The organism is Dokdonia ponticola (assembly GCF_042653865.1).
Classification (GTDB): domain Bacteria; phylum Bacteroidota; class Bacteroidia; order Flavobacteriales; family Flavobacteriaceae; genus Dokdonia; species Dokdonia ponticola.
This window is the reverse complement of record NZ_JBHSFV010000010.1, coordinates 173,014-230,684: the sequence shown is the minus strand read 5'-3', so window position 1 is coordinate 230,684 and position 57,671 is coordinate 173,014. Positions and strand designations below refer to the sequence as shown.

At 36.4% G+C, this 57,671-nt stretch carries 53 protein-coding genes (2 of these 53 only partly in view); 15 read left to right on the top strand and 38 right to left on the bottom strand.

Going from position 1 to position 57,671, the window contains the following annotated elements:
• Positions 1–95, bottom strand: the 5' portion of a protein-coding gene (locus tag ACFO3O_RS16250; RefSeq protein ID WP_379980707.1) for a response regulator transcription factor. The gene continues 589 nt to the left of window position 1, outside the view; the window shows 95 of its 684 coding nt (coding positions 1–95); the start codon lies at positions 93–95; the stop codon falls past the left edge of the window.
• A 304-nt stretch (positions 96–399) separates the two neighbouring features.
• Between ACFO3O_RS16250 and ACFO3O_RS16245 the strand changes: the two genes are divergently transcribed.
• Both ACFO3O_RS16245 and ACFO3O_RS16240 read left to right on the top strand, forming a co-directional pair.
• Positions 400–1,377 carry a LuxE/PaaK family acyltransferase gene (locus ACFO3O_RS16245; RefSeq protein ID WP_379980705.1) on the top strand — a complete coding sequence of 326 codons (978 nt, stop codon included), beginning with the start codon at positions 400–402 and terminating at the stop codon, positions 1,375–1,377.
• A gap of 80 nt (positions 1,378–1,457) precedes the next feature.
• Positions 1,458–1,907 carry a YHS domain-containing (seleno)protein gene (locus tag ACFO3O_RS16240; protein ID WP_379980703.1) on the top strand — a complete coding sequence of 150 codons (450 nt, stop codon included), beginning with the start codon at positions 1,458–1,460 and terminating at the stop codon, positions 1,905–1,907.
• Between the two features lie 178 nt (positions 1,908–2,085).
• Here the strand turns inward: ACFO3O_RS16240 and tyrS are convergent, their stop codons facing one another.
• Positions 2,086–3,381, bottom strand: coding sequence for a tyrosine--tRNA ligase (tyrS, locus tag ACFO3O_RS16235; protein WP_379980701.1), 1,296 nt, complete (start codon positions 3,379–3,381; stop codon positions 2,086–2,088).
• A gap of 421 nt (positions 3,382–3,802) precedes the next feature.
• On the opposite strand from tyrS, the gene ACFO3O_RS16230 reads away from it, so the two are divergent.
• Complete coding sequence (locus ACFO3O_RS16230) at positions 3,803–4,801, top strand: NAD-dependent epimerase/dehydratase family protein (protein ID WP_379980699.1); 999 nt, start codon at positions 3,803–3,805, stop codon at positions 4,799–4,801.
• On the opposite strand, the gene ACFO3O_RS16225 is transcribed toward ACFO3O_RS16230, so the two are convergent.
• The 3 genes from ACFO3O_RS16225 to ACFO3O_RS16215 are packed head-to-tail and all read right to left on the bottom strand — an operon-like array spanning position 4,785 to position 7,376.
• Positions 4,785–5,306, bottom strand: a complete 522-nt coding sequence (locus tag ACFO3O_RS16225; RefSeq protein WP_379980697.1) for a DUF4296 domain-containing protein — start codon at positions 5,304–5,306, stop codon at positions 4,785–4,787. The genes ACFO3O_RS16230 and ACFO3O_RS16225 overlap by 17 nt on opposite strands.
• Positions 5,306–6,646, bottom strand: coding sequence for a dihydroorotase (locus ACFO3O_RS16220; RefSeq protein ID WP_379980695.1), 1,341 nt, complete (start codon positions 6,644–6,646; stop codon positions 5,306–5,308). The genes ACFO3O_RS16225 and ACFO3O_RS16220 overlap by 1 nt, the downstream gene beginning before the upstream one ends.
• Before the next feature lies 1 nt (position 6,647).
• Positions 6,648–7,376, bottom strand: a complete 729-nt coding sequence (locus tag ACFO3O_RS16215) for a polyprenol monophosphomannose synthase (RefSeq protein WP_379980693.1) — start codon at positions 7,374–7,376, stop codon at positions 6,648–6,650.
• Between the two features lie 108 nt (positions 7,377–7,484).
• On the opposite strand from ACFO3O_RS16215, the gene ACFO3O_RS16210 reads away from it, so the two are divergent.
• The 5 genes from ACFO3O_RS16210 (at position 7,485) to ACFO3O_RS16190 (ending at position 11,454) form a co-directional block, all read left to right on the top strand.
• The gene (locus tag ACFO3O_RS16210; protein ID WP_379980691.1) at positions 7,485–8,135 is read left to right on the top strand and encodes a DUF4271 domain-containing protein; all 651 of its coding nucleotides are present in this window, start codon (positions 7,485–7,487) and stop codon (positions 8,133–8,135) included.
• A 31-nt stretch (positions 8,136–8,166) separates the two neighbouring features.
• Positions 8,167–8,913 carry a uroporphyrinogen-III synthase gene (locus ACFO3O_RS16205; protein WP_379980689.1) on the top strand — a complete coding sequence of 249 codons (747 nt, stop codon included), beginning with the start codon at positions 8,167–8,169 and terminating at the stop codon, positions 8,911–8,913.
• Positions 8,914–9,161: 248 nt separating this feature from the next.
• Positions 9,162–10,910, top strand: coding sequence for an aspartate--tRNA ligase (aspS, locus tag ACFO3O_RS16200; RefSeq protein ID WP_379980687.1), 1,749 nt, complete (start codon positions 9,162–9,164; stop codon positions 10,908–10,910).
• Positions 10,903–11,166, top strand: a complete 264-nt coding sequence (locus ACFO3O_RS16195) for a hypothetical protein (RefSeq protein ID WP_379980685.1) — start codon at positions 10,903–10,905, stop codon at positions 11,164–11,166. Before aspS ends, ACFO3O_RS16195 begins: the two co-directional genes overlap by 8 nt.
• Positions 11,167–11,262: 96 nt before the next feature.
• Positions 11,263–11,454 carry a cold-shock protein gene (locus ACFO3O_RS16190; protein WP_121917541.1) on the top strand — a complete coding sequence of 64 codons (192 nt, stop codon included), beginning with the start codon at positions 11,263–11,265 and terminating at the stop codon, positions 11,452–11,454.
• Between the two features lie 63 nt (positions 11,455–11,517).
• Here the strand turns inward: ACFO3O_RS16190 and ACFO3O_RS16185 are convergent, their stop codons facing one another.
• Entirely contained in the window at positions 11,518–11,967 is a 450-nt protein-coding gene (locus ACFO3O_RS16185; protein ID WP_379980683.1) for a nucleoside deaminase, read from the bottom strand.
• 53 nt (positions 11,968–12,020) lie between these two features.
• Between ACFO3O_RS16185 and ACFO3O_RS16180 the strand changes: the two genes are divergently transcribed.
• The gene (locus ACFO3O_RS16180; RefSeq protein WP_379980681.1) at positions 12,021–13,772 is read left to right on the top strand and encodes a 1-deoxy-D-xylulose-5-phosphate synthase; all 1,752 of its coding nucleotides are present in this window, start codon (positions 12,021–12,023) and stop codon (positions 13,770–13,772) included.
• A 100-nt stretch (positions 13,773–13,872) separates the two neighbouring features.
• Here ACFO3O_RS16180 and ACFO3O_RS16175 read toward each other — a convergent pair whose 3' ends face one another.
• On the bottom strand, positions 13,873–16,518 hold the full coding sequence (locus ACFO3O_RS16175; RefSeq protein WP_379980679.1) for a T9SS-dependent M36 family metallopeptidase: 2,646 nt from the start codon (positions 16,516–16,518) through the stop codon (positions 13,873–13,875).
• A 388-nt stretch (positions 16,519–16,906) separates the two neighbouring features.
• Positions 16,907–18,235 carry a deoxyguanosinetriphosphate triphosphohydrolase gene (locus tag ACFO3O_RS16170; RefSeq protein WP_379980797.1) on the bottom strand — a complete coding sequence of 443 codons (1,329 nt, stop codon included), beginning with the start codon at positions 18,233–18,235 and terminating at the stop codon, positions 16,907–16,909.
• 224 nt (positions 18,236–18,459) lie between these two features.
• Between ACFO3O_RS16170 and ACFO3O_RS16165 the strand changes: the two genes are divergently transcribed.
• Together ACFO3O_RS16165 and ACFO3O_RS16160 are read left to right on the top strand one after the other, a co-directional pair.
• Positions 18,460–21,321 carry a TonB-dependent receptor gene (locus ACFO3O_RS16165; protein WP_379980677.1) on the top strand — a complete coding sequence of 954 codons (2,862 nt, stop codon included), beginning with the start codon at positions 18,460–18,462 and terminating at the stop codon, positions 21,319–21,321.
• A gap of 43 nt (positions 21,322–21,364) precedes the next feature.
• The gene (locus ACFO3O_RS16160) at positions 21,365–22,528 is read left to right on the top strand and encodes a multidrug transporter (protein ID WP_379980675.1); all 1,164 of its coding nucleotides are present in this window, start codon (positions 21,365–21,367) and stop codon (positions 22,526–22,528) included.
• Between the two features lie 102 nt (positions 22,529–22,630).
• Here ACFO3O_RS16160 and ACFO3O_RS16155 read toward each other — a convergent pair whose 3' ends face one another.
• Positions 22,631–22,996, bottom strand: coding sequence for a toxin-antitoxin system YwqK family antitoxin (locus tag ACFO3O_RS16155; protein ID WP_379980673.1), 366 nt, complete (start codon positions 22,994–22,996; stop codon positions 22,631–22,633).
• 374 nt (positions 22,997–23,370) lie between these two features.
• Between ACFO3O_RS16155 and ACFO3O_RS16150 the strand changes: the two genes are divergently transcribed.
• The 3 genes from ACFO3O_RS16150 (at position 23,371) to chrA (ending at position 28,176) form a co-directional block, all read left to right on the top strand.
• Positions 23,371–24,603 (top strand): porin, encoded by a 1,233-nt coding sequence (locus ACFO3O_RS16150; RefSeq protein ID WP_379980671.1) that lies wholly within the window; start codon positions 23,371–23,373, stop codon positions 24,601–24,603.
• A gap of 80 nt (positions 24,604–24,683) precedes the next feature.
• The gene (locus tag ACFO3O_RS16145; RefSeq protein ID WP_379980669.1) at positions 24,684–26,939 is read left to right on the top strand and encodes an inorganic phosphate transporter; all 2,256 of its coding nucleotides are present in this window, start codon (positions 24,684–24,686) and stop codon (positions 26,937–26,939) included.
• Between the two features lie 85 nt (positions 26,940–27,024).
• Positions 27,025–28,176, top strand: coding sequence for a chromate efflux transporter (gene chrA, locus ACFO3O_RS16140; RefSeq protein ID WP_379980667.1), 1,152 nt, complete (start codon positions 27,025–27,027; stop codon positions 28,174–28,176).
• A 646-nt stretch (positions 28,177–28,822) separates the two neighbouring features.
• Here the strand turns inward: chrA and ACFO3O_RS16135 are convergent.
• The 29 genes from ACFO3O_RS16135 to ACFO3O_RS15995 form a co-directional block, all read right to left on the bottom strand.
• The gene (locus ACFO3O_RS16135) at positions 28,823–31,429 is read right to left on the bottom strand and encodes a ribonucleoside-diphosphate reductase subunit alpha (RefSeq protein ID WP_379980665.1); all 2,607 of its coding nucleotides are present in this window, start codon (positions 31,427–31,429) and stop codon (positions 28,823–28,825) included.
• 201 nt (positions 31,430–31,630) lie between these two features.
• Complete coding sequence (locus ACFO3O_RS16130) at positions 31,631–32,617, bottom strand: ribonucleotide-diphosphate reductase subunit beta (RefSeq protein ID WP_379980663.1); 987 nt, start codon at positions 32,615–32,617, stop codon at positions 31,631–31,633.
• Positions 32,618–33,052: 435 nt separating this feature from the next.
• Positions 33,053–33,940 carry a M20/M25/M40 family metallo-hydrolase gene (locus tag ACFO3O_RS16125; protein WP_379980661.1) on the bottom strand — a complete coding sequence of 296 codons (888 nt, stop codon included), beginning with the start codon at positions 33,938–33,940 and terminating at the stop codon, positions 33,053–33,055.
• A 206-nt stretch (positions 33,941–34,146) separates the two neighbouring features.
• Positions 34,147–34,299: a hypothetical protein gene (locus tag ACFO3O_RS16120; protein ID WP_379980659.1), complete on the bottom strand. Its 153-nt coding sequence runs from the start codon at positions 34,297–34,299 to the stop codon at positions 34,147–34,149.
• Between the two features lie 96 nt (positions 34,300–34,395).
• Positions 34,396–34,695 (bottom strand): HPF/RaiA family ribosome-associated protein, encoded by a 300-nt coding sequence (locus ACFO3O_RS16115; protein WP_379980657.1) that lies wholly within the window; start codon positions 34,693–34,695, stop codon positions 34,396–34,398.
• 28 nt (positions 34,696–34,723) lie between these two features.
• A complete protein-coding gene (locus tag ACFO3O_RS16110) occupies positions 34,724–35,446 on the bottom strand; it encodes a type 1 glutamine amidotransferase domain-containing protein (protein WP_379980655.1) in 723 nt (240 codons plus the stop codon).
• 191 nt (positions 35,447–35,637) lie between these two features.
• The gene (locus ACFO3O_RS16105) at positions 35,638–36,108 is read right to left on the bottom strand and encodes a hypothetical protein (protein ID WP_379980653.1); all 471 of its coding nucleotides are present in this window, start codon (positions 36,106–36,108) and stop codon (positions 35,638–35,640) included.
• Positions 36,109–36,153: 45 nt separating this feature from the next.
• Complete coding sequence (locus ACFO3O_RS16100) at positions 36,154–36,309, bottom strand: hypothetical protein (RefSeq protein WP_379980651.1); 156 nt, start codon at positions 36,307–36,309, stop codon at positions 36,154–36,156.
• A gap of 132 nt (positions 36,310–36,441) precedes the next feature.
• Complete coding sequence (locus ACFO3O_RS16095; protein WP_379980650.1) at positions 36,442–36,603, bottom strand: DUF1328 domain-containing protein; 162 nt, start codon at positions 36,601–36,603, stop codon at positions 36,442–36,444.
• Between the two features lie 326 nt (positions 36,604–36,929).
• Complete coding sequence (locus ACFO3O_RS16090; protein WP_379980648.1) at positions 36,930–37,439, bottom strand: Dps family protein; 510 nt, start codon at positions 37,437–37,439, stop codon at positions 36,930–36,932.
• A 24-nt stretch (positions 37,440–37,463) separates the two neighbouring features.
• Positions 37,464–38,387, bottom strand: a complete 924-nt coding sequence (locus ACFO3O_RS16085; protein WP_379980646.1) for a mechanosensitive ion channel family protein — start codon at positions 38,385–38,387, stop codon at positions 37,464–37,466.
• A gap of 297 nt (positions 38,388–38,684) precedes the next feature.
• Entirely contained in the window at positions 38,685–39,143 is a 459-nt protein-coding gene (locus ACFO3O_RS16080; RefSeq protein WP_379980644.1) for a ferritin-like domain-containing protein, read from the bottom strand.
• Positions 39,144–39,185: 42 nt separating this feature from the next.
• A complete protein-coding gene (locus tag ACFO3O_RS16075) occupies positions 39,186–39,521 on the bottom strand; it encodes a hypothetical protein (protein ID WP_379980642.1) in 336 nt (111 codons plus the stop codon).
• Positions 39,505–39,918, bottom strand: a complete 414-nt coding sequence (locus ACFO3O_RS16070; RefSeq protein WP_379980640.1) for a hypothetical protein — start codon at positions 39,916–39,918, stop codon at positions 39,505–39,507. Before ACFO3O_RS16070 ends, ACFO3O_RS16075 begins: the two co-directional genes overlap by 17 nt.
• A gap of 16 nt (positions 39,919–39,934) precedes the next feature.
• Entirely contained in the window at positions 39,935–40,198 is a 264-nt protein-coding gene (locus tag ACFO3O_RS16065; protein ID WP_379980638.1) for a YtxH domain-containing protein, read from the bottom strand.
• Positions 40,199–40,249: 51 nt separating this feature from the next.
• Positions 40,250–40,402 carry a lmo0937 family membrane protein gene (locus ACFO3O_RS16060; protein ID WP_379980636.1) on the bottom strand — a complete coding sequence of 51 codons (153 nt, stop codon included), beginning with the start codon at positions 40,400–40,402 and terminating at the stop codon, positions 40,250–40,252.
• A gap of 11 nt (positions 40,403–40,413) precedes the next feature.
• On the bottom strand, positions 40,414–40,950 hold the full coding sequence (locus tag ACFO3O_RS16055) for a hypothetical protein (protein ID WP_379980634.1): 537 nt from the start codon (positions 40,948–40,950) through the stop codon (positions 40,414–40,416).
• A 280-nt stretch (positions 40,951–41,230) separates the two neighbouring features.
• Positions 41,231–43,018, bottom strand: a complete 1,788-nt coding sequence (locus ACFO3O_RS16050; protein WP_379980632.1) for a CHASE3 domain-containing protein — start codon at positions 43,016–43,018, stop codon at positions 41,231–41,233.
• Positions 43,019–43,025: 7 nt separating this feature from the next.
• Entirely contained in the window at positions 43,026–43,472 is a 447-nt protein-coding gene (locus tag ACFO3O_RS16045) for a response regulator (protein WP_379980630.1), read from the bottom strand.
• Between the two features lie 17 nt (positions 43,473–43,489).
• Entirely contained in the window at positions 43,490–44,044 is a 555-nt protein-coding gene (locus tag ACFO3O_RS16040) for a helix-turn-helix domain-containing protein (protein WP_379980628.1), read from the bottom strand.
• Between the two features lie 76 nt (positions 44,045–44,120).
• The gene (locus tag ACFO3O_RS16035; RefSeq protein ID WP_379980626.1) at positions 44,121–45,233 is read right to left on the bottom strand and encodes an AI-2E family transporter; all 1,113 of its coding nucleotides are present in this window, start codon (positions 45,231–45,233) and stop codon (positions 44,121–44,123) included.
• Positions 45,234–45,773: 540 nt separating this feature from the next.
• The gene (locus tag ACFO3O_RS16030; protein ID WP_379980624.1) at positions 45,774–46,520 is read right to left on the bottom strand and encodes a succinate dehydrogenase/fumarate reductase iron-sulfur subunit; all 747 of its coding nucleotides are present in this window, start codon (positions 46,518–46,520) and stop codon (positions 45,774–45,776) included.
• Positions 46,521–46,536: 16 nt separating this feature from the next.
• The gene (locus ACFO3O_RS16025; protein WP_379980622.1) at positions 46,537–46,920 is read right to left on the bottom strand and encodes a four helix bundle protein; all 384 of its coding nucleotides are present in this window, start codon (positions 46,918–46,920) and stop codon (positions 46,537–46,539) included.
• A gap of 40 nt (positions 46,921–46,960) precedes the next feature.
• Entirely contained in the window at positions 46,961–48,973 is a 2,013-nt protein-coding gene (locus tag ACFO3O_RS16020) for a fumarate reductase/succinate dehydrogenase flavoprotein subunit (protein ID WP_379980620.1), read from the bottom strand.
• Between the two features lie 11 nt (positions 48,974–48,984).
• Complete coding sequence (locus ACFO3O_RS16015; RefSeq protein ID WP_379980618.1) at positions 48,985–49,653, bottom strand: succinate dehydrogenase cytochrome b subunit; 669 nt, start codon at positions 49,651–49,653, stop codon at positions 48,985–48,987.
• A gap of 549 nt (positions 49,654–50,202) precedes the next feature.
• Entirely contained in the window at positions 50,203–53,052 is a 2,850-nt protein-coding gene (locus tag ACFO3O_RS16010; protein ID WP_379980616.1) for a VPS10 domain-containing protein, read from the bottom strand.
• A gap of 327 nt (positions 53,053–53,379) precedes the next feature.
• Positions 53,380–54,774, bottom strand: coding sequence for an NAD-dependent succinate-semialdehyde dehydrogenase (locus ACFO3O_RS16005; protein ID WP_379980614.1), 1,395 nt, complete (start codon positions 54,772–54,774; stop codon positions 53,380–53,382).
• A gap of 98 nt (positions 54,775–54,872) precedes the next feature.
• On the bottom strand, positions 54,873–55,991 hold the full coding sequence (locus tag ACFO3O_RS16000) for an alkene reductase (protein WP_379980612.1): 1,119 nt from the start codon (positions 55,989–55,991) through the stop codon (positions 54,873–54,875).
• Positions 55,992–56,410: 419 nt separating this feature from the next.
• Positions 56,411–57,172, bottom strand: coding sequence for a carbonic anhydrase family protein (locus ACFO3O_RS15995; RefSeq protein ID WP_379980610.1), 762 nt, complete (start codon positions 57,170–57,172; stop codon positions 56,411–56,413).
• 360 nt (positions 57,173–57,532) lie between these two features.
• On the opposite strand from ACFO3O_RS15995, the gene ACFO3O_RS15990 reads away from it, so the two are divergent.
• Positions 57,533–57,671, top strand: the 5' portion of a protein-coding gene (locus ACFO3O_RS15990; protein ID WP_379980608.1) for a Crp/Fnr family transcriptional regulator. 455 nt of this gene lie beyond the right edge of the window; the window shows 139 of its 594 coding nt (coding positions 1–139); its start codon is at positions 57,533–57,535; its stop codon lies off the right edge, out of view.

Sequence of the window (57,671 nt, the reverse complement as noted above, 5' to 3'; positions counted from 1 at the left end):
ACCTCATACCCTTCATTAGAGAGATTGTATCTTACAATTTCTAAAATGTCTGGCTCATCATCTACTAATAATATTTTGATATTTTTATTTTTCATGAGTGTCTCACCGTTTGACTCTATAAATATAGTCTATTATATGTTCTTTATTAAATGACTAAAATAACGTATTCCAAAGGTTCCCATTACAGGATCTATATTAAGAATGGGTTAAATATTTACACTTTCGGTTTACTGAAGTGTATACTTAGCTCGTCAAAGCACAAGAACAACTAAACGTCCCATCTTACATCTTTTATCATTAGGGGATCAAAAAGAACTATTTATAAAAAGAACGTTTTTTAGAAGGATGCTTTGGGTTATTTATATTCAAGGATTAATACCTTTGTCTTAAATTTGATGTATGGAATATCAAGATATTTTTGCTTTAAAAAACACTCAAGAATTTGAGCAAAAAGCCCTTGACATATTTCGTTATCAGTTTGAGAACAATAGCGTGTATCGTTCTTTCTGTGATCTTCTTTACAAACACCCAAGCGACATTACAACGATACAAGAGATTCCTTTTTTACCTATTTCCTTTTTCAAATCTCATGAAGTTGTTGCTTCACAAAAAGAAACCGAAGCCCTATTTACTAGTAGTGGTACCACTGGAAGTATCACAAGCAAGCATCATGTAAAAGATCTGTCTCTTTATGAAACTAGTTTCCAAAAAGGATTTACTCAAGCCTATGGCGCTATAGAAGAGTATGTAGTACTCGCATTGCTTCCGTCTTATCTTGAGCGGGAAGGTTCCTCATTGGTCTATATGGTAGATCATTTGATCAAAGCAAGTACACATAAAGATAGCGGATTTTATCTAGATGATTATTTCGCTTTAAGCGAAAAATTAAAAACACTAGATGCCTCTGGTAAAAAAATACTCCTTATTGGAGTGAGCTTTGCCTTACTAGATCTCATAGAAAAAGATTCGTTTTCATTACACAATACTATTGTTATGGAAACAGGAGGGATGAAAGGAAAACGAAAAGAAATGATCCGAGAAGAGCTCCACGAGGTTCTTTCAAAAGGATTTGGCGTTTCTCACATCCATAGTGAGTATGGGATGACCGAATTATTATCTCAAGCGTACTCAAAAGGAAACGGCGTGTTTACCACGCCCCCGTGGATGAAGGTGTTTACAAGAGATCCAGAAGACCCTTTAACCCTTCTTCCTCCTTCAAAAACAGGAGGTCTTAACATTATAGACCTCGCAAATATCTATTCTTGCCCTTTTATTGCCACACAAGACCTTGGCAAAATACATCCCGATGGAAGCTTCTCGATTCTAGGCAGATTTGATCATTCTGATATACGAGGATGCAATCTCATGGTCTTGTAAAAAGCATCCATGCATTATAATTATGTTAAAAATGTAATGATCTCTATTTTTAACGACCTAACCCATGTAAAATAAAAATAATGAAACATTTTTTAGTACTTATCGTTGCCCTTGTAAGTTTTCAGGCTATCGGACAACAAACAGATTATTACCTTAAAAAAGGATACGTCGCCGAAGGATATGATGTTACAGAGTATTTTAATAATAAGGCATTAGAAGGAAATTCAAAATTCACCACCGAATATGACGGAGTTAAATTTAAATTTGTAAGTCAGGCAAATCTTGATAAATTCAAAGCAAACCCTGCTCAGTTTGTTCCTCAATATGGCGGTTATTGCGCATACGCAATTGCAGATAAAGGAAAAAAAGTAAGTATCAATCCTGAGACCTTCGAAATAAGAGACGGAAAATTATACCTCTTTTATAACTCTTGGGGAACCAACACCCTCGAAAAATGGCAAGAAGAAGGCCCTGAAAAATTAAAAGGACAAGCAGATGCTGCTTGGAACAACGTAAAATACAATAGATAAATAATATTCATAATTGATTGGTTAGTTAGTTAGAAAACCCTGGTGCGCATCTTGCCACTAGGGTTTTTGTTTTGTGTAAAGTATCCTTTTTACCCATAAAATTTACCATACTAAAACACCCCATTAGAAATTTTCTAATGGGGTGTTCGCTATTGTAACGTCACGTATCCTCTATATGCTAGATCACTTTAATAATAAAGTAATTTTTCTTTCCTCGTTGTAGTAAAACAAACTTGTTATCAATCAAATGCTCCTTAGTGATTTTAAAATCATCTGTCACTTTCTCTTTATTTACAGAAATAGAGTTTTCTTTGAGTGCACGTCTCGCTTCGCCATTGGATTTTAAGAATCCTGTCTTTTCTGCAAGTGCTCCAATAATATCAAGCCCTTCTTCTATTTCGGATACAGCCACCTCTGCTTGAGGCACGCCTTCAAAAACATCTAAAAAAGTAGCTTCATCGAGTGCTTTTAAATCTGCTCCGGTGGATTTCCCAAAAAGAATAGTAGATGCTTTTACCGCATTTTCTAGAGCCTCCTCTCCGTGAACAGTCAAGGTCACCTCTTCGGCTAATTTTTTCTGAAGCGCTCGTTGATGTGGTGCTTCTTTATGAAGGGAGATAAGCGTCTCAATCTCTTCTTGAGTTAAAAATGTAAAAATCTTAATGTATTTTTCAGCATCTTCATCACTGGTGTTTAACCAGTACTGATAAAATTTATAAGGTGATGTACGTTTTGCATCTAGCCAAACATTACCGCCTTCACTTTTTCCAAATTTACTCCCATCAGATTTTGTGATGAGCGGACACGTAAGCGCATATCCTTTTCCGCCACCTATACGACGTATAAGCTCTGTTCCCGTGGTGATATTTCCCCATTGGTCACTTCCTCCCATTTGGAGAGTACACTCATTGTTTTGGTAGAGATGTAAAAAATCATACCCTTGCACAAGTTGGTAGGTAAACTCTGTAAAAGACATCCCATCTGCCGATTCTCCAGACAATCGATTCTTCACAGAATCTTTTGCCATCATATAGTTAACTGTTATATGTTTTCCTACATCACGTATAAAATCTAAAAATGAAAACTCCTTCATCCAGTCATAATTATTGACCATCACCGCTTCATTTTCTGCTCCCGATGTAAAATCTAAAAACTGCGACAGCTGTTTACGTACACATTCTTGATTATGACGGAGTGTTTTTTCGTCTAGCAGATTGCGTTCTGAAGATTTTCCAGAAGGATCCCCTATCATCCCTGTAGCACCACCAACAAGAGCTACTGGCTTATGACCCGCTCTTTGAAAATGTGCTAATAACATAATAGGTACTAAGTTTCCTATGTGTAAAGAATCTGCCGTTGGATCAAAACCTACATACGCGCTACGTATGGCCTCCATAAGATGCTCTTCTGTATTAGGCATTGCATCGTGTACCATACCTCTCCATTGCAATTCTTGAACAAAATTTTTTATCATTAGGTTTTCTTTTGAAGGTGCAAAGATAAAGGGTATTAAGTCTCATGGCAAACTCTAAACTCAATAAACCCAAACGAGAACACATATAATCCAAATTCTACCACATAGCCTAATAATTTGCCCGCATAGGCAGGTTCAAGGTACAATGTTGAGTGCGCCTTGCAGACTTCTCAAGATTGAGTTTATTTGATAGTATAAAGATCCCGCTATGCAGCGGGATTAGCTCAACTTACAAACTTGAGTGCGTCTTGCAGACTTCTCAAGATTGAGTTTATTTGATAGTGTAAAGATCCCGCTATGCAGCGGGATTAGCTCAACTTACAAACTTGAGTGCGTCTTGCAGACTTCTCAAGATTGAGTTTCACTAAAAATTAAGGTTTGTTATTGGGGTACTTGCTTAGAGTAGATTATATTTATACTTATGATTTTAGTTACTGGAGGTACAGGCCTCGTCGGAATGCATTTATTACTAGAACTTGCGCAGGGAGATACGCCGGTACGCTCAACGTTCAGATCTACCGAAAAAGTAAAAGAGGTGGAGACTTTTTTTGCTTTCGCGAAAGCGGAAAACGCATTTAAAAAAATAAATTGGGTACAAGTCGATATCACAGACGTACCGCTACTAGATCTTGCTTTTAAAGGGATCACACATGTATATCATTGTGCCGCACTCATTTCTTTTGACCCGTACGACTTTCAGGAATTATTAAAAACCAATGTAGAAGGCACGGCAAATGTGGTCAATTTATGCTTGTCACATAACGTACAAAAAATATGTTACCTGAGCTCTGTTGCCACTTTGAGTAAATTACCCAACAATCCTATTACTGAAGAAAATATTTGGGATCCTAACGAAGCCAACTCGGTATATGCTATCTCAAAATATGGTGCCGAAATGGAAGTTTGGCGCGCTACACAAGAAGGGCTAAATGCTATTATTTTTAATCCTGTGATTATTTTAGGCGAGGGAGACTACACAAAAGGAAGTGGTGCTTTATGTGATCATGTATTAAAAGAAAAAAACTTTTATCCGAAAGGAAGTAACGGGTTTATAGATGTAAAAGATGTTGTCACCCTTATGATACGCGGACTTTCTAGTTCGATCACAAATGAGCGTTACGTCCTAGCAGGGGAAAACACGTCGTACAAAGATATCTTAGAGCGTATGGCAACAGCCTTTTCTAAAAAACCTCCCAAAAAATCTCTTCCCAATGGATCACTAAAACTTCTGACTATTTTGGATAGCCTGAGAGGGTTATTTACGCATCAGCGTAAAATGACACGCATTGGTGCTAAGGCAATACAAGAAATGAAGCATTTTAGCTCTAAAAAAGCAATCCAAGAACTATCTTATGAGCCTACTCCTATAGAAGAGACATTAAAGAGAATGAAGCTTCATATGACTACAAAGAGTCTGTAACGATCTCTTTAACCACTTTTACAGGTAAACGACGTTTTTTAATAGGTGAAAGAAGCGTTTCTTTTTTACCTGCGAGGCTGTCTACTTTTTTAATACTATCCTTTTCTCGTTGCAACTCCCTCGCTCTTTCTGTGCGTATAGAATCTTTTACCTTCTTTTCTATTTTTGCTAGAGAGTCTTGATAGGTATATTCACTATCTACTCGTTTTTGAATATCCAGATACATGTCTCTATAGGACTCAATATCTGAGGAATAATACGATACACTTTTTGCAAATTGCACGCTATCTATCGCAAACTTCTCAAAAATATATGTTTCTGGATTTACTCCATACTGACTGAGTTTTTGTATGTTAATCCCTCTCGCCGCGTTTACGACTGCAATTTCATACAGAATCTCTTTCATTGTTGAACGATCAATGAGATTTGATGGCTTTTCTACAGGTTGTATATCCTGACAACTCACGACAAAAAAGACACAAAGAATATAGATGTATTTATTCATTATCTATCAAAAGTTAATCGCTCTCCGAATACATCATCATATACTTTAAAGTTTTTGTAGGCTAATCGACCATTAACAAATGTATGTGTGATGCGCGATTTAAATGTAGTTCCTTCAAAAGGGGACCACCCACATTTATACAATATATTTTCTTTTTGTACGGTCCACGGTGCATTGAGATCTATCAAAACAAGATCTGCTTTATAGCCTTCTCTAATAAACCCTCTCTTTTCTACTTGAAATAAAATAGCGGGATTATGACACATTTTCTGTACAATTTTTTCTAGAGAAATACGTCCTTGATGATAAAACTCTAGCATAGCAGGTAATGCATGCTGTACTAACGGGCCACCGCTAGGAGCCTTTGTATACACCTGACTTTTTTCCTCTAATGTATGAGGCGCATGGTCTGTAGCAATAACGTCTAAACGATCATCTAGTAATGCTTCCAGAAGTCCATCCCTATCTGCAGCGGTCTTTACGGCAGGATTCCATTTAATCAGCGTTCCTTTTTCTTCATAATCTTCACTTGAAAACCATAGATGATGAATACACACCTCTGAGGTGATTTTCTTTTCTTCTAATGGGATTTTATTTGTGAATAATTCTGTCTCTTTTGCCGTCGATATATGAAACACATGCAATCTAGCGCCGGTCTTTTTTGCGAGTTCAATAGCTCTAGAAGAAGAGATATAACAAGCATCTTCACTACGAATTACGGGATGTAAATGTATAGGAATATCTTCTCCATAACGCTCTGTATAGATTGCCAAGTTCTTTTTGATTGTATCCTCATCTTCACAATGCACCGATATCAATAAATCTGTAGAAGAAAATATTTTCTCTAATACGTTCTCATCATCTACAAGCATGTTCCCTGTAGAACTTCCTAAAAATAATTTTAGACCAGCAACATTTTTCTTATCAACTTTGAGAATTTCTTCTAAATTATCATTGGTTCCTCCAAACATAAAAGAGTAATTTGCGTGGGAGTTTTTCTTTGCGATAGCAAATTTTTCTTCTAGCTTTTCAATCGTTGTTGTCTGAGGGTTTGTGTTAGGCATTTCCATAAAAGAGGTAATCCCACCAGCAACGGCAGCTCTAGATTCACTCTTAATGTTTGCTTTATGTGTAAGCCCAGGTTCTCTAAAATGCACTTGATCATCTATAACGCCAGGGAATACATATTTCCCTTCAGCATCAAAAACATGCACATCTGAAGATTTTGCACTGATACTCTCTCCTATTTCTTGAATAATTCCTTGATGTACGAGGATATCTCCGTGTGTAATTGTACCCTCATTGACTATGTGTACATCTTTTATTAATATTTTTTCCATATTAGTTGTTCCCCTTAAAAAGATGGTTTAATCGTAATCGTATCACTCCAAAAACAGCTTCGGAAATGATCCCTTTGCTCATTTTACTTTGTCCTTTCGTACGATCTGTAAAAATAACGGGTATTTCTACAATAGCAAATTTTTTAATGTATGCTTTGTACTTCATTTCAATTTGAAAAGCGTAACCAACAAAACGAATTTTATCTAAATCTATCGCTTCAAGTACTTTTCTTTTATAACATATAAAGCCTGCGGTGGTATCATGTATATTCATACCCGTTACTAAACGCACATATTTTGAAGCGCCCCAAGAGAGTAATACTCTTCCCATAGGCCAATTAACCACATTAACTCCCGTCACATATCGCGATCCTATAGCTACGTCTGCTTTGTCTTTTGCACAGGCATTATAAAGACGTATAAGATCATTAGGGTTATGAGAAAAATCAGCATCCATCTCAAAAATATATTCGTATGCTTTATTTAATGCCCATTTAAAACCTGTAATGTAGGCAGTACCCAGCCCGAGTTTCTTTTCTCTTTCTATAATAAACAAACGATCTTTATATTCTTCTTGAAGTTCTTTTATCTTGGTAGCCGTACCATCTGGAGACCCATCATCTACCACTAGAATATCAAAAGAACGCTGTAGCGCAAAGATATTACGGACAATGCGTTCTATATTTTCAATCTCATTATATGTAGGTATGACGACTAAAGCGTTTGTCATGAATTAGTGCTTTGGGCAAATGTACTTATTTTATAGATGCAGAAAAGACGATGATGATGGCTTTTACAGGTATTTTATGGTATTTTTAACGCATCATAAAGTATACCCTTGGAAACTACCTTAAAAACAATCATCAATAAAGACTGGATCACATTACTTCTTGTGCTCTCATTTTTAATAATTGCTTTAAGTAAGTTTTTTTACTCAGAAAAATTTCAAGGATTAGTCTCTTTTTTTACTTCAGAAAAGTTCGCTAGTAGATCAAAAGACAGAGGGCCTCTTAATGTATTTAACTTTCTTCTCTCTGCACATCAAATTACAATACTCTCTTTATTTCTCTTTTTATGGTATACTATATCGCGGGGAGAAGACTACACAAAACAGCCAGAGTTGTATGTCAACATACTTGTAGGATATCTCATCTTTGAAATTGCAAAGATTTTTATAGACAAGGTTATTGGCTATCTATTGAACGTTCAAGGAGTCATGCAGTTATATTTATATAGAAAAATAAGCTTCAAAAACCTTTTAAGCGTATTTGTTTTAATCCTTTGTTTTTTTATTGTTTACGGTGATTTTGCAACGATTCAACTTTTACAAATAAGCCTGTGGGTGATCATTGGTTTGTACTTCATTTCATTAGCAATGACTATAAGTAAATATCAGGATCAAATTCTTTCGCTACCGTCTTATTTTATTTTGTATTTTTGCACTCTCGAAATAGCACCCTATTATATCGTGTATCATTTAGCTACTTGAATATACTAGGGACTTAAGAAAAAGAGCATTTATGAAAGTGAAAACTATTTTAGTATCACAACCTAAACCAAAGGTTGAAAACTCGCCATACTTTGAGTTAGAACAAAGGCAGCGCGTAAAGATAGATTTCATTCCATTTATTCACGTGGAAGGAGTCTCTAGTAAGGAGGTTCGATTACAAAAAGTAGACTTAAAAGACTACACAGCTATCATCTTGACAAGTCGTAATGCGGTAGATCATTTCTTTAGGATTGCAGAAGAGATGCGATTTAAAGTTCCTGACACCATGAAGTATTTCTGTCAGAGTGAAGCTGTCGCTTTTTATCTTCAGAAATACGTAGTATACCGTAAGCGTAAAATCTATGTAGGTAAACGCACATTTGTAGAAATGGCACCACTTATCAAGAAGCATAAAAACGAAAAGTTTTTACTTCCTTCATCAGACAAGTTAAAACCTGAAATCCCTACAACATTAGACGAATTAGGCATTTCTTGGAAACAATCTACTTTCTACAAAACAGTCGTAAGCGATCTATCTGACTTAGAAAATGTATTTTATGACATCCTTGTATTCTTTAGCCCTAGCGGTATAGAATCATTGCTTCAGAACTTCCCGAACTTTAAGCAAAACGATACGCGCATTGCTGTTTTTGGAAATACAACCGTAAAAGCTGCCGAAGAAGCAGGTCTCAAAATTAATATCCATGCACCTACTCCACAGACACCGTCTATGACTATGGCGCTAGAAAAATATATCAAAGAAGTCAACAAAAAGTAACACTTCTTTACACATATAGAACCCACAAGACAATCTGTTTTGTGGGTTTTTTTATACGCTTTCGCGAAAGCGTACTCACAACTATCAAAAATTAATAGGAGATAGCTGCTAACACATGATATCTTCCTATTTTTGCAGTGAACTACCTCAGGGCAAACCTATGAGGTGTTTTAAGAAAAAACCATTAATTTCGAGACAAGCCTCGGAACATAAAATCTCGATTTTCGAGTAAAAAGTACCAACATACCATGTACAGAAGTCACAACAACGGAAGCCTCAGAGCGAGCGATATCAATACAGAAGTCACCCTATCTGGATGGGTTCAAAAATCTAGAGACAAAGGATTTATGATCTGGGTAGATTTACGAGACCGTTATGGGATCACACAACTGATCTTTGATGAAGAGCGTACCCCTAAAGACATCATGGAGCATGCACGGACACTAGGGAGAGAGTTTGTCATTCAAATAACTGGAACTGTGATTGAACGCTCTTCTAAAAACCCAAACCTCCCTACTGGAGATATTGAGATTTTAGTATCTAAACTTACGGTTCTTAATGAAGCGCTCACACCTCCTTTTACCATAGAAGACGAGACAGATGGCGGAGAAGACCTACGTATGAAGTACCGATACCTAGACATACGAAGAAATCCCGTAAAAAACAGCCTGATCTTTCGTCATAAAGTAGCTATGGAAGTGCGTAAGTATCTTTCAAATCAAGATTTTATAGAAGTAGAAACCCCGTATCTTATCAAATCTACGCCAGAAGGAGCGCGTGACTTTGTCGTGCCTTCTCGTATGAATCAAGGGCAGTTTTATGCTTTACCACAATCCCCACAGACGTTTAAGCAACTCCTAATGGTTGGAGGTATGGACAAATACTTCCAGATTGTAAAGTGTTTTAGAGATGAAGATTTGAGAGCCGACCGTCAGCCTGAGTTTACGCAGATAGATTGTGAAATGGCTTTTGTAGAACAAGAGGACATCTTAAATGTTTTTGAAGGCTTAACCCGTCATTTACTTAAAGAAGTGAATGGTGTTGAGGTGAAGAAGTTTCCAAGAATGTTATATGACGATGCGATGCGTCGCTATGGAAATGACAAGCCTGACATTAGATTCGGAATGGAATTTGGCGAATTAAATGAGGTCGCACAACACAAAGATTTTAGCGTGTTTAACAACGCTGAACTTGTTGTGGGAATTGCTGTACCAGGAGGAAATAGCTATACAAGAAAAGAAATAGATAAGCTTATAGACTGGGTAAAGCGCCCACAAGTAGGTGCTTTAGGAATGGTATATGCACGTTGTAATGATGACGGATCCTATAAATCATCTGTAGATAAATTTTATGATCAAGATGATCTTGCCAAGTGGGCAGAAGTCACAGGTGCAAAAAAAGGAGATCTTATCTGCGTACTTTCAGGAGATACTAATAAAGTAAGAGCACAACTAAGCGCCTTACGTATGGAACTCGCAACCCGTTTAGGACTTAGAGATCCTAAAGTATTTGCACCATTATGGGTCATTGACTTCCCATTACTAGAACTAGACGAAGAAACAGGGCATTATCATGCCATGCACCACCCATTTACGTCCCCAAAACCAGGACAACTCGAGCTACTCGCTACCGACCCTGGTGCCGTAAAAGCAAATGCATATGACCTTGTGCTGAACGGAAATGAAATAGGTGGAGGGTCTATAAGAATACATGACAAGAAAACCCAAGCATTAATGTTTGATTACCTTGGATTTACACCAGAAGAAGCAAAAGCACAGTTTGGTTTCTTAATGGATGCTTTCCAATATGGAGCACCCCCACACGGAGGTCTTGCGTTTGGGCTAGATAGACTTGTGGCTATTCTTGGAGGACAAGAAACTATACGTGATTTTATTGCCTTCCCAAAAAATAACAGCGGTCGAGATGTCATGATTGATGCACCAGCAACACTAGATGAAGCACAACTCAAAGAACTACACCTAAAAATACATGCATAAAGCAAGACGCATATTGATCATTCTTCTGTTTTTTGGACTTATAGCAGTTTTTGTCTTTGGTGTTTATTACCAGTCACAAGAAGATGGATTAATTTTAGGAAATCAAATGATTGGGCTGGCTGTTGTAGGCGGTTTTTTTGTCTTGATGCCTTTATTTATCTACCATCGTTGGAAAAATAAAAAAGTAGATGATTATATGCTTACCAAGGAAAACATTCTTAAAATGAAGGAGTTTAATGACTCAAAAGAGCGTTGAATCACATCTATTTACAAAAATAAAACGGTTTCAAAACAATATGTTAAAAATTAAAAACGTAGATTTGTACTTTATTAATATTTTTTATTTATTACAATGGAAGGAACAGTTAAATTTTTCAATGAGTCAAAAGGTTATGGTTTTATAACTAATGATGACACTGGTAAAGACATTTTTGTACACGTTACAGGTCTTAACGGTGAAACTATCAACGAAGGAGACAAAGTTGAGTACGTAGAAGAAGAAGGAAGAAAAGGAATGACAGCTGCACAAGTACGTGTACTGTAATGATATAGATAATATCTTTTTACGAGTATCAAAGCCTGCTAGAAGCAGGCTTTTTTTATGGAGTTAATTCAAATTTCGTTTTTCTACAAAAAAGCGTTTTAGTAATTCTGTAGATGCTGCAGCGAGCACACCACCTTCTATTTTAGTTTTAGGATGCAGTGTTGTTCCCATAGCCTTACACCCCCGTTGCTCATCTGTAGCGCCGTATACAATACGGTCTATTTGACTCCAATACAAAGCTCCTGCACACATCTGGCAAGGTTCAAGCGTCACATACAACGTACACTTATGCAAATATTTACCGCCTAGATAATTGGCAGCTGCTGTAATCGCTTGCATCTCTGCATGTGCCGTTACATCTGTAAGTCGTTCAGTAAGATTATGAGCTCTCGCAATGATGGTATTATTGACTACAATGACAGCTCCTACAGGAATTTCTCCTTGCTCATAGGCTGTTTGAGCCTCAAAAAGCGCTCTTTTCATAAAGTAAGTATCGTCAAAAGGATCTATCATAGGAATGGTATTTCAATGTTCAAAAATACAATATCAAAACGTACCTTTGTTATATGCTAGATCACATTGATAGTCCACACGCATTAAGACAACTTTCTGTCGAGCAATTACCGCAACTGAGTAAAGAATTGCGTCAGTTTATTATCACCATTTTAGCAACGAAAGAAGGTCACTTAGGAGCGAGTCTAGGGGTAGTTGAGCTAACCATCGCACTACATTATGTATTTAATACTCCAGAAGATAAACTTGTTTGGGATGTAGGGCATCAAGCCTATGTCCATAAAATCCTGACAGGTAGAAAAGATATTTTCCATACCAATAGACAAAAAGGAGGTATCAGCGGATTTCCTAAAATCTCTGAGAGTGATTACGACACTTTTGGTACTGGACATAGTAGCACTTCCATTTCTGCAGCTTTAGGAATGGCTATTGCCGCTACCATCCAAGGAAAAAAGGAGCAGCAGCACATTGCAGTGATTGGAGATGCTTCCATTGCTAGCGGTATGGCCTTTGAAGGTCTTAATCACGCTGGCGTCACAGAAGCCAATCTACTTGTTGTCTTGAATGACAATGCAATAGGCATTGATCCAAGCATTGGTGCCTTAAAGAATTATTTTACCAATGTTAAAAAAGGAACCGCCAGAGAGAATACTGTTTTTGAAGCCCTTAATTTTGAATGTCACGGCCCTGTAGACGGTCATGACCTTCCTGAACTTATACGTGTCTTTAAAAAATTACAAAAAACGAAAGGACCCAAATTCCTTCATGTAATTACCACCAAAGGTAAAGGACTCGCACTCGCTGAAAAAGATCAAGTAACCTATCATGCCCCTGGTAAATTTGATGCTACCACAGGTGAACGTTATGCAAAAGACACCACACAGTTACCTCCAAAATATCAAGATGTTTTTGGTCATACGATTGTGGAGCTAGCCACCCATAATAAAAAAATCATAGGAATCACACCTGCCATGCCCACTGGGAGTTCTCTTAAATATATGATAGAGGCTTTTCCAGATCGCGCTTTTGATGTCGGGATTGCAGAACAACACGCCGTCACCCTATCCGCAGGAATGGCGACACAAGGGATGGTGGTATTTTGTAATATCTATTCTACGTTTTTACAAAGAGCCTACGACCAAATCATCCATGATGTGGCCTTACAGAATTTGCCTGTTATTTTTTGTCTGGATAGAGCTGGGCTTGTCGGTCAAGACGGACCTACGCATCACGGTTCATTTGACCTAGCCTATCTTAATTGCATTCCTAACCTGATTATTTACGCTCCAAAAGACGAAGTCGATCTTCGCAATATTATGTTTACTGCTCAACTTGGATTACCACAGCCTATAGCCATACGATACCCGAGAGGCAGAGGAGTCATTATAGATTGGATGCAGCCTTTTCAAAAAATTGCAATCGGAAAAGGAAGTTGTATTCAAAAGGGCAAACGTATTGCTATTGTATGCATTGGAACTATTATACACAATGCTTTAAAAGCATCCAAAGACCACCCAAAAACTGTCAGTATATACGATATGGGATTCTTAAAACCCATAGACACAGCACTTCTTGACACTATTTTTAAAACCTATGAGGTTGTCATAACACTTGAAGACGGCACTATCAAAGGCGGGCTAGGAAGTGTTGTTGCAGATTACGCTTTCGCGAAAGCGTATAAAGGAACCTTAAAAATAGTAGGAATACCTGATCGTTTTATAACACATGGCACCGTAGAGGAACTTCAAGAAGAGATTGGAATCTCACCTAATGAAATCTCTAAAGTCATTGACAGTTACCTGTAATTAGGTCTATCTTAAAAAGATATATTCATAAAAACATACTCATAAAAAAAGGACTAGTCATAAAGACTAGTCCTTTTTCATATATAATAAGCTATCCTATTTATTCAATAATCAGCTTAGACGTGTAGCTATTGCTATCACTTGTAATATTCATAATATACACACCTCTAGATAATCCTGTAGCATTCACAGAAACACTACCTTCTAAAGTAGCAGGCTTGTTATATACTTCTCTACCATTGATATCGTAGATACGTATTTGACCCTCTCCAAATGTACCAGCGATACGCACCGTAATTTCTCCATTAGAAGGGTTCGGGAATATACTAAATACAGTATCTAAATCATTTTCATTTACACTCAATAATTCTTCACAGTTTTCAATAACATCACCAGGAATATCAAACGCTTCCACTTGATCAAATCTGTTATCTGAACTTCCTTGTTCTGCACTAAATCCTGCACCACGAGCTGCGAAAGCATTCCATATCGTACAGATTGCAAAATCTTTTTCATCATCAGGAATAAGTGTATTAATTTCTACAGCGGCAAGAATAGCATCTCTTCCCTCTATAAATCCTGGGCTACATGGTTGTAACTTTAAACCATCCATTACTAATTGTAATGCAATATTGTTTCCTCCCGTACCATTATAGATATCTGCATCAAATCCGTACTGATCTATAAATGCCCATGTCATATCCCAAAGCATGGTAGCCCATACGGTACCAATACCGTGTGGTCTGGAGATATTCGGATTATTTACATCATCATACGTTAATGGATTCACAGAAAAATCTGTACTGTATCGAGCAGGTCGTATTCCTGGGCCTGTGATAGGCTGATTCACGGCATATGTTCCAACACCTCTTCCTTCTTCAGCAGTGTCATCGGCTGTCATGGTAAGCATCATGCCAAAATAATCAGACCATCCTTCTCCCATTTGCTCTTCGTTTTGCAAACACCCAGCGGCGAAACGACCTCCTGTTAAACGGTTAGAGATACCATGTCCATACTCATGTGCAATAATTCCATTGTCTAAAGAACCGTCAATACGACGTGCTCCCGTAATAAGAACATCTTCAATAGATTCTCCATTTTGTAATGCTGCAATGATAGCCTCTCCAGCTGCTTGAGTAACCATTCCTGCAGGAATTGTCGCAGTTGTTGTATCTCCTTGCCCTATTCCTAAGTTGATAGGAGCATCACCTACATTATTTACAATTATTACTGCTATAGCACCTGCTTCTTCAGCGGCCTCTACTTTTGTTACAAAGGTACATTGTCCTCTACGTAAGACTGCAATCTTACCATCAAGATCCGCTGGATTTGTAATAGCATCACAAATATCAAGAGGGTCATCGCTCTCTGCTGAGGCATCATCATCCATGGCTAATGCTAAGTCTCCTGTGATCCCTTCTACCGGCCAAATAGAACTAAAGGTACTAGAGGTAATAGGATAATCTCCCATCTGTGATCCAGAAGGTATGTTTGCGTTTGGCACTTCACCACTTGTAGTCCACAAAAACATACGCATTACACCGCTTCCTCCATCTGGTGGTGTCCCAAACGTAGCGTTATTGGTACCACTTCCTGCTTGAGAAAGCGCAAATACGAAGTCATCATCCGTTCCTCCATTTCCGTAGTTATTTTCTTGGAAATTTCCACTTTCCTCATCAAATCCATATTCATAGAAAATATCATGTATAATATTATTCCAGTAAAAAAGGTTTACAGTAGCTGCTTCTGTAAAAGTACTTGCATCTTGACTGTCGTCTAGCGGAAAATCAAAATTTAAATCAGCGCCTCCATCTGGAGACTCTCCTATATCATCACCTCCGTCTATATCTTCAAATGCCCAAACATTGTTTCCTCTCGTAATGGTAAAGTCTGCACCTTCAGCACCATCATTATCATGCCATCCAAAAGGAGACGCACTCGTTTGTGGCTCTAAAATTACAGAACGATCTCCATGATTAGGACTCTCAATAGGCATAGGAAACACATTGTATTGCTCTCCAGCCAATAACTCATTAGCAATGGCTGTTTGCTGATTCATAGAAAATTCTGAAGCACTCTGTGCTACTGAATTTGTAGCTTCGTGGTTATGGCTTTCAAAAGTACAGCTCACTACCCAGTCATGCTGTTGTAAAAGCTCACCAGAAAGTGCATCTACACGAACACTATACCAATGTTTTGCATCTAGTGTATGGATACTTAAATCCCATGCTAACTTAAGCGCGTTGTCTTCTGTAGGCTGATACACTAACTTTACAGGCACTTCTTCTAGAGAAACACCTCCTTGTGTTAACACAAATTCTTGTGAAGATATGGTTTGGTTTAAAGAAAAATTAGAACTCCCTAGCCCTAAAGCAATGGCAGCCTGAGAGGCAGCTTGTGTAGGTGTTACTACTGGAGCGGTTGCATTTACTCTAGAGGCAATATCTTTTTGTAAGTTGCTCGCCACATGAATAATAGATCCATCCTTAAAAGCAACATTGACACCTCCATTAAAAACAGGAATGTTATTGATGCTCTGATTAGTGTACACATGTGTGGTTTGGCTTGTACGTGAGAACACCTCATCTGTAATCGTTAGACCAGAAATATCTTGAGTTGTAATTCCTAGTGTAGATCGGTTAGCATCTAGGTGATCCCTAATGATGGTACCGTAATCTTGTGCATTTGTGAGTGTCGCAAAAGCAAACACACATACAAACAGCATTAATTTGTAAAGTTTTAGCATTTTTTTTTGATTTTTGTATTAAATAAAATAAGCAAGAATAAGCGATGTATTATTGTTACAATATATCTATAACAATGTAACACCCATAATTCCTACTTTACAATGAAAAGTTTATTTATTTAGGTAAAAACCAAAAGTATTGCAAAATTATGAATTTTAAAATTTTAACTTAAAAATTAACATATTTCATTAATAAATCTTATTCATATCATTAATATATTATATAATCATCAAGATATAATTGTTTTTTGCACATAAATCAATAAGGGTAAACTCTTGAGGTTTTTTATCATATTTTCAAAATGATCCCATATTTATTTCTAGCCAGATTTGACCCTTGAAAGGGTCATATAAGTTCATTAGTAAAGACACTACACTGAAAAAAGAATCAGTGTACGTTGAGGCCTTTTAGCTTTTGGAAAATGCGCAACGATTTACTATCTGTCATCACAGAAACATAATTACACACCTTTATCAACTCTTCATATAATGAGATCTCTTCTTGATCTGAATCTTCAAATAACCTCAACACCAGTTTATCATAATGTGTTGGCGAAACATGAATCACGTTGCAACGCTTATCCAGCAATGTTGAAAGAATCTCATAGCCTGCAATTTCTTTTTCAACCACTTCCTGACTTTGGTATATATTGGAAACACTAATCGTTAAGATATCTTGTATTTGAGCTTCATATTTGGATTTATCTAATAACGCTTTCGCGAAAGCGCCCTTCAAAATAGCCTCTTCATTCTCCATAAATATAGTGACTGCTTCCTCTATTAATGTGCCAATAGCTAATGCACGGAGGTACCCTACCCGAGCCGCTTTTGTAGTCAGTTGATAATATTTTTTGGTATTAATATTAGGCACTAGCTTTACCATATACTCCAACGCATAGTCTTCAGAAATCAACCCTAGATTGATCCCATCTTCAAAATCTATGATGGTATAACAGATGTCATCTGCCGCCTCTACCAGAAACGTCAACGGGTGTCGTGCATAACTAATATCTTTTCCATCTCGCGTTTGAAGCAACCCTAACTCATCCGCCACCTCCTGGAAAGCCTGTTTTTCACTTTGGAAGAAACCAAATTTCTTATCGGCGATATGTTTTGTGGGTTTGACAGGTAGTGATTCTTTTGGGTATTTCATAAAAGCACCTAGGGTTGCATACGATAATCGCAAACCTCCAGATGCTCCCGGCATAGACTCTGTTAGGATTTTAAACCCATTGGCATTTCCTTCAAAAGTGCACAAATCTTGGTATTCTTTAGGGCTCAACTGTGATGCAAATCGTTTTCCGTTACCATTTTTAAAATAATCGCCTATTGCTTTTTCACCTGAATGACCAAAGGGCGGATTCCCTATATCGTGCGCCAGTGCTGCTGCTGCGACAATCGCTCCAAAATCATTAAATTGATAGCCATGCACCTCAGAAAGGTGTGGATATTTTTCTAATAATTGCTTTCCAACTTGCCTCCCTAACGATCTTCCCACCACCGCTACTTCGAGACTATGGGTCAACCGCGTATGCACAAAGTCGGTTTTAGACAAAGGGATGACTTGCGTCTTGTCTTGAAGACTTCTAAAAGCTGATGAAAAAATAATACGGTCGTAATCTACCTCAAACCCCAATCGCGTTTCATCTTGTTCTTTGCGCAATCTCTTATTGGTATCTCCCTGTCTTTTGAGTGATAATAGGCGTTCCCATTGCATCATAGTATTCTAATTTTATAATTGCAAGATACGCGATGTTATGCTTTCGCGAAAGCGTACTTATACACATCCAAATGTAAGGAAACACAAAGGAAACATAACAGCACCTCTGTTAACATTTAGGTTACATAAACATTACAGCTTCCTAAAATAACAATAACACTTAGGTAACCACTTTCCTTGATTACTGCTATTTCTTTGCACCAGAAATTAAACCCTAATTAATGAAACAATTTTTTCTTTATACACTATTCCTTTTTTCAATCGCTATACAAGCACAAGAGAATGGTTCGATTTCAGGAACATTAACAGACAAAGAAAGCGCCGACGGGCAACCGCTCCCTTTTGCAAGTATTGTCATTAAAGGAACCACTCAAGGAACTACATCCGATTTTGACGGTAACTATATTATTGAAAATGTAGTACCAGGAACGTACACACTTGAAATCTCTTTTGTTGGCTACGAAACAAAAGAAGTCCCTAATGTCGTGGTAGTCTCTGGACAAACCGTTACTATAAATGAAACCCTAGGCGCCAGTGCCGCACAGTTAGATGAAGTGATCGTAACAGGAACTGGTTCTCGTAAAGAGAGCGTACAAGCATTACTTGTTGAACAACAAAATGCTGTGGTACAGAAACAAAGTATCGGCGCAGATGAGCTTGCGAGCAAAGGTGTAAGTAACGCAGCGGTTGCTGTGACTAAGATTTCAGGAATCTCAAAACAAGAAGGTGGAGGCAATGTATATGTACGTGGCCTTGGGGACAGATACTTAAACACTACCTATAATGGATTAACACTTCCTGCTAATGATATTGAAAAGAAGAACATGGATTTAGGTCTATTTTCTTCTGACGTTATTCAGAATATTGGCGTAAGTAAAACCTATGCAGCCAACTTTTATGGAGATTTTGCTGCGGGTAATGTAAATATTGTTGCTAAAGAGCATTCAGGGAAATTCTTTATTGATGCAGACCTTGGATCAAATGCTAACACCAATGCAATAGGGAAAAACTTTGTAAAGAGTGAAGGCACTGGCTACTTTGGGTTTTACAACAGATATCAGAATAACCCATTTGCGGTGATTCTATCGCATGGAGTAGATCCAATTTCTGCAGGCGCTAATACAGGAGTTGCCGGAAGTATTTCTGCAGGAAATTCTTGGGATGTAGGTGAAGAGTCTAAATTAAGTGTTTTTGCAACGACTTCGTTTGGAAGTAATTTTGAATATCGTCGCGGGCAAGCTGCAAACGTAACGGGGGCTGCAAACACCATATTTCAAGATTCTGAAATCTTTGAATTCAGTCGTACCACCACTGCCATGGCAAACATTGTGTACCGCGTAAACGGAGATCACAAAATAAAATACAACTCATTATTTATAAACGATGCCACCGATGAGGTAGGACGTTTTGGAATAGACGGAAACGGTTTTAACCGAAACACCATTGCTGATATAGATGACTTTGGTTTTTTTACTCAGAATGTCCAGTTTGAACAGGATATGATTTTTGTAAATCAACTTACAGGGACAAGTCGTCTTAATGATAAGATCAAAGTAGATTATGGTATAGGGTACAATACGGTTTTAGCAAGACAACCAGACCGAAAGCGTATTGCATTAGAACAATATGATAGAGCCCTAGACAATGATCCCACTACAAATGCAATTCTTTATAGAAACATTGAATTTGACAACCAACGTTATTTTCAGGATATAGAAGACAATGAAGTTAATGGTCGAATCAATTTAGAATATACCGCTTCTGACGCACTTACATTTAATTTTGGGTACAATGGCCGTTCTAAAGAGCGTAATTTTGAAAACCAACGTTACGGATATAGCATCATTAATCCTAACACAGAGGTACAAGATCCAACTAATTTTAATGATGTTTTTGCAAACGAAAACATAGGAACAATTTTTAACACAAGTGTTTTTAGACCGCTAGAAGGACTTGGAAGCGAAAATCTTCCTGGTCAATTAGAAAACACCTATTCAGGTCAACTAGACGTACATGCCATCTATGCAGATGCGATCTACACAATAGGAGAAAAGTGGAGTATAGTTCCTGGGATTCGTTTAGAGCAATTTAACCAAACAATTAGCTACAATGTAATCAACCTTGCGTTTAATAACCCAGGAAGCAATGAAGCAAAAGAGACCTTCTTTTTACCAAGCTTAAATGTCAAATATGCTCTCAAAGAGGATCAAAACTTACGCTTTTCTGCAAGTAGAACCGTTTCTAATCCTGAGTTTAAAGAAGTAGCGCCTTTTGTCTATGAGAACGTAACAGATCGTGTAGGAGGTAATCCAGATCTTCTTAATGACCCAGCATTCTCTACCATCTTAAATCTAGATGCAAAATACGAGTGGTTCATGGGAAGAGGGGAAATCTTCTCTGTAGGTGCCTTTGCCAAAGTGATTAATGACCCTGTTAACTTGGTATCTGCCAATGACGCTACAGGAACACAACGTTTCTTTAGAACAGGAGATAAAGCAGAAGTTTTTGGTGTCGAAGTAGAAGCAAGAAAAACACTTCTTAGAGATACCGAAGAAAATAACGTTCTTACTGCTGGAGCAAACATTACACTTACCACTACAAACCAAGATTTAAAAACAGTATCAGGAACGTTTAACACCAATTTTAATAGAGACTCAGACGAGCTTCAAGGAGCTTCGCCAGTATTAATAAACACAGACCTAAGTTACTCGCCTACATTTGGAAATTATAAGCCAGTAGCCAACCTCGTGTTTTCTTATTTCTCTGATCGTATAGACGCTTTAGGATCTGGACAAATAGGAAATATTATAGAAAAAGGAGTGCCCACCTTAGATTTTATCTGGAAAAATCAAATAAACGAACACTTTGAAATCAACGCAAGTTTTAAAAACATCTTGAATCCTACTATAGAGCGCGTGCGTGAAAACGCTGTCATAGGACAGTCTCTAGCAACTGATTTAAATATCCCAGTAGTTACAGTAGTTTCTGAAAATGGACAAGAAGAGTTTATATCACCTGAGTTTGCTTTATCAAGCTTTAAAAGAGGGGTTAATATAAGCCTTCAACTTAAATATAAATTTTAATTCAATCATAAAATCGAACAATAATTTATCTAAAACAAAACCAATGAAAGCAAACAAATTTTTACTAGGTCTTTTTGCAACCGCAATATTATTTGTAGGATGTGCTGATGACGATACTGCAGACGTTACTATTAACAACAACGGTGGTGATCCAGACCCAACTGTCTCTTCAAATGTAATTGGAGGTACACTTACTGAGGATTTAACCTTAGAAACTGGTGAAGAATACTCCCTAGAATCTGCACTTATTGTTCCTGAAGGGATTACCCTTACTATCAACCCTGGCGTTGTGGTAAGAGCTACCACTGGATCTGATGTATATATCGCTGTTCTTCAAGGAGCCACTCTCAATGCTGAAGGAACTTCATCTAATCCTATTATTTTAACTTCTGCTACTGCAACACCAGGTCCTGGTGACTGGGGAGGTCTTATCGTTTTAGGAAGAGCGCCTATCAACTCTGTAGTTGGAGGAGATGCGACTTCTACTTCTGAAATAGGAGGACTTCCTTATGGAGGTAGTATTACTGACGACAACTCTGGGATAATTAGATATGTACGTGTTGAGTACTCAGGAGGGGCTGCAGATGCCGCTTCAGAAAATAATGGATTCTCTTTCTACGGAGTAGGATCGGGCACCACTGTACAATTTATTCAAGCTTTTGAAGGAGCTGATGACGGTGTTGAATTTTTTGGAGGAACAGTAAATGCTAGTAATATCTCTATAGTAGGAGCACAAGATGACTCTGTAGACTGGACTGAAGGATTTACCGGTACACTTACAGATGTATATATCGAGCACAGACAATCGCATGACAAAGGAATTGAAGGAGATGGGTTTAACACTGATATAGGAAACAACTCTAATCCAATATTTTGGTCTGCTCCTACGATTAATAACCTTACTATCTTAGGTCTTGGATCTACCAATGAAAATGAGGCTATACGTCTAAGAGCAGGAACAAGAGCTTTATTAACAAATGTTTTGATAGATGGTTTTGCTGAAGGATTTGATCTAGATGATTCAGAAACTGGAAACGGGGTGCTTTCAGGAGATACTGGAGTTACAGATGTAACTTTTGTAGACGTGACCCTTCAATTAAAAAATGATACAGACGGTGCTTTTACCGATGCTGACTTTTTTACAGGAGTAGGAAACGGAACTGGAACTGATTATGCTTCTTGGAGTTCAGGATGGACGCGTAACTAATAATTTAGAATTTAGCCAAATATAAAATCCCGATCTAGATTAGATCGGGATTTTTGTTATATACGCTTTCGCGAAAGCGTACTATACTTTATAAGTTGTAATCTATTTATTACTTACTACTCGGGTACCATCATTTTTCCATGTATTGACGGCAGTAATGCGAGAATCTTGATAATCTACTTCTCTAAGGGTATCATTGTCCCAAAAAAACCATTTACCAACTTTAGCGCCATTATCATACTGTGCTGTAGCTGTTTTTTCTCCTTGTTGATTATAGCTTACCCATTGCCCCGTAAGTTTTCCTTCTTTGGTGTAGAAACCTGTTTGACTTACTTCTCCATTATCAAAATACAAAACAGCTTCAATAAAATCTCCTTTTTGTATATATGTATTCTTTTTAATTTTCTCCTGCGCTTGAGCTGTCACAAACCCAAAAACGAGTATCAGTACTACTACTATTTTTTTCATAATATTATGTTTTTGTTTGTCGACAACACTAAATTAATACATTCCTAACTATTTAGAAAGCTTTTGGTAACATTAAATTTACATTAAAACAATAAATGATTGATAATTAATATTTTATAAATTAAAAAAATATTAATTAATTATATCAGAATTAAAGATTCCCTAATATTCTATTTACAATAGAGTCAAGAATGTATGTGATATTTGTAGTCCTTGATAAAAGGAAACATTTCAATATCATTAGTTTTTGTCGACCAGATTTTGAGATGAGGGCTGCCCTAGGGCAGCCCTATTTTTTTGACTTAATCGTAATCTGTACCTAACATTAACTTAACATTAGAGTTGGTTCTTTGCACTCGACAAAAACTAATAACATGAAATGTAAGTTTACCCTACTGATGGTACTTTTTTGTATGTGCCTGTCCTTTACTTCAAATGCACAAGAAGTTATAGATTCTAAATTTGGAAAAGGAATTATTAACGTGATTGCAAAAGACAGCTCTTGGAGCATGAAATTTGCAACACGTATGCAAATCTTATCTACCTCTGTTCTTTCTGCAAACGATCCTAACTCTACTGAGATAGAACAAAATTTCTCCATACGTAGAGCCCGTTTCAAATTTGATGGTTTTGCTTTTAGTCCAAAATTAAAATATAAGTTTGAGCTAGGGCTTTCTAATCGTGATATTTCTGGTGGAAGCCAGTTTACACGTAACACACCAAGGTATATTTTAGATGCTGTTGTTATGTGGAACTTTGCTCCTAATTGGGAACTTTGGGCTGGACAAACAAAATTACCAGGTAACATTGAACGTGTGATTTCTTCTGGTAACCTTCAATTTGTAGATCGTTCTTTATTAAACAGTCGCTTTAATATAGACCGTGATGTAGGTATACAAATACGTCACATAGACAAACTAGGTAAAAACTTTGTCATTAGAGAAAAAATAGCCATTTCTCAGGGAGAAGGTAGAAACGTTACCGAAGGCAATGAAGGAGGACTTCAGTACACAGGAAGAATAGAGTTCTTACCTTTTGGAGAATTTATCAGCAAAGGAGATTACTCTTCTAGTGATTTAAAACGTGAACCAACACCAAAATTAATGGCAGCCATTAACTATGACCACAACAACAATGCGGTTCGCGAAAGAAGTAATTTAGGAGGCTATATGTTCCTAAGCGATGGCTCCTTATACCAAACAAATATCAATACACTCTTTGCAGATGCCATCTTTAAATACCAAGGATTTTCGTTTCAAGGAGAATTTGCACAACGTACCGCCGAAAATGCTATCGCTACAGAAGCAGACGGAACACCCGCTACAGATGCAGATGGTGTAGCCACAGGAGACGTAGTAAATGTGGGTAATTCATTAAATCTACAAGCTGGATATTTATTACCAAGTAACTGGGAATTTTCAGGAAGATATACAAACATTCGTCTAGATAACATTGCTGGAGGTAGAGACACAGACCAATATACTGCTGGTGTTTCAAAGTATTTATCAGGTCACAAACTCAAAGTCCAGTCTGATCTAAGCTATACGACTATAAATGGAGAAGGAGATAACTGGATGTTTCGCCTACAATTAGATGTTCATTTTTAATCTAAAAATTAATAACGTAAACGTAACATTCAGAATGAATACAGACTTTATTTTTTGCCATATTTTTAAACCCTATGTTTATGGATAATTTATATGTTTTAATGATCGGAGCCTTAGTCGTCTTGGCGGTCTTCGATATAGTTGTTGGCGTAAGTAATGACGCGGTCAACTTTTTGAATTCGGCGATCGGATCAAAAGCGATTAGTTTTAAAACCATTATGGTTATTGCCAGTCTTGGTATTTTCATTGGAGCTGTATATTCAGGTGGTTTAATGGAAGTAGCACGTAAAGGCATCTTCGTCCCCGGCCAGTTTACCTTTGAAGAGATCATGGTGATATTTATGGCTGTTATGATCGCAGACATACTCCTGCTGGATTTCTTTAACACGCTTGGACTACCCACGTCTACGACAGTATCTATTGTATTTAACTTATTAGGAGCTGCTGTTGTTATGGCGATCATAAAGATTACGGCTAATGATCAGCAGACAATGAGTGATATCTGGACGTATATCAACTCAGAGAAAGCGCTTGAGATTATATCTGGAATCCTACTTTCTGTGGTGATTGCATTTACCGTAGGTGCGCTTGTTCAATATATTTCCCGTTTGATTTTCACCTTCAATTACGAACGTAAAATCAAGAATTTCGGAGCTATTTTTGGAGGTGTTGCACTTGCTGCTATCACCTATTTTATCTTTATGAAAGGGCTAAAAGGAACTCCTCAATATAAAGAAATCAAAGGATTACTAGAAGGTAATGAGATTTATGTAATGCTAGGAAGCTTTGTTTTTTGGACCATCTTCTCATATGCCTTTGAAAAAATATTCAAAAAGACAGTGCTTCTTGTTGTTATTGGTGTAGGAACTTTTGGACTTGCACTTGCCTTCTCTGGAAATGACCTTGTAAACTTCATTGGAGTACCGATGGCTGCTTGGCATTCATACGAGGCTTGGTCTATATCAGGTGTAGCTGCATCAGATTTCTCTATGGAAATCCTAAGTAAAAAAGTACCCGCAGAACCTCTTATCCTTTTTATCGCGGGAGCGATTATGGTGGTTACTCTATGGACCTCAAAAAAAGCCCGTACCGTTGCTGATACAGAAATAGGACTTTCTAGACAGGATGAAGGAAAAGAAAAATTCAAACCCAATGCCCTTTCTAGAGGTGTTGTCAGATTTGTCACTCTTGTAAATGCTGGATTTAGCGCTGTACTTCCTAAAGGAACGTTAGACACCATCAATTCAAAATTTGAGAAACCTGTAGTAGACTTACCTAGATCTAAAAGTTTTGAGCTTCCTGCTTTTGATATGATTAGAGCCTCCATTAACCTCGTGGTTGCAGGTATCTTAATCTCTATTGCAACGTCTATGAAGCTCCCTTTATCAACTACCTATGTAACATTTATGGTAGCCATGGGTACCTCTCTTGCAGATCGCGCATGGGGCAGAGAAAGTGCTGTATATAGAGTTGCTGGAGTTTTAAATGTTATTGGAGGATGGTTCTTTACTGCCTTTAGTGCTTTTTGTGCTGCAGGAACACTTGCCTTCTTAATCCATTTGGGAGGACCTAACGGTCGTTTTGCAGTGGTTGCTATCTTACTTATTTTAGCAGCAGCTTTATTAATAAGAAACTACCTTTCTCATAAGAAAAGTAGTGCTATCGCAAAAGAAGAGTCAGACTTAAACAGAGCAGAAAGCCAAACCATACAAGGCATCATAGAAGAAAGTGCTGATAATATTGCAAAAACAGTTTCTAGAACTAATAAAATCTACACAAACGTACTTAAAGGACTTGCCAAAGGAAAAGTCAGTAGTCTTAAAAAGAGCCGTGCTGGAGTAGAGAAGCTTAATGATGAGATAGATGAACTACGTAACAATATCTTCTACTTCATCAAAAACCTTGAAGAAACCAGTGTGCGCGGAAGTAACTTCTATATTCAGATTTTAGGATACTTAGAAGATATCACACAATCATTAGAATATATCGCAAAAGCAAGTTACAAACACGTAAATAATAACCATAAGCCGTTACGATTTAATCAGATTAGAGACCTTCAAGAAATCAATCTGCAACTAGAAGAATTCTTAAACGCTACTGAGGTTGCTTTTAAAGATCGTAATTATGCACAGATTGGCGAACTCTTAGGTCAGAAAGAAGTACTTTACAACAACGTGACTGAAAAGATTCAAAAACAAGTAGCTCGTACCCGTTCTGAAGAATCGAGTCCTAAAAATACCACCTTGTATTTTGGATTATTATTAGAAACCAAAGACCTTATTGAAGAGATCATGAATCTTTTAGATTTATATCACAATGAGCACCAACAGTCCTAAAACATATTCACATATTTAATATCTTAGACCTGATAGAGTACATCTTTATCAGGTTTTTTTTTAATTATACCTGTTATCAAAAATTATGGATACGCTTTCGCGAAAATCAACGCCACCCGCCTCTACAAATAAACTCAAAGAAGTCGCCCTTGTCTTTTTTAAACTAGGTTGTTTTGCATTTGGAGGGCCCGCAGCGCACATTGCCATGATGGAAGATGAAATCATCACCAAACGCAAATGGATGTCCAGAGAGCATTTTTTAGACCTGATAGGTGCCACCAATCTTATTCCTGGCCCCAATTCTACAGAAATGACCATGCACTGCGGTCATGAACGCGCAGGTCGCAGAGGACTTTTTGTTGCTGGGATTGCTTTTATTTTTCCAGCTGTTGTGATTACCGCCGTTCTCGCTTATCTCTATGTCTCTTACGGAAACCTTCCCGAAGTAGCCCCTTTTCTCTTCGGAATCAAACCTGCAGTGTTGGCTATCATAGCCTCAGCCATCTTAAAATTAGGCAAGAAAGCCATCAAAACAACAGACCTTATTGTTATAGGGATACTTGTACTAATCGCAGCTTTACTAGGCGTGCATGAAGTCGTTGCCTTACTAGGCGCTGGTATTCTTGGAACCTTATATTTCTATCTAAAATCAAAAGCAAGCTCCACCAAAGCAATCATTCCAGTACCCTTACTCTTCTCCTCTTTACTTATTAAAACATCTGCTCTAAAAGTGTTTTGGACATTTCTTAAAGTAGGTGCCATCCTCTATGGAAGTGGGTATGTTCTTTTTGCCTATCTAGACGCCGAACTTGTTAGTAAAGGGTGGCTGACTAGAACAGCGCTTATAGACGCGATTGCTGTTGGCCAGTTTACACCAGGCCCCGTACTCTCTACTGCTACGTTTATTGGATATCAACTTTCTGGATTTTGGGGAGCCCTTGCGGCTACTACAGGTATTTTCCTACCCTCTTTTCTCTTTGTTCTTATCTTACATCCATTTGTGTCTAAAATGCGATCATCAAAAATACTAAGCTACTTCCTAGACACTGTCAATGTAGCTGCTGTAGCCGTCATGCTCTCCGTATTAATTACTATGGGTATAGACACCCTCACAGACTGGCGCGCGGTTCTTATTGCAGGTATCAGTGCTTTTTTCATGTTCAGTAAATGGAAAATAAGCGTGATGTGGCTGATTGCAGGGGGCGCTGTTCTTGGGTATCTGTTACTGCTTCTGTAAGTACACTTTCTGTCTACGCTCCTGTCTGTCGACAGGCTGGTTCGCGAAAGCGTACACATCATCTTTTATACTTATATAAAAAGTATTCGACTAAAATATCCTGCTAATTGCTGAAAACCTGAGTACGATTACTAATCTTTTAATTATCATAAAGTTATATTTCATTGTCTGGTCGAGCGCAGTCGAGACCTTTTTCATTGAAAGCAGTTAGAATTAAACCCAGATTATGCAATAGAACTTCGTAATGAGACTTGAAACCACGATAAAATCAAGTGTTTTATTAATTTCAGCATAGCATCGCTATGGTTACATTAAAAAATACAATGAAACGTTTGATTTTGAATTGGTTTAAAGGTGTAATAGATTTTCTATTGCATAATCTGGGTTAAATGATCTCTCGACTGCGCTCGAGGTGACAGCCTTAAAATATAACATACTCATAAATAACAATTTATATTTTTAATAGTATTCGAACTCAGGCTAAAACGAATTCAGTAAACAACAAGATGAGTTCAAGGTATAATATTGAGTGCGTCCTACGGACTTCTCAAAATTGAGTTTCACTAACATAACAAAACCCAATCTCTACTGGTAGAAATTGGGTTTTTGTATTAACACTTGGTAATATATTGCTTTTGCAATGGTATTAAGAACCGCACATTAAGCAATCATCGTCTCCTTGAGAGGCTTTTGCTTGTGCTATGATCGCTTTCATTTCATCGGGCGTCATTGGGGCTGTATTGTGCTGTGGCGCCGCTTGTGATTGCCCTTGAAGATTTGATTGCTGTACTTCATAAGAAGGTGCTGGCTCTTCAAGACTCATTTGCACTTGCATATCTGCTGCAGCTTGTGCATGTTCTATAACCTGTGGCGGTACGTTGGTATTTTTTGGCGCTAATGGCGTTGCTGGTTGCTGTGTCGCTGTTAACTTTTGAGCTGCTCTTGCCGCTACTTGTTGTTGCGATGGCTCTGGAGCACTCTTTTTCTCTGCAGAAAGTGTAAACTTCTTTGCATCTACCGCAGATTTTGTACGCAGGTAATACATTCCTGTTTTCAACCCGCTTTGCCATGCATAGAAATGCATTGACGTTAACTTTGCAAAGTTAGCTCCTTCCATAAATAGGTTGAGTGACTGTGATTGATCTATAAAGTAGCCTCTATGACGAGACATATCTATAATATCCTTCATACTCATCTCCCAAACTGTTTTGTAGAGTTCTTTAAGGTCTTGAGGGATCACATCGATTCCTTGGATAGATCCATTGGCACGCATGATAGCCGCCTTAAGGTCATCATTCCAAAGATTAAGGGCTACAAGATCTTCCAAAAGATGCTTGTTAACTACAATAAATTCTCCAGAAAGCACACGACGTGTATAGATATTTGATGTGTATGGCTCAAAGGCTTCGTTGTTTCCTAAAATTTGTGAAGTAGAAGCGGTAGGCATAGGCGCTACTAATAAAGAATTACGCACACCGTGCTCCATCACTTCTTTACGTAATGCAGCCCAATCCCAACGACCACTTAATTCTTCATCTTTTATATTCCAAAGGTTGTGTTGGAATTCTCCTTTTGATATAGGGGATCCTTCAAAGGTAGAATAGGGTCCTTCTTCAATCGCTAGGTCTTTAGAAGCAGTGACGGCTGCAAAATAGAGTGTCTCAAAAATTTCTTGATTCAGTTTTTTTGCTTCATCACTTGTAAAAGGCAAACGCAATTTAATAAACGTATCTGCTAGTCCTTGCACGCCTAATCCAATAGGACGATGGCGCATGTTTGAGTTTTTAGCCTCTTCTACAGGGTAGTAATTACGGTCTATAACTTTATTTAAGTTTTTGGTCGCTCTTACGGTAATGTTATATAACTCTTTATGATTAAAAGCTCCATCTTTTACAAACATAGGAAGTGCGATAGACGCAAGGTTACATACGGCAATCTCATCTGGAGAGGTGTACTCCAAAATCTCTGTACATAAGTTGGATGAACGTATGGTTCCTAAGTTCTTCTGATTTGATTTACGGTTTGCTGCGTCTTTATAGAGCATGTATGGAGTTCCTGTCTCAATTTGAGATTCCATAATTTTCTCCCAAAGTTCGCGTGCTTTGATCGTTCTACGTCCTTTTCCTTCTTCTTCGTATTTTGTATAGAGTGCTTCAAACTCATCTCCATATACGTCATACAAGTTTGGACATTCATTTGGACACATGAGCGTCCATTTTCCATCTTCCTGTACACGTTTCATGAATAAATCTGAAATCCACATCGCATAAAAAAGGTCACGAGCTCTCATTTCTTCGGCACCGTGATTTTTCTTAAGATCTAAGAAATCAAAAATATCTGCATGCCAAGGTTCCATATAGATCGCAAAAGATCCTTTACGTTTTCCGCCTCCTTGATCTACATATCTTGCTGTATCGTTAAATACCTTAAGCATCGGTACAATTCCGTTAGAGGTTCCGTTAGTTCCTCCAATATAAGATCCTTTTGCACGCACGTTGTGAATAGATAGCCCTATTCCTCCGGCACTTTGAGATATTTTTGCAGTTTGTTTAAGTGTATCATAAATTCCATCAATACTATCTTCTTTCATTGTCAGTAGGAAACAAGAAGACATTTGTGGTTTAGGGGTTCCTGAATTAAAGAGCGTTGGCGTTGCATGTGTGAAATACTTTTTAGACATCAACTCATACGTTTCTCTTGCAGCTTGTAGGTCATTCAAGTGAATTCCTATAGAAACACGCATTAACATGTGTTGAGGACGCTCTGCTATTTGTCCGTTTATTTTTAAGAGGTACGAACGCTCTAGGGTTTTGAATCCAAAATAATCATATCCAAAATCACGATTATAAATAATCATAGAGTCGATCGCGTCTTTGTTTTCCATCATTACTTGATAGACTTCATCGGCGATCATTGGCGCTTTTTTACCTGTACGAGGATTTACATACTCATACAAGTCTGTCATCACTTCTGAGAACGACTTTTTGGTATTTTTATGTAGGTTTGATACCGAGATACGTGCTGCAAGTTTTGCATAATCAGGATGACTTGTGGTCATTGACGCTGCTGTTTCGGCTGCTAGGTTGTCTAGTTCACTTGTGGTAACCCCATCATAAAGACCTTCGATAACACGCATCGAAATTTTTACAGGGTCTACAAAATCACTAAGACCATAGCATAATTTTTTTACTCTGGCGGTAATCTTATCAAACATGACCGGTTCCTGACGGCCATCTCTTTTTACTACATACATACACTTAAAATATTTATTCTCCCCAAAAGTCTTCCCCCAATTGAGAAAAAGGTTGTTAATTAGTTACACACAGTTATTCCCAAAACTGTATGTGTTACGATTTGTTATTTGTGTGTTCACGAGATGATATATCAAGTTATATCATTTCGCGAAAGCGGTCTTTAAAACGTATACTTAAAAGACCTGAAAGTTTATACTTATTTAAAAAGAGGCGTCAAAGCTAATTTTCTGCCCTTCTCCGTTGTCATCCTTATCTTTTACAACACCTGCTTTTTGGTATTCTCCCACTCTTTTTTCAAAGAAATTTGTTTTTCCTTGAAGTGAAATCATATCCATAAAGTCAAAAGGATTTGAGGTGTTATATACTTTTTCACAGTCTAATTCTGTAAGTAAGCGGTCTGTCACATATTCTAGATATTGTGTCATTAGCGTTGAATTCATTCCAATCAAGCTCACAGGAAGTGATTCTGTAATAAATTCGCGTTCAATATCTAATGCGTTTACAATAATCTCTTTAATTCTATCTTTTGGCACTTTGTTAATCAAGTGGTGATTGTGTAGGTGAACTGCAAAATCACAGTGTACACCTTCATCACGTGAGATTAACTCGTTAGAAAAGGTAAGTCCTGGCATAAGGCCTCTTTTCTTTAACCAATATATAGAACAGAAAGCGCCCGAGAAGAAAATTCCTTCTACAGCAGCAAAAGCGATAAGGCGCTCTGCAAAACTTGGGCTATCGATCCACTTTAGGGCCCAGTCTGCTTTTTTCTTAATGGCAGGAAAGTTCTCTAAAGCATTAAAAAGTTTATCTTTTTCTACTTCATCTTTTACGTAGGTGTCAATGAGTAGTGAGTAGGTTTCAGAATGGATATTCTCCATCATGATTTGGAATCCATAAAAGAATTTTGCTTCAGAATATTGCACTTCGTTAACGAAGTTTTCAGCAAGATTTTCATTTACAATTCCGTCAGATGCGGCAAAAAAGGCTAAGATATGTTTGATGAAATAACGCTCATCATCATTGAGTTTTGTAGACCAATCTGTCAGGTCTTGATGTAAGTCAATTTCTTCTGCAGTCCAAAAACTTGCTTCAGACTTCTTATACCACTCCCAAATGTCGTGATGTTGTATAGGAAATATTACAAATCTGTCTTTATTTTCTGCTAAGATAGGCTCTACTACACTCATTGTCCGTTTGATTTAATTGGTTTCTTTTTCATTCCACTAGGGACTAACAAATATCCACAAAAAAGACAGGGAGCTTCACATTTTAACACGATGGTTATCCACAAAGTTTTCAACATTGTGAAAAAAATATTTTTCTTATCTTTTTGTTAAACAAAACACTTAACAAGTTGATTTTTAAATTTTTAACAATGATTCTTTTTTACACAAAAGGAAGGTGTTTTAAGGGGTAAAAACAGCCTCATCAAGGGGTTTTACACTTGATACCCTTACTTTTTGATAACGTTTTAATAACATTGAGAATTAAAGTTGCGTATAATCCAAAAAAAAATATTAAACACCTTTATTTTTTACTTGTACCTCTTTTTTAATCAAAAACAGGCTAGGTTCAACTCTTAGTTTTTTAAAAAAGTCTTGCCTTGTGTAAGGCACTCTTTTTCAAAGTCCGTTTTGATCAATTTGTGCAAAAACAGAAAGTAAGATTTGTACTGCATTTTTATAAAATGCTGGAGTGATATTCTCAAAATCATCCGAAGGATGGTGATAACCTGCGTGATCTTCATTTCCAAAATACAGAAAAGGAATCTTTGCTTTGTGAAATGCCCCGTGATCTGAAGCATTAGTCCAGTCTTCTTGATCATCATTCCCATCATGTCCAATTATTAGTTTTGAAGTAGTGGGATTTTGAAAGGAATCAATAATCCCTTTTAATTTTTCATGATGCGGGGTTCCTACCACATACAACTCATCTTTTGCACTCCGACTAATCATATCCATATTAAGATTTACTAGGATATTGGTGTTTTTCATTTTATCTACAAAATAATAGGCACCTTTTAGCCCTATCTCTTCTGCATCAAAAGCGGCTAAGATGACGGTGTGTTTGGGTGGGTTTTTAGAAAGGTATTCTGCAAAAGCAAAGAGGGCTGCTATTCCAGAGGCATCGTCATCGGCGCCATTGTAAATAGCCCCTTCATGCACTCCTAGATGATCATAATGAGCACTTATGACGATATAGGTATCTGGAAATTTGGTTCCTTTCACTTGCGCAAGTATATTGGCCGCATTATACTCCTTGTCTCTTGCTTCAAATGTAAATGTATGTTCAAATTTACTTCCAAAAGGGATTACGCCAAGTTCTTTAAATGTTTTGATAATATATGCTCTTGCAAGCAGATTTCCTTTTTCTCCCGTACGCCTTCCTTCATACCTGTCTGAAGAGAGGGTTTCGAGGTGCTCTAAAAGCTGTGTTTCATTAAAAGATTGAGCGTATCCTATAGGTCCCAAAGAAAGTAATAAAACAAGAAAAAGAATCGCGTTTTTCATAGCATTGATATTTATGGTTGTCACGGACTAAGATAAAAACAAAAAAACGGATACTTCGTATTAAAATTTGAGTGTTGCTTTATACGCTTTCGCGAAAGCGTACTCACAAAATATATCACGCATAAAAAAGTCTCCCGAAAAAGAGAGACCTTCGCTGTAAAATGGATATTCATTTTACATATATCTTTTACAATAAAAGGTATACATTAGAAAATATTAAGATAGAATCCCGTGGCGACTACTGCTACAATAAGAGCAATTAAGACTCCTGCAATAAATCTTGTCGTATTTATAGTAATATTATTTTTCTGAAAAATATAATCTTCTCTTTTTTCATCTTCTTCTTTAATAAATTTCATAATGTATTGTTTTTTAAGTTATTATTTGTGTCTTTTTATATGTTCTCAATAATCAGTTAGACATTTTGAGAAAGGTTTATCTGTAATTATGCAAGATTAGTGTTGCTGCATCGTGCTCTTACGCTTTTCAAGTTGTTTACTGAGTTCTCTAGCACATTCTGAGATAGCATCTTCAAAGCTTTCTCTGTCTGAGGATGAGAACAATCTTGGGCCTGGTGCGCTTAAGCGTATACTACATACATGTCCGGAATCATCTGATGTGTTTTCTTTCTTGAAAAAAACGTCTCCTCTTATAAGAAAGGGATACTTTTTCGTCAAATTATTTAATGCTTCTTCTGCATACGTTTCTAATCGTTTGCTTCCTCTTATATTTTGATATTCAAATACTATATTCATATGTTTTTTTTAATTTTATTATTAATTTTTATGCTTCTAATTTTTCTAACAAGAGTTCAGCTACTTTTTCTGAAGAGGCTGGGTTTTGCCCTGTTAGTAATAAACCGTCTTCGATGGCGTAAGGTTGCCAGTCATCTGTTTTAGAATAAATACTTCCTCGATTTTTAAGCATATCCTCGACAAGAAACGGCACAACATTGGTGAGTCCAACGGCAGCTTCTTCAGTGTTTGAGAATCCAGTTACTTTTTTGTTTTTTACAATAAGTTCTCCATTTTCTTTTCGGGTGTATTTAAAAACTGCTGGAGCGTGACATACAGCACTTACAGGCTTATTATTTCTGTAGAATGACTCTATAAGGGAGATGGAGTCATAATCTTCTGCAAGATCCCATAAGGGTCCGTGACCACCTGGGTAAAACACGGCATCGTAGTCTTCACTGTTTATTTCTGACAAGGGGATGGTTTTTGATAATACTTCTTGTGCTTTTTTATCTTCTTTAAATCGTACGGTAGCTGGCGTCTGTTGGTCTGGTGCATCACTTTTAGGATCTATAGGTGGTAAGCCTCCTTTTGGCGATGCAAGGGTGATAGAATGACCTGCATCTTTTAATACATAGTAAGGATTTGCAAATTCTTCTATCCAAAATCCCGTTTTTTGTTTTGTATCTCCTAAATCTTCATGACTTGTTAATACGAATAATATATTTTTCATAGTTTTTCTTTTTTTTAATACCGTAATGAATAAAAACATTCTTTATCAGCACATTACAAAGATGCTTTAATTTACCCATAAATGTATTACAGAATTATAGGGTATTGTTATAGGATTATAAGAAGCTACTTTATTCATATAAAAAACCTCAAATCACAAGATGTAATTTGAGGTTTGATTTTTCATAGACTTTTACAAATCTACCTACTAGTGGGAAAAGCCTGCAAATACTACTTAGACTTAATCGTATTAAGGTTCTCTACTACGATCATGACATTATCAATGTTTTTTGAGTCTAGCTCATAGGCTCCTGGTTCGGTAATAAACAATGGCGTACTATCTGATGAGGTAATATATAAGCCATCTGGTGTGGCAACATAATTTAGATCTTCTTCTGTATGCTTTTGATATGTCAATTGTACCTCTTTATCAAATTGATCATCATTATCATAATCGATCATGATTGTTTTTTCTACATAGATAGGTGCATCTACCAAATTTTGATTTTGTTCTCCAGCGTCATTTGAATCAAAAGTGAAATTTCTGCGCTCTGTACTTGTTGTCTTTATTGTAATCGTTTTTTCATTATTAAGTTCATATTCTTTTACGGTCGTAGTCTTTGCTTTATCTGTTATAGATTGAGCATTTACGGATCCTGCGATTAATAATGAACATGCAATTGTTTTTAATACTGTTTTCATGCTTTTTTTATTTTTTTAAGTTACTACTATAGATGTTCTGATGCCTTATTTCTTTGTGGCATCATCTACTTCATCTGTCACTTCTTCTATACCTTCTTCTACTGCATCACCTGCTTTCTCTGCTGTTGTTTTCTCTCTACAACTTGAGATTGAAATAGTAAATAATGCTAGTGCTATGATGGTAAATATTGATTTTTTCATGGTCTTGTTATTTTTAAATTATTAGTGTTTTATGATGTCTTTTTTACGTTGCGCAATTTTGACTTTATCTTATATAATAATTGTTTTGGCAAACGCTATTAAAAGGGCTCTCTTAGTATTATTCCTTTTTTGTTATTTTTTGAGTCCCCCTCTTATGAGAGAAAATATAAAGAGTACGATAAATACAAAGAATAGTATTTTAGCGATTCCTGAAGCTGCTCCTGCAATTCCTCCAAATCCTAATACTGCTGCAATAATTGCGATAATGATAAATGTGATTGTCCAACGTAACATAGTTTAAAGTTTTTATAATGGTTAATACTTGTTGTTTTTAAAAGTCGAATAGTTACTTCTTCTTTTGTACACTACAAAGATGCATTCAAAACCGTTGTTTTCTGTTACAGAATTTTTATTATATGTTCTAATATTTCAATACATTAGGTGTTTATTGGGTGTGCGCTTTCGCGAAAGCGTATATAATTGGCATAAATTCTATAAATTCTTGAAGCACGTAAAATTTTTATATCGTACTTCTGATCGTACAATAATTAAAAAACTCCGATATACCTTTCATTTCTGAAAGCATATCGGAGTTTTTATTCAAATAGTAAGCGTGTGTACTATTTCTTTACTGGCATTTTACTTATATGTAATTCTTGGTCTGCCTTTTTGTACCATGCATTGAGCATCCAGCTTTCTTTTTCTAATTCTCTAATGTAGGCTCCAATAAGATCTATTGTTCCCTCATCTCCTGCTTCCTGAGCTACTTTGAGCACCATAGACATTTGCATGAGTAGTATCTTATGATTTCCTAAGATTGATTTTACCATTTGTGTATCATCTACAATGATATCTACCTCTTTAATTGAAGTCATTTCTAAATATTGACTCCCTTTACTTAGTGGGTGATAGCCTAGGGTAAGAATACGCTCTGCTAACTCATCTATTTTTAGACGGGTCTCATTGTACAAATGCTCGAACTTTTGATGTAAGTCAAAGAAGTTTTTTCCAAGGACGTTCCAATGAAAGGTTCGTAAGTTTTGATAATATATATGATGGTCTGCGAGTAGTATATTGAGTTCATCTACTACAGATTCTATTTTGTCTTGATTTATATTTAAGTAATTCATTTGTTATTATTTTTAAGGTTCATATTAGGCATCTTGAAGATGATTTTCTTCTTTTGCCGAGGGCATAAAGCGGTCTAGTTGATTTCCTAGATCCAATGTTCTCATTGGGAATGGGATTTCTATATTCGCTTTGTCATAGGCTTCTTTTATAAAAATCATAGCCTCGCTTTTTGCTTTTGCAACTTCTAGTCCAGATGAAGAATTAATCCAAAATCTGATTTCATAATTAATGGAGCTATCGCCAAAACCTCTATATAAAAACAGCACGTCTTCGTCTGTTTCTGGCACTTCAAAGTTGTCAATAATTGTTCGTATAGTAAGGGATCGAACTTCTTTTAAATTGGATCCGTAAGCAACACCACATTCTAAAATAACTCTTGATTGTGGTGTAGAAGAGTAGTTTTTTACAGGTCCTTCTACAACTAATTTATTGGGAATGTATACTAGATTATTATCTTTTTGTCGTAGGGTAGTCGCTCTAAAGTTGATGTCAATTACCTCCCCTTCAAAATCATTGGTTTCTATCCAATCTCCATTTTTAATATTTTTTATGTAAGAAAGTACAATTCCTGAATAGGTATTTGCTAATGCACTTTGAAGTGCTAAACCTACGGCTAACCCAAGAACACCTGCTCCCGCAAGTACGGTATTTAATGTTTTACCTAAGTCAAGAATTCCGAGTACTAGAAATAACCCTAAAGCTATTATAGTAATAGCCGAAAATCTTGAAATTACTCTTCGCATAGATAGTTGTAATGAAGTTTTACTTAATAGTTTCTTCATTAGCTTATTTACATATCTAGAGATTATAATTACAAGAGTAAATACAAAAACAGCTAAAATAATGTTAGGAATATTGAGTACAATAGTATCTAACCAAGATTCTAACTTAACAAGCATTTTATCTATTGCTTTCTCAAAGCTTGCTTTTATTGTTTTTGTAGTCATTGTTTTCTCTTTCTTTTATTTTAGTATTAATTTTTATTCATGAGCATCGATAGGATGCATTAAATTATTTATGAAATTTTGATTGGTAGTTGTAATTCCCATTTAGAGGGTTTTATATAAAGAAATGTCACATCATAAGATGGGAGATTCATGTGTTATTCATGATAAGAAAGTTCTTGGTCTAGAGCTAATTTTCAAAGGGGGATGAAGTGTATTTAGCTTTGGTTCTAGAATATTTGAATACTCCAAGAACTTTACTCAAATGATATATTGGTGGGTTATACTTGTTGCATTCTCTTAGGATACGACTTCTTCTAATGCATTTACTGTTTTAAGATCGGCTGTTACCATTTCTTTTTGATTTACTAACAGTTTTCTTACTTCTGGGTTAAAATTTACATTAGAAATTTGTTCTTTATATTCATTTATTGATGCTTCTTCTCCTCTTACGCACTCTTCTAGAATGGCTTCATCAGTGTTGAAACTCATCGCTGATTTTATATCAATCCAAGTTCGGTGTGCGCTTCCTAGAGCTGTTCCCTTAGCTACAGGCTCTGCATTGAAGTTTCTAATATGTGCATCTAATTCATTTGCAAATTGCGATCTACGTGCTGCTCTTATTTGCAACCAATTTTTTAAGGGTTCATTTTCTGCTTTTGTCATTACTTGCTTATACCCTGCTTCTGCATCGTATGTTTTTTGTAATAAATTTTGTAGTGCGTCAACTTGTTCTTTTTTATTATTTGATATTTTCATAGTTTCTTTTTTAAAATTAATGTTTGTCTTGTGGCAGACTTATTAATGATGAGTCATTTTACCAGCTATCAACTTGGCAGTGAACACTTGTATTCCAATACCAAGTATTTTTTTGATTGCTGAAGAGGATTTTCCGAACAGGAACTTTTTAGATAGATATCCACCAATAATACTTGTCACCGATGTTATCACTGTAGTTTTATATTCTGGTTCCTTGTTAAAATCTTTTAGTGTTCTCATAAGAATACTAGAAGGTCTTAAGTATTCGCTAGTATGATAAACTTGCTCTTTCAATTCGTCATAAATTTGACTTCGCTCTTGGCGAAGTGCTATCATCGCTTGCTTGAGTTCTGTTTGTTTATCAATGTACTTGCTCATCGTGTTCTTTTTTTGAATTTGCTATTACATTTTTTATTTTTTCTTCTTTTAGTTTTGGCTTCATCAGCTTTGATATCATTAGGTTTGTAATAGGCTCTTTGATAAGTTTTTTATTAAAAACGTATAATAATACTGCTATTAATAAATAAAATAATGATATGATAAAAAATCCTTTGAAGTAGTCTCCCAAAACGTTTCCTATGAGTAATGCTAATCCTATATTAAGGAAGACAATGGATGTAGAGAGTATTAAGACAAGTATGGCTCTACTAGCTAGTGAAGATATAACGTCTGCCGAAGTATCTATGGCACTAAGTTTATATAACTCTATACTTGTCTCTGTATATTGTTTTGCCTTTTTATAAAAGCTTTCAATAAGTTCTACGGTACTACTCATTTTTTTTAGGGTCTTATTATGATGCGAAATCTTTTTTCACTTTTGTTAATTCTGATTTGCTTGTTTCAGCGATCTCAGTTCCAGCTTTTTTGATAACATCATATTTTTCTGATACTGTTTCTAGGAATGAATTGATTTCTTCTTTGAAGCTATCTGAGGTATCTTTTCCTTTTTCTACAATTTTTTTACGGGTATTTGATCCTTTATCTGGTGCGATTAATACTCCTAAAATGGTTCCTACTGCGATTCCTGCTAATGCTCCTACTACTGAATTGTTCATGTTTTAAAATTTTTAATTGTTAATAATCTATTTAATTTTTCTTTTTCTAATCTAGAGAGTCTTATCACTTAAGAGCTTTACTAATACTGCAATTAATGCCATCAGTAATAAAATGTGTATTATTGGGCCTACATCGTAGACAAAAAATCCTAATGCCCATCCTGTTACTAGTATTACAGCTATTATGTGTAATAAACCTCTCATTTTTTTCTAATTTACTTTAGACTTTCTAAAGTGATTTGTGTTAATTCTTTATTTTCTTTTAATGTTTTAATGTATTGTTTTGCAGCTATTTCTATGTTATTTTCGTCTGTTTGTTTTCTTAATGTATCTAATACTAAAATCTGTGTTTCCAACTTATCTTTAATGTTTCCTAATATATCTGTAGTTACTATATTTTCTTCTTTAAAATACTTTAATACATCAGGTTGATACGTTGGTTCACTAGCGACAGATATCATGTTTTCACTTGCTAGATATTGTAAACTTTCAAATATTTTTTGTTGTTCTTGTTTTATGGAAGTTGCTACATTTTTAATTTGTTGATTTTCTTCTAACTTCTCTACTGCATCGCAAAGAGCAATTGTATTCAAATTTTGCTGTGCAGCTTTTACTATTAAAACTGCTTCTAATTTATCGTTTTGTATTTTTTCTTTTACGGTTGATTTTTCTTCTTTAATCTGATTGCATGAAAAAACTAATATGACCATCAGAAGTAGTGATGTTATTTTATTAATTGTAGTCTTTTTCATAGTTTCTCTTTTACAGTACAAAGATTGCCTGATTTGTAAGATTTGGCGTTACAAGATTTTTTCTAATCGTTATAAGATTTACAGTATACTAATTTGCTCTTATAACTTAAGGGTAATAAAATCCTTTCTTTTGTTGATACAAAGATGCGATTAAAGAGAGCCTCGCGTCTTACACGATTTTTGAAGTTTGTTATGTAATTACGATATAACGAGTAGGTATTATGTAAAAAGCCACATTCAAAGGCTTGAATGTGGCTTTTCATATTTTAAAGAGAGTGATTTATATTACAGGAAGGTAAATCACAAATGTAGCTCCCTCATTAGGTTTTCCTTTTGCAAAAATAAATCCTCTGTGATTATCTGTAATTTTTCTACAGATAGAAAGCCCTATTCCTGTACCAGAATATTCATCTTTATTATGAAGTCTGCTGAACAATGAAAAGATTTTATCAGCATATTCTTGCTCAAAACCAATTCCGTTATCTGAAATAACAATTTTATGATATTCGTTAAATGATCCTTTTGATAATTTTTTATCATCCTCAGAGCTCACCTGCTCATAAGTAACGGTAATCACAGGGTCAAGGTCTTTTTTGCTGTATTTTAATGAGTTTCCTATTAGATTTCCAAATAGCTGCTGTATCTGGAAAGGGATCACTTTCATGTTTGGTATTTTATCTACCGTAATGGTTGCATTTTTTGAAACAATAACTTCAGCTAGATCTTGCTGAGCATCTTCCAACAGCGTATTAATATTACTTTCTTTAAGTACCTCATCTGACTTATTTGTTCTTGAATATTGCAATAGGTCATCTATGAGTAATCGCATGCGCCCCGCAGCAACATGGATACGTTCTACGTATTTTTTACCTGATTCAGAAAGATTATCGTGTTCCTTATCTTCTAGCCTAGATAAAAATGTTTGGATTTTACGCAGGGGTTCTTGCAAATCGTGACTCGCTACATAATTAAAGGCTTGTAATTCTTTATTATTGAGTTCTAACTCCTTATTACGCTTTTCTAACGTGTTGTAATGATCTATTTCGTCTGTGATGTCTGTGGTTGTTCCTAAGAGTTGTGTATGGCCCTCTGAGTTTACAGTGCTTTTCCCGTAGGCTTTAAGGTAATGGATGGATCCATTTTTATGAATAACTCTATATACTATAAAGGGAAGATCTTTTTCTTCTTTCATTTTTTCGACTTGAGCAGAAAGTTTCTCTACATCTTCAGGATGAACAAATTGCATGAAGTTTTCTATGCTTTGATCAAAAGAGTTAGGCTCTTCTCCCAAGAGTCTGAAAAGATTATCAGAAAAGTGAAAGGTATCCTCTTCTACATTCCAACGCCAGCTTCCATGTTTATTTATAATTTCAGATTGTTTTGTCGCTTCTTTAAATACTTTTAACTGTTGATTGTATTTTTTAAGTTTATCTATATCGGAGTTTATTTTCGCGTAAGCGGCATACATCAAAACTAGTGTGAGTAGAATAAAGACATATAAAAATATAGGAGTAATCTTTGCTGTGCTTGTATATTTCTCATTGCGCTTTTTAAGTAAATCGCTTTCAAGGGTAATCATATAGTTGAGCTTACTTCTGATAGCATTCATATAGTCTTTTCCTTCTTGAAAGGCATCTTTAAATTGAGCTAGATCAGTTTGCTCTTTTATGGCATAATTACTGGCTATTTCTAGATTATCCAGTCTTTTATCTATAAGCGTGCTTAATTCTTTAAGATTTTCCTGTTGTTCTGGATTATCAATTGTCAAATATTTTAATTCTGCAAAACTGTTATTTACTTTGATCCGACCCTCGAAAAAAGGTTTTAGATAAGATGAATCTCGTGTAATAATGAAACCTCGTTGTCCAGTTTCTGCATCTTTTAGATAGGATAATATTTGCTCTAATTCTACATTGACTTTAAAGGCATGGATGACCAAGTCTGTAGATTTTGAGAGGTTTGTGATGTGTTTATAACCGAGTCCCGCGATAAAAATAATAGCAAATAGACTCACCACAAATACCACTTTAATAAACCAAGAAGATTTATATATTTTCCGAATCATCATAGTTTAATTAAAGTCTTAGTAAAAAATTATCTTTATTAAGGCCGTTAGTGTGGTATTGCCAATTAGTAGTCACAACGTTAGACAATGCTTTTTTTAACACTTTAAAACTACTAGGCTTCTTAATGTAAATATTAGCGCCTTTTACAAAGGTGTTTTCAATATCTTCTTCTGAGGCAGAAGTAGAATATATAGCGATGACAATATCTTTAAATCTTGGATTTTCTTTAATCTCCTTCAAGCACTCCATTCCTGATTTGCGGGGCATATTTAAATCTAAAAAAAGAATATTAGGTAAGATAGCATCTTCTTGATTTAAATAATCCATAAGATAAGCACCATCATTATAGGTACTCACTTTAGTAGTCATTTTTAACTCATCAAAAGCATCTGTAAAAAATAGTCTGTCGTCTTCATCATCATCTGCTAGAATAATATGTGTATAATCAGTTGCCATCCTTCTCGTATATTAAATTAGTTATTTTCTTCTCTTCGTTTTGCTATAATTCTTTGAAAAGCTGAGGGGGTAATACCAGTGGTATTTTTAAATTGTGTGCTCAAATGCGCCACACTTGAATAATTGAGTTGAAAAGCTATTTCTGTAAGGCTTTTATTCTCATTAATAATCAATTGTTTTGTGTATTCAATCTTTTGCAGAATGATAAAATTCTCAACAGAAGTATAAGTGACTTCCGAAAAAAGATTAGAGAGGTATCCATAACTATGCTCTAGTTTTTCTGACAAATACACAGAGCTTTTTACGTGTACCTCGGTATCTGAATTGTATACCATATCTATAATGGCATCTTTTATTTTTTGAACTAATATACGTTTGTGATCCTCTACAATCTCGATCCCATAAGGTGCTAAAGCAGCAACAAACTCTTCATATTTGTGATCAGGAACTTTCTCTAAAAAAGCAACTTCTCCAAAATTTAATATTTCATATTTTAAACCTAACGCATCTAAACAATCTTTTAAAACAGCGTTACACACTGCATTAAAATCAAATTTTATAAAAAGCTTCATTCTATTTACTATTGGTACGTAAAAATATGCTTAAAATTTTAAGTTCAAATACTCAACATTATATTAATTTACATTCTTATCGCTTTTTTCTAATCGCTTTCCATTTTTTTAATCGGCTTCTTGCCCTACTTTTTAGAAATTTATTTTCAGGTTCTCCTATCAAAAACCCAAACGCCTTATATTCTTCAGAATGGTCACATAGTATTTTTATTGTGGCCGTTATCGGAATAGCTACAACCATTCCAGCAACTCCCCATAACATGGCAAATACAATAAGAGAAAAAATTACTATAAAAGCGTTTACACTCACTTTTCCTCCAGTAACTTTTGGAGTTATAAAATTACCTTCTATAAATTGTATTACACTAAATAATGCCAATACCCCAAAAACATACCAATAACTATCTTTTGTCACTAATGCTACTAATGCTGGTAATAATGCACCGATAATCACACCTATATAAGGTATAACAAGTAATAACGCTGCAAAAAAACCAAAAAATATAGCATTATCAATACCTAGAAGTAATAATCCTGTTGTATTTAAAATCCCTACAATCAACATTACTTTAAGTAATCCAACCAAATAATTTTGCTGTATATGGTATATTTCTTTTATAACTGTATTTATATAAGATTTTGACTTTTTTGAAAATAGACGATAGGTAAAACTTCTAAGAAAACGTCTATAGTATAAGAAGAAAAACATATAAATAGGTATGAGAACAAAATCGCTAAAAATGGCTCCTGACTCAAAGATAAAAGTTGATATTTTATCAAAATTCCCTTTAAGAAGCTCGCTAAATCCTACATTTTTTTTCAATAAAGAATCACGACTACTCACATCTAAAGACCGCTCTACCACACTAAGTGCCTTTGTGTATATTTCTGTGATTTTCGAGATATATTCACTCCCATTATCCATAAACTCTCTAAGCTGTGTAACAATAAGAAATACAAGTATTACCGTAAATCCAAACATGATTACAATAGAGAAAATAGTAGCAAACAATCGATTACACCTCCATTTCTTCTCTAAAAATAATTGAACTGGAAAAATCATAATTCCAAATATCGCAGCTAGCAATAATGGCATGAGTAGAGTTTTTAGCACGTATAAAGCAAATACCACAGCTATAATCGCAATGATGTTAAAAGCAAAATTTGACGAGGTGTTTTTTGTAGTCATCTTATATGTAAATTGAAAGCGTGTATAGAATTGTATGGCAAAAATATGCTTAATTAACTTTTAAACGTTTATAGAATTCACTCCATTTATTATATGATTTATAGAAACATACGCACCTATTATTCTGCGTAATTATCAATAATATAACAATTACCAAAAATTATATAACACAAGGCTACTCCTATTAAATGATATTTGTAACGTCATTTGATGCAAATGACTTTCAATCATTTATTAATAATTTAAATCTAAACCATTATGACTCGCTGGGGTATCACTTGTTTTTGTATTTCAATAATTTCTGCAATCATTGGCTTTGGAAATTTAGATATATCAGCAACGTATACAAGTATGGCAAAATGCGTTCTATTATTATTTTCAACCCTCTTTTTTATTGCGATCATAAGAGGGCGTGTAAAAAGATAGGTGTCTTCTATTTTTACGCTTTCGCGAAAGCAAAAAAAAGCAAAAAAAAATCCCAAAACGCTACTAAAGGTCTTGGGATTAGTTTTATAGAATTCGCGCCTATGCGAGAAAGCATTAGCCTTTCATTGTAGCCGCCATATATTCGCGGTTCATACGTGCAATATTCTCTAATGAGATTCCTTTTGGGCATTCTACTTCACAAGCGCCAGTGTTTGTACAGTTACCAAATCCTTCTTCATCCATTTGCTTTACCATATTCATCACACGGTCTGTTGCTTCTATTTTTCCTTGAGGCAATAATGCAAACTGACTTACCTTTGCACTTACAAAGAGCATAGCGCTAGAGTTTTTACAGCTTGCTACACATGCACCACAACCTATACAAGTAGCAGCATCAAAGGCAGCATCAGCTTTTGCTTTTTCAATAGGAATTGCATTTGCATCCTGTGTATTACCTGAAGTGTTTACAGATATGAATCCCCCAGCATGCTGAATACGATCAAAAGCAGAGCGATCCACCATTAAGTCTTTTATCACTGGAAATCCTGCGGCACGAAATGGCTCAATAGTAATAGTATCACCATCTTTAAATTTACGCATGTGTAATTGACAGGTCGTTACCAAACGATCTGGACCATGGGCTTCTCCATTAATAAACATAGAGCAAGAACCACAAATTCCTTCACGACAATCATGATCAAAGACAACAGGCTCATCGCCTTTATTGATGAGTTCATTATTGAGCACATCCATCATTTCTAAGAAAGACATATCTCCATCAATCCCATCAATAGGGTATGTCACCATTTGTCCTTTAGCTTGTGCGTTTTTTTGACGCCAAATTTTTAATGTTAACTTCATAGTTAAAAGTTAAAGGTTAAAAGTTAATCGGAGTTTTGGCTTTCTTTAAATAGTTAATGTATCCATTTAATACTGCTAAACAACTATTAACCTGTTTTTTGTGTTTTAAATATACCTCTTCTGAGATGTAATTCTCATCCAAAGCAGTTATAAACTGATCTAACAGTTCATGTAATGATCCTCTTGATATTCTACAAAATTGGATATTTTCTTGATAATGAAAACGTCCATATCCTTCTGCTATATTGTGAGTCACAGAACGAGAGGCTCTACGCATTTGTGACACCAATCCATATTTTTCGTAGTCTGGAAAGGTATTGATAATATCTTTTACATCGTTTCTAAGAACTCGTGCTTTTTCCCAACACATCAAATCTTCAAAACTTTTGATAGTACCCATGTAACTTATCCCCGTTTAACGCTTAACAATTCACGTTTAACTACTTATAACTTCTTTGTTTTACTTCTATATTCTCATAATTAAGCTCCTCTTTATGCAATACAGCATCTTTAGGCGCTCCTTTATATTCCCAAGCAGAAACAAACGTAAAGTTTTCATCGTCACGCAATGCTTCTCCTTTTTGTGGGCCATCTAGCTCTACAGACTCTTCTCGGAAGTGACCTCCACAGGATTCATTTCGCGTAAGCGCATCCTTAGCAAAGAGTTCTCCTAGTTCAAGAAAATCTGCAACACGAAGTGCTTTTGCGAGCTCTTCATTAAATTCATTTTCAGTACCTGGTACGCGAACTTCTCTGTAAAACTCTTCGCGCAAGGCTGCAATCTCATCAATGGCACTTTGAAGGTCTGTAGCGTTACGAGACATTCCGCATTTGTTCCACATGATCTTTCCTAATCTTTTATGGAAATAATCAACAGGCTTTGTTCCATTGTTATTGACAAGGGCCGCTACTTGATCGCGTACGTTTTTCTCTGCTTCTTCAAACTCTGGAGAATCTGTAGAAATAGGTCCTGTACGAATGTCATTTGATAAGTAATCTCCAATCGTATACGGAAGTACAAAGTATCCATCTGCAAGTCCCTGCATCAAAGCAGAAGCTCCTAAACGGTTAGCCCCATGATCTGAGAAGTTAGCTTCTCCAATAGCGTATAATCCTTCTACGGTAGTCTGTAAATTATAATCTACCCAAAGTCCTCCCATGGTATAATGTACCGCAGGATAAATCATCATAGGTGTTTCATAAGGATCTTGATCTACAATTTTATTGTACATCTGAAAGAGGTTCCCGTATTTGGTTTTTACCACTTCCTGTCCTAATTTTTTTACGAGTGTAGCATCATTTGCATCTTGATGCGTCACGTATGCTTGCTCTTTCCCATAACGTTGAATAGCCGCAGCAAAGTCAAGGAATACAGCTTCTCCTGTTTTATTAACTCCAAAACCTGCATCACAACGCTCTTTGGCGGCTCTTGATGCTACATCACGTGGCACCAAGTTTCCAAAGGCTGGATAGCGACGTTCTAGATAGTAGTCTCTATCTTCTTCTGGGATAGCGGTTGGTTTTAATTTCCCTGCTCTAATAGCTTCTGCATCTTCTTTTTTGGCAGGCACCCAAATACGTCCATCATTACGAAGAGACTCAGACATCAGTGTTAATTTAGACTGGTGGTCTCCCGATACTGGAATACATGTTGGGTGAATTTGTGTATAACAAGGATTTGCAAAATAAGCACCTCTTTTGTGTGCTTTCCACGCTGCCGTCACATTTGATCCCATAGCGTTTGTAGAAAGGTAAAATACATTTCCGTACCCTCCAGTTCCTAACACAACGGCGTGAGCAGAATGGCGCTCAATCTCACCCGTTACTAGGTTACGCGTGATAATTCCTCTTGCTTTCCCATCTACTTTTACGATGTCTAGCATCTCGTGACGGTTATACATCTTTATTTTACCACGCCCTATCTGGCGGTTCATTGCAGAGTACGCTCCTAATAAGAGTTGCTGTCCTGTTTGTCCTTTTGCATAAAACGTTCGACTTACTAATACACCTCCAAAAGAACGGTTATCGAGTAGTCCTCCATAATCACGTGCAAAAGGCACTCCTTGTGCAACACATTGATCTATAATATTTGTAGATACCTCAGCAAGGCGGTATACATTTGCCTCACGGCTACGGTAATCTCCTCCTTTTACAGTATCGTAAAAAAGACGATAGGTAGAATCCCCATCACCTTGGTAGTTTTTTGCTGCGTTAATTCCTCCTTGCGCTGCAATAGAATGCGCACGACGCGGAGAGTCTTGGAAACAAAATGCTTTTACGTTATATCCTAATTCTGCAAGCGTTGCCGCTGCAGATCCTCCTGCAAGACCCGTTCCGACAACAATAACGTCTATAAGACGCTTATTGGCTGGGTTTACAAGATTAATATCATTTTTATGTTTTGTCCACTTATCAGCTAGTGGTCCTGAAGGTATTTTTGAATCTAATGCCATAGCTTTATTTTTTAGTGAGGGATTTGATTGAAATGCAGATATACTGCAATAATGATAAATCCAACAGGGATTGCAATTGACCACACCTTGGCAAATTTGGACAACCCAGCAGAATACTTATTATTAAATCCTACTGATTGGAATGTAGAGGCAAATCCGTGCCACAGGTGCAATGCTAGTAAGACAAAGGAAATCACATACAACCCTACACGCACAGGGCTTTCAAACTTGTGAACCGTCTCTGCATAATATCTCGTAGGGTCTTCTGGAGCAAATTCTACATACTTGTGTATCATTTCAGGAATCCAGAAATCATAAAAGTGTAATCCTAAAAAGGCAAGAATCACTAACCCTGAAATAATCATATTACGGGACATCCAACTTGCATTGGCACTTCCTTTATAGCTTACATACTTCACGGGACGTGCTTTACGGTTTTGAAGTTCTAGTACAAATCCCATAACAAAGTGAAAAACAACCCCAAAAATTAATACGGGTTGTAAAGCAAATTGCACAAGACCATTAGTTCCCATAAAATGGGACCAGGAGTTAAATAAGTCTGGTGCAAGTACAGAAGTACTATTTATGACAAAATGTTGTGTAAGAAAAACAACGAGAAAAAGGCCTGAAAGCGCCATAGCCACTTTTCTACCTATCGAAGATTTTAATAATCCGCTCATTAAAAAGTTGATTTAAATAATTCACACAAATGTACGGCGCAAACGTTATTTTAACAACTATACAGGGCATGGAATCATACTATTTAGAATGATTATAAGAAGCGCAGAGACTCTGTTTGATATATTCACCAAAACATTGGCAAACAAAAAGAGTAACATTAAACACTTTCAATATTTATGAATGTTTTTTAAGATATTTTTATGGGTTACAAACCTCCTACTAATCGATTCCATAGATGTATGAAATAAAATCGCTAATCATAAAATATAAATTAAACCCGCATTATGCATTAGAACTTCGTAATGAGGTTTAAAGAAGCAATAAAATATGGCGTTTTCTGAGTTTTAGCATAGCATCGCTATGGTTAAACTTAAAAAGGTAGTGTAACGGTATATTTTGAAGCTTATTTAAGTTGTAATAGATTTTCTAATGCATAATGCGGGTTAAAAGTAAGCGAAATATTCCTTTTAGCTATTTGCTTGCAAAAGCACAAAAAAAGCAGCTAAGAACCCTTAACTGCTTTTTGAAATCATAGAAATATCGAAGTCTTATTTCACCTCTAACTTGGTGGTCGCTGCTGTAGCGTTTCCGCCACCACCGTCAAGTTCGATAGTGTACGATCCTTTGGCTAAGTAATATTTGCCGTTACTCGCCTTTGAAATATTGAGTTCGGTATTGGCTTTTTCTAGTGCTTTCTTCCCCTTTTCGGTGATTGACATATCATAATCTACGACATTGATTCCTGTTTGGGGATTTAATGGAATACGCTGTAACTCTTTTCCATTTGCATCTTTAACCACCATCGAAAACTTACCTGCATAGTTTGTAAAGTAAGAAACCGCTAGTGAAGGCTCAAAAGCATCTCTCCACGGACTAAAACTATTCCCCCATCTCCTAGAACTACGTAAGGAAGCTACATCAAAAATCTGTACATTTTTAGAGGGATCCATCTGCTGAATCGTTGTGATATCAGTTCTGTAAATACTTCTTCCATGCGTTCCTAGTAAGAGATGATTTTCTCTTTTCTGAATTTTTATATCATGTACTGCTACAGCTGGCAACCCTTTCGCGAAAGCGTGATAACTACGCCCACTATCAATACTCACATAAGCGCCATTGTCTGTCCCGACATAGATAATATTTTCTTTTTTAGGGTCTTCTACGATTACATTGACTGGAGACATTGGGATATTTCCAGAAATATTCTTCCAGGTTTGTCCATAATTATCAGACACGTACACGTAGGTTGTAAAATCATCCCAACGATACCCATTTAAGGTAAGATATACACGTTCTTTTTTATGCGCTGAAGCCACAACACGAGAGACCCACAAATCTTTTGGAAGACCGGCACTAATATCTGTCCAGCTGCCACCGCCATCTTTTGTGACAAATACTTTACCATCATCACTTCCCGTATAGATCAATCCAAATTGAAAAGGAGATTCGCTCACAGTGGCGAGCGTACCATAGGCAACATTTCCATCTTTCCCACCGTTGGTAAGATCACCACTTATAGCAGTCCAATCATCCCCTTGATTCATAGAGCGCATTAGTTTATTACCGCCCAAATAAAGGATATCCTGATTGTGTGGACTCAATAAAATAGGGGTTTGCCAATTAAATCTATACGGAGTTTCTCCTAGTTCGTGCTTGATATTAAAACGCTTAAATTCTTCGGTCTCACGGTTGATTCTAAAGTAACTTCCAAATTGAAATCCTGTGTACACCACATTGGCATCACGATTATCTACTTGTACTTGCATCCCATCACCACCCATGATACTTACCCACGGGTATTGACCGCTTTGATGCCATCTCTTATTTTCTTGCGCTGTATTTGGACCTACCCATACGCCATTATCTTGTAGTCCACCATATACATTATACGGCTCTTCATTATCTACTTGAATGTAATAAAATTGCCCTACAGAAGGTGAATTTGCTTTGATCCAATTCTCGCCATCATCATAGGTAATATTCACTCCTCCATCGTTTCCGTTAATAAGGTGTTTTTCATTTTTAGGGTTGATCCAAAGGGCGTGGTGATCTGAATGTACATTGTCTCCGTCTATACTCTTAAACGTTTTCCCGCCATCTTTTGAAGCTACAATCGGCACTCCATAAATATAAATATCTTGATCATCTTGTGGGTTGACATGAATCTCTCCAAAATAGTATCCATAACTACTATAAATACCATCTAGATACCCTTCATGTGTTTTTTTCCATGTTTTTCCGGCATCATCAGATCGGTATACCTCGGCGCCTACCACAGGGGTGTCAAATAACTGTGTATTGGCTGTTTCCAGATACTTAGCAAGATCAACAGGCTGTGCGGCTCCGCTGCGCACCATATCTTTTACCGTATTTGCTTGGTATTTTTTATCAAAGTTATTGGTCTTTAAAAAGGCATTTAACTTCGTATCATCTAGCGCTAGAAATGCCTCTTTACTCATGGTTTTAAAATCGTCTTTTGACAAGCCGGCAGCAGCATTACTGTTTTTCCCCTCTGCCTTTCGGCGAAATTGACTATCGTGCACCGCATAGACGGTATTTGCATCATATACTGCAAAGCCGATACGCCCCACACCATCTCCTGAAGGAAATCCGTCGAGTTTCTGCCAGGTTGTACCCCCATCGGTACTTTTATAAGCACCTGATCCTATGCCTGCACCTTCAAAATTCCATGCTTTACGGTCTTTATCCCAAGCCGATGCATACATCAGGTTAAAATTGGCAGGGTCATGATCTATGTCGATGATCCCACTCTCACTATTTACATACAGTGTTTTTGTCCACGTCTTTCCGCCGTCGGTTGTTTTATAAACGCCGCGCTCATCATTATTAGAATATAAATGACCTGTTACACCTATAACTACCTCATCTGGATTGGATGGGTTGATTAAGATACGTCCGATGTGATGCGAGTCTGTAAGCCCCATATGTTGCCATGTTGCTCCTTTATCGGTTGATTTTAAGATTCCGATACCTGCATAACTAGAACGTGAGGCGTTGTTTTCTCCCGTTCCTACCCAAATGGTCCCACTTTTCCAATCGACAGCAATGTCACCTACATTTTGCGTATCACTTGTATCAAGTATCGGTTCAAACGTAGTCCCATTGTTATTAGTATACCAAACGCCACCACTCGCATAGCCTACGTAAAACTCTGAAGGCATGTCAGGATTAACCGCAAGATCTACCACACGACCACTCATAATGGTGGGTCCTATGTTTTCAAAAGGAAGGTTCTTAACAAGTGAATTCTGTTGTGCCGTACGTTTTTGAGAGATGGATTGTTGGACATCTTCGGCTGAAGTTGCAGGTTGTTGAGGGTACGCTTTCGCGAAAGCGAACACAGTAACACCCAAACATAGGAAAGTGCTTAATTTCATAGTATTGCCCGTATGGACGGAGATATTTTGGTTAATTAATCGGTTTTAGCGGTATCAAAGTACGGAAATGTGAAATTATGTGAAAGTTTTTGGAAGGAGTTTAACAAGAATTACTGTTGAATGTTTCTCTGAATGTCATTTTTATGGTTACAAACAGGGCGTAAATCTTCTTTTTTAAGCATAAAAAGGGCTGGCTTCATTTGTAAAACCAACCTTTTTATGTGTATTCATCATTAAATTAAGCGCTAATTTTCAGGAGCAAACTGACAAAGAGATTTATGCAAAATCTAATTGAATTACGAAAGTGTACCCAAGCAACTATCTAAATTATTTTATAGGCATAATCGCTTTTACGTTTACAAATTCCTTGATCCCAAAACCTCCATGTTCTCTACCATATCCAGAATCTTTTACTCCGCCAAATGGCATACTAGGCTCGTTACTCCCTGAGGAATTTATAAAAACCATTCCTGTATCAAAATGATTTTTAGCAAGCTGAACGGCCTTATCTACATCTTTCGTAAAAATACCGCCGCCAAGTCCAAAGCGACTATCATTTGCAATGCGCATAGCGTCTTTCTCATCTTTGGCTTTAATAAGACTTGCTACAGGACCAAAAAACTCTTCTTCATAAGCAGGCTGTCCCGGTTGTACGTTTTCCAATACAGTGGCTGGATAGAAAAAACCTTTTCCTTTTGGCATCTCGCCACCTAACAAAATCTCAGCCCCTTTTTGGACACTTCTCTCTACTTGGTCGTGCAACTCTTCTCGTAAGTCTTTACGAGCTAATGGACCCATGGCCGTATCTCTATTAGTAGGATCACCGTATGCCACTTGTTTCATGCCTGCAACAAACTTCTCTTTAAATTCTTCATAAACGCTTTCTACAACAATAAACCGTTTTGCTGCGATACACACCTCACCATTATTATAAGTTCTTCCTCTTACACAAGTTTCTGCTGCCATAGTTATATCTGCATCTTCTAGTACGATATAGGCATCATTACTCCCTAATTCTAATACTGTTTTCTTGACGTGCTTAGCAGCTTCTTGAGCTATGATTTTTCCTGTACCTACACTTCCTGTAAATGTGACACCTCTTACATAATCATTAGCAATCACATCATTGGATTGATCTGTGTTGATCAGTAATACTTTAAACAATCCTTTGGGTAAGCCAGCATTTTCCATGATTTCTTGTAATAACAAAGCAGAACCTGTGCAACATTCGGCGTGTTTTAACAAAACACCATTTCCAGCGGCTAAGCTAGCTATCGCGTATCTAATTGCCTGGTAACATGGGAAATTCCAAGGTTGTACACCATACACAACCCCGATAGGAGCATAGGTAATCATTCCTTTTCCTCCATCGCTTAACGTTCTTTCTTCATCTTCCAAACTTTTAATTCCCTCTGTTGCCGTGTACTCACAAATACCTGCGCATAATTTTATCTCTTGGAAGCCATGCTTCACGACTTTACCCATTTCCTGAGTCATAAGCTTTGCGAACTCTTCACGACGTTGCATAAGCCCTTCTCCTATTTTTTTAATAATTGAAGCGCGTGTATCTGCTGACTTTGTTTTCCAATCTAAAAATGCATGATGACAATTTTCTACAGCGTTGATCATTTCATCATGAGTCATATACTGATATTCTTGAATGGTTTCTTCGGTGGCGGGGTTTATCGTTCTAAATCCGCCCATTATTTCTCTGTCTTTCATATAGTTTCTTACGCACAATCCTGAGCGTCTGTTTAATTTATAATTAGTAATATTCTTATATCAAACAAGAGTATTGTTCGATGTTAATAATAGTTTATTTATGAAGGGATCAAATCTCTTGTTACCGCCTCATAATCAATATATCCTTCTTTTCCTTGGGTGTAAAAAGTATCGTTATCCCAATCAGCTATTTCTTTATGTTCTCTAAATCTTCCTACTAAATCTGGATTAGAAATAAACGGTTTTCCAAAAGCAACCATATCTGCATCACCATCATCGATTACTTTGTTTCCTGTCTCTTGTGTAAATCCAGAATTAATCATCAGATTTCCTTTATACATAGGTCTGTATCGTTTAGCGATTTCTGATACTGCGTGAGGCACGGCTGAAACATCTGTAAAAGGCTCTGATAAATGAATATACGCCAGATTATACTCATCGCTTAGTTTTTTAATGATGTAATCAAACGTTGGGATGGTTTCTTCGTCTACCTCCATTCCGAAAATACCATGCAAAGACGGATTAAAGCGTGCGCCTATTTTATGTTCTGGAATGACTTTTTTCATTTCATCGAGTACCTCAAAGAAAAAACGGGCTCTATTTTCTATGGATCCTCCATATTGATCTTTTCTTTTATTACTGAATGCACTGAAAAACTGGTGGAATAAATATCCATTAGAAGAATGTATTTCAACACCATCAAAACCTGCTTCCATAGCATTTTTGGCTGCTTGTACAAATTCTTGTTTTGTGATAGTAATATCTTCTTGAGTCATCGCCTTTGGCGTCACGGTCTCTTTTTGCCCGTCTGGAGTATACACCTTTTGTTCAGGATTAATGGCTGAGGGCGCCCAAGGTAATTCACCGTTATGAAAATCAGGATGAGAAATTCTTCCAACATGCCATAACTGAATAAAGATTTTGCCCCCTGCCTTATGAACAGATTGTGTTACTTTTTTCCAGCCGTCAATTTGTGCTTGATTATGAATACCTGCCGTGTACACATAGCCAACGGCTCTTTTGGAAACTTGTGCTCCTTCTGTTATAATAAGACCGGCTGTTGCACGCTGTGTGTAATATGGTACATGTAAATCTTCGGTGGGAGCAGCATCTTTATTGTTGGCTCTACTTCGAGTCATGGGCGCCATAACGACACGATTTTTTAATTGTATTTCGCCTAATTTGATAGGTTCTAGTAAGGGTTGTGTGTTTTTCATAGTTGTTGTTTTTCTTAAATATACTAACTAGAATCGTCAAAACCACCGCTGTTTATAGCGATCGGTGTTAAAAATTGTTAAGATTTGGCTTCAAAAAGAACTCTCTAAAACACCCTTATATAATTTATAATTTTCTTTATAAAATTTCAATGATCTTTTGGTAAGATCTATAACATAGCATCATTTATAAAAATTACAACTACATGAACACCTCTTGAATTTACATAGAAAACAAGTCGGGTCATTGGGAATGTTACTTCCCAAAAAAGGTTCGCTTTCGCGAACCTTAAGATAGTCATGAATTGACTGAAAATTTATAAGTAACTTCTAAGTACCACCCAGTAAGTAGATCAGGCAAGCACCTATCCTACTTAATACAAAGGGAGCATGTTCTGGGTGGCTTTAGTATAAATTGACACTTATTGAAATGTCACTTTTCCTGTTTCCATATCGTATACAGCAGATACAATCTTAATTTGACCCTTCTTCTCAAGTTCGGCCATTTTTGGTGATTCTTTACGGATATCTTCTACTGTTTTGATGGCATTGTTTTGAATCACTTTATTTGTGAAAGCTACATTTTTTGATGAAACTTCCCCGTCAACCTCGGTAGCAGCGACTGAAGGTTTGATCTCTGTGAGTAAGTCAGAAAGCGCATTCATCCCCATAGAAGCCGCATCTGTATTGTCAATAGCATGTTTTACAGCACCACAGGCCGTATGCCCCATGACAATAACGACTTTAGACCCCGCAACTGCTGTTGCAAATTCCATAGATCCTACAATATCTTTATTCTCTATATTACCAGCAACACGAGCTACAAAAATATCTCCAATACCTAGATCAAAAACATCCTCCACAGGGACCCGGCTATCTACACAGGACAATACAATCGCTTTAGGGTATTGACCAATAGTCGCTTTTCTTCGCTGTGCCGAGTGGTCTCGTTGCGTGAGATTATTATTGACAAAATTTTCATTTCCTTTCTTCAATCTCCCAATAATTTCGTCTGGTGACATTCCTGCTTGCTCCTCGGCAGTCATGATACTCTTAACGGGTGCTTTTTCCATAGTTTCAATAACTAAAGGCGTCTCTGTCACCACTTTTTCTGAAGTCTCATTACAAGAAATTAATGACATGATTACTACTGCGAATGCGAATACACTTACTTGCTTTTTCATTTGTTATTGGTTTTAATATTATGTTCATTACTCATGAAACTATCTTAAATTTCAAATCAATGATATCTTATTTTTGATAGTTTCTGATGCAAATTTAATAGTAATGCTATTAACAATGTGCGAAGTGCTTTTATTTAGGGAATGTTTAACTATTCTGTAGTTGGATATTAAACATATTTATTTATAAATCAGTTATTTATTAAAATAAGCTAGAAAGACCAAAACCACTTCCATTATTCCTTTTTATAGAAATTTTAAGGTTTTTTGCTTTCGCGAAAGCAAAACAAACGCCAACGAATCGTAGAAGGTGTTTCCAGAAGCATATCACATTTCGTACTTTTGATAAAACTTAAAAGAGAGATGTCAAAAATGACTCATACCGATGACAATTTCAAAACGTATCTATTAGGAGTCATTAATAATAAATCATTAACTCCTCTTGTTTCTGAAATTCTCGATACGTTCTCTCAAATTCAGCTTTCAAAAAATGATTTCTTTG

Bases quoted from the DNA above. Each gene is read 5' to 3' on its own strand.
- ACFO3O_RS16245 (WP_379980705.1), top strand. From the start codon at position 400: ATGGAATATCAAGATATTTTTGCTTTAAAAAACACTCAAGAATTTGAG.
- ACFO3O_RS16240 (WP_379980703.1), top strand. From the start codon at position 1,458: ATGAAACATTTTTTAGTACTTATCGTTGCCCTTGTAAGTTTTCAGGCT.
- tyrS (WP_379980701.1), bottom strand. From the start codon at position 3,381: ATGATAAAAAATTTTGTTCAAGAATTGCAATGGAGAGGTATGGTACAC.
- ACFO3O_RS16230 (WP_379980699.1), top strand. From the start codon at position 3,803: ATGATTTTAGTTACTGGAGGTACAGGCCTCGTCGGAATGCATTTATTA.
- ACFO3O_RS16225 (WP_379980697.1), bottom strand. From the start codon at position 5,306: ATGAATAAATACATCTATATTCTTTGTGTCTTTTTTGTCGTGAGTTGT.
- ACFO3O_RS16220 (WP_379980695.1), bottom strand. From the start codon at position 6,646: ATGGAAAAAATATTAATAAAAGATGTACACATAGTCAATGAGGGTACA.
- ACFO3O_RS16215 (WP_379980693.1), bottom strand. From the start codon at position 7,376: ATGACAAACGCTTTAGTCGTCATACCTACATATAATGAGATTGAAAAT.
- ACFO3O_RS16205 (WP_379980689.1), top strand. From the start codon at position 8,167: ATGAAAGTGAAAACTATTTTAGTATCACAACCTAAACCAAAGGTTGAA.
- aspS (WP_379980687.1), top strand. From the start codon at position 9,162: ATGTACAGAAGTCACAACAACGGAAGCCTCAGAGCGAGCGATATCAAT.
- ACFO3O_RS16195 (WP_379980685.1), top strand. From the start codon at position 10,903: ATGCATAAAGCAAGACGCATATTGATCATTCTTCTGTTTTTTGGACTT.
- ACFO3O_RS16190 (WP_121917541.1), top strand. From the start codon at position 11,263: ATGGAAGGAACAGTTAAATTTTTCAATGAGTCAAAAGGTTATGGTTTT.
- ACFO3O_RS16185 (WP_379980683.1), bottom strand. From the start codon at position 11,967: ATGATAGATCCTTTTGACGATACTTACTTTATGAAAAGAGCGCTTTTT.
- ACFO3O_RS16180 (WP_379980681.1), top strand. From the start codon at position 12,021: ATGCTAGATCACATTGATAGTCCACACGCATTAAGACAACTTTCTGTC.
- ACFO3O_RS16175 (WP_379980679.1), bottom strand. From the start codon at position 16,518: ATGCTAAAACTTTACAAATTAATGCTGTTTGTATGTGTGTTTGCTTTT.
- ACFO3O_RS16170 (WP_379980797.1), bottom strand. From the start codon at position 18,235: ATGCAATGGGAACGCCTATTATCACTCAAAAGACAGGGAGATACCAAT.
- ACFO3O_RS16165 (WP_379980677.1), top strand. From the start codon at position 18,460: ATGAAACAATTTTTTCTTTATACACTATTCCTTTTTTCAATCGCTATA.
- ACFO3O_RS16160 (WP_379980675.1), top strand. From the start codon at position 21,365: ATGAAAGCAAACAAATTTTTACTAGGTCTTTTTGCAACCGCAATATTA.
- ACFO3O_RS16155 (WP_379980673.1), bottom strand. From the start codon at position 22,996: ATGAAAAAAATAGTAGTAGTACTGATACTCGTTTTTGGGTTTGTGACA.
- ACFO3O_RS16150 (WP_379980671.1), top strand. From the start codon at position 23,371: ATGAAATGTAAGTTTACCCTACTGATGGTACTTTTTTGTATGTGCCTG.
- ACFO3O_RS16145 (WP_379980669.1), top strand. From the start codon at position 24,684: ATGGATAATTTATATGTTTTAATGATCGGAGCCTTAGTCGTCTTGGCG.
- chrA (WP_379980667.1), top strand. From the start codon at position 27,025: ATGGATACGCTTTCGCGAAAATCAACGCCACCCGCCTCTACAAATAAA.
- ACFO3O_RS16135 (WP_379980665.1), bottom strand. From the start codon at position 31,429: ATGTATGTAGTAAAAAGAGATGGCCGTCAGGAACCGGTCATGTTTGAT.
- ACFO3O_RS16130 (WP_379980663.1), bottom strand. From the start codon at position 32,617: ATGAGTGTAGTAGAGCCTATCTTAGCAGAAAATAAAGACAGATTTGTA.
- ACFO3O_RS16125 (WP_379980661.1), bottom strand. From the start codon at position 33,940: ATGAAAAACGCGATTCTTTTTCTTGTTTTATTACTTTCTTTGGGACCT.
- ACFO3O_RS16120 (WP_379980659.1), bottom strand. From the start codon at position 34,299: ATGAAATTTATTAAAGAAGAAGATGAAAAAAGAGAAGATTATATTTTT.
- ACFO3O_RS16115 (WP_379980657.1), bottom strand. From the start codon at position 34,695: ATGAATATAGTATTTGAATATCAAAATATAAGAGGAAGCAAACGATTA.
- ACFO3O_RS16110 (WP_379980655.1), bottom strand. From the start codon at position 35,446: ATGTTTTTATTCATTACGGTATTAAAAAAAAGAAAAACTATGAAAAAT.
- ACFO3O_RS16105 (WP_379980653.1), bottom strand. From the start codon at position 36,108: ATGAAAACAGTATTAAAAACAATTGCATGTTCATTATTAATCGCAGGA.
- ACFO3O_RS16100 (WP_379980651.1), bottom strand. From the start codon at position 36,309: ATGAAAAAATCAATATTTACCATCATAGCACTAGCATTATTTACTATT.
- ACFO3O_RS16095 (WP_379980650.1), bottom strand. From the start codon at position 36,603: ATGTTACGTTGGACAATCACATTTATCATTATCGCAATTATTGCAGCA.
- ACFO3O_RS16090 (WP_379980648.1), bottom strand. From the start codon at position 37,439: ATGAATTACTTAAATATAAATCAAGACAAAATAGAATCTGTAGTAGAT.
- ACFO3O_RS16085 (WP_379980646.1), bottom strand. From the start codon at position 38,387: ATGACTACAAAAACAATAAAAGCAAGCTTTGAGAAAGCAATAGATAAA.
- ACFO3O_RS16080 (WP_379980644.1), bottom strand. From the start codon at position 39,143: ATGAAAATATCAAATAATAAAAAAGAACAAGTTGACGCACTACAAAAT.
- ACFO3O_RS16075 (WP_379980642.1), bottom strand. From the start codon at position 39,521: ATGAGCAAGTACATTGATAAACAAACAGAACTCAAGCAAGCGATGATA.
- ACFO3O_RS16070 (WP_379980640.1), bottom strand. From the start codon at position 39,918: ATGAGTAGTACCGTAGAACTTATTGAAAGCTTTTATAAAAAGGCAAAA.
- ACFO3O_RS16065 (WP_379980638.1), bottom strand. From the start codon at position 40,198: ATGAACAATTCAGTAGTAGGAGCATTAGCAGGAATCGCAGTAGGAACC.
- ACFO3O_RS16060 (WP_379980636.1), bottom strand. From the start codon at position 40,402: ATGAGAGGTTTATTACACATAATAGCTGTAATACTAGTAACAGGATGG.
- ACFO3O_RS16055 (WP_379980634.1), bottom strand. From the start codon at position 40,950: ATGAAAAAGACTACAATTAATAAAATAACATCACTACTTCTGATGGTC.
- ACFO3O_RS16050 (WP_379980632.1), bottom strand. From the start codon at position 43,018: ATGATGATTCGGAAAATATATAAATCTTCTTGGTTTATTAAAGTGGTA.
- ACFO3O_RS16045 (WP_379980630.1), bottom strand. From the start codon at position 43,472: ATGGCAACTGATTATACACATATTATTCTAGCAGATGATGATGAAGAC.
- ACFO3O_RS16040 (WP_379980628.1), bottom strand. From the start codon at position 44,044: ATGAAGCTTTTTATAAAATTTGATTTTAATGCAGTGTGTAACGCTGTT.
- ACFO3O_RS16035 (WP_379980626.1), bottom strand. From the start codon at position 45,233: ATGACTACAAAAAACACCTCGTCAAATTTTGCTTTTAACATCATTGCG.
- ACFO3O_RS16030 (WP_379980624.1), bottom strand. From the start codon at position 46,520: ATGAAGTTAACATTAAAAATTTGGCGTCAAAAAAACGCACAAGCTAAA.
- ACFO3O_RS16025 (WP_379980622.1), bottom strand. From the start codon at position 46,920: ATGGGTACTATCAAAAGTTTTGAAGATTTGATGTGTTGGGAAAAAGCA.
- ACFO3O_RS16020 (WP_379980620.1), bottom strand. From the start codon at position 48,973: ATGGCATTAGATTCAAAAATACCTTCAGGACCACTAGCTGATAAGTGG.
- ACFO3O_RS16015 (WP_379980618.1), bottom strand. From the start codon at position 49,653: ATGAGCGGATTATTAAAATCTTCGATAGGTAGAAAAGTGGCTATGGCG.
- ACFO3O_RS16010 (WP_379980616.1), bottom strand. From the start codon at position 53,052: ATGAAATTAAGCACTTTCCTATGTTTGGGTGTTACTGTGTTCGCTTTC.
- ACFO3O_RS16005 (WP_379980614.1), bottom strand. From the start codon at position 54,774: ATGAAAGACAGAGAAATAATGGGCGGATTTAGAACGATAAACCCCGCC.
- ACFO3O_RS16000 (WP_379980612.1), bottom strand. From the start codon at position 55,991: ATGAAAAACACACAACCCTTACTAGAACCTATCAAATTAGGCGAAATA.
- ACFO3O_RS15995 (WP_379980610.1), bottom strand. From the start codon at position 57,172: ATGAAAAAGCAAGTAAGTGTATTCGCATTCGCAGTAGTAATCATGTCA.